This window comes from Cellulosimicrobium sp. BMG9.22 (assembly GCF_059159975.1).
Map to the genome: position 1 here is coordinate 1 of NZ_JBZGBY010000005.1, position 54,913 is coordinate 54,913.

The following is a 54,913-nucleotide window of genomic DNA, read 5'->3' on the forward strand; positions in this document are numbered from 1 at the left end:
GGCCGTCGCGGTGTCCGTCGCGTGTCCGGCAGGTCCCCCTCAGAAGCCCGTGTAGTTCGGGGCCTCGACGGTCATCTGCACGTCGTGCGGGTGGCTCTCCTTGAGCGACGCGGACGTGATGCGGATGAAGCGGCCCTTCTCCTGCAGCTCGGGGACGGTCCGCGCGCCGACGTAGAACATCGTCTGGTGCAGACCGCCGACGAGCTGGTGCGCCACGGTGCCGAGCGAGCCCTTGTAGGGCACCTGGCCCTCGATGCCCTCGGGGACGATCATGTCGTCGCTCGTGACCTCGGCCTGGAAGTAGCGGTCCTTGGAGTAGGACTTCTTGCCGCGCGAGGACATGGCACCCATCGAGCCCATGCCGCGGTAGGCCTTGTACTGCTTGCCCTTGACGAGGATCGTATCGCCGGGCGACTCCTCGGTGCCGGCGAGCATCGAGCCGAGCATGACGGACTCGGCGCCGGCGACGATGGCCTTGCCGATCTCGCCCGAGTGCCTCATGCCGCCGTCGGCGATGACCGGCACACCGGCCGGGCGCGCCGCGAGCGACGCCTCGTAGACCGCGGTGACCTGCGGGACGCCGACGCCGGTGACGATGCGGGTCGTGCAGATCGAGCCCGGGCCGACGCCGACCTTGACGGCGTCCGCGCCCGCGTCGACGAACGCCTGGGCGCCCTCGCGCGTGGCGACGTTCCCGCCGATGACCTGGACGTCGCGCGTCGCCGGGTCGGACTTCAGGCGCGCGACCATCTCGATGAGCATGCGCACGTTGCCGTGCGCGGTGTCCGCGACGAGCACGTCGACGCCGGCGTCGATGAGCGTCGTCGCGCGCTGCCACGCGTCGCCGAAGTAGCCGATCGCGGCGCCGACGAGGAGCCGGCCCTGCCCGTCCTTCGAGGCCTGCGGGAACTGCTCGGACTTCACGAAGTCCTTGACGGTGATGAGCCCGCTGAGCCGGCCGTCCGCGTCGACGAGCGGGAGGCGCTCGAGCTTGTGCTTGCGCAGGAGGGCCGTCGCCTCCTCGCGCGAGATCCCCGCGGGCCCGGTGATGAGCGGCTGCGGGGTCATGACCTCGTCGACCTTGGTCGTCGCCCACTCCGCGACGGGCGTGAAGCGCAGGTCGCGGTTGGTGACCATGCCGATGAGGCGGCGCTCGGCGTCGAGGACGGGGAACCCGGAGATGCGGTACTCGCCGGCCGTCTTGTCGAGCTCCTCGAGCGTCGCGTCGGGGCCGATCGTCACGGGGTTGTCGATGATCCCCGTCTGGGTGCGCTTGACGAGGTCGACCTGCAGCGCCTGGTCCTCGATGGACAGGTTGCGGTGCAGCACGCCGATGCCGCCCTGACGGGCCATGGCGATCGCCATGCGCGACTCGGTCACCGTGTCCATGGCCGCCGAGACGAGCGGGACGCGGATCGAGATCTCGCGCGTGAGGCGCGTCGTCGTGTCGATGTCCGACGGCGCCAGGTCCGAGTAGCCGGGCTGCAGCAGGACGTCGTCGTAGGTGAGGCCGAGGAACCCGAACGGGTCACGGTCAGGCACCGGAGCAGCGACGGAGACGGGGGCGGGCACGGAACCGGGGACGGGCGAGACGGTCACACCTGGATTCTACGCCGGGAGCCCTCCGCGCATTCCCGCCCGGCAGGCGCCGCCGGGGCCGCTCGCACCTCAGCGGACGACGGCGAGCAGCTCGTGCAGGAGACCCGGGAAGCTGCGCACGCGGTGGACGGTCGCGGCGAGCGGCAGGTCGCCGGCGGCCTCGTCGCTGGGCAGGCCGACGAACACGGGCAGGCTCGGGTTCGCCTCGTGCGTCGCGTGGACGATCCCGAGGTCGGGCCGCGCCTGCGTGGTGACCATCGCGACGGCGGACGGACGGACCATCGTCACGAGCTCGAGCGTGCGGTGGACGTTGGCGGGGCCGGTGACGATGCGCGCCATCGCGCCGTGCGACGCGAGCGACGCGGCGAGGGCGTGCGCGGCGAGCGGCAGGGGCTCGTCGGGAGCCGCGAAGACGAGCACGATGCGGCGCATGCGGCTCGGGTGGTTCCGCGGCGGCCCGCCGGCGGCGACGAGGGCGTCCTCGCTCACCTGCGTGTACTCACGCAGGGCGCCGAGCGTCGCGTTCGCGAGCACGACCTCGGGGACCTCGCCCGGGCCGGCCAGCACGGTCCGCTCGGCGAGCCGCCCGAGCGCGGGCTCCACGAGGTCCGACCACCACGCGGCCGGGTCTGCCCCCGCGGGGATCCGCAGCAGGCGGTCGCACGTGCGCTGGTCGTAGGCGATCGCGGCGTCGACGACGTCGGACACGCGGGTGGGGCGCGGCACGTCCCGCGCCCCGACGGCGCGCGGCGCACCCGACCGGAGCGGCTCGCCACCCGGCACGGCACGGAGGAAGGGGCGCGACGGTGTGTCGGGGACCGTCGCGGGGACCCTCTCCGCCGGTGCTTCGTCGTCGACGCCCGTGGCCCTCGCTTCGGCATCCAGCTCGTCGGGGGAGACGCCGCCGCGGTGCGCGTCGAGCTCCTCGGCCCCGGCAGCGAGCGCGGCCCGGGCGGCGTCGGCGGGTGCCACGCCCTCGAGGGTCAGGCGCCGCATGACGACCAGGCGCGCGACGTCGTCGTCCGTGTACCGCCGGTGCGACCCCGCGCGGTGCTGCGACGGACCGAGCCCGTAGCGGCGGTCCCAGGTGCGCAGCGTCGCGGGCGCGACGCCGAGCCGGCGCGCGACGGCGGCGACGGCGAGGCCAGGGCTGGTGGACATGCTCGGTCGGGATCCCTCAGGGTCAGGGGCGGACCGGACGGGGGTCATGCATCGATTCTGCCGAGCGCGCTCGCGTCCCGCCACCTCGCCGAGGTCACAGTCGTGCACCCTTCGCGCCAGCAGTGGGCTGAATATGTTCACGTCGCACTCAAACGCGCCAGTCGAGTCTCGATCGCGCCATCGCTCCACCCGGGCATGCACCGTTTGCTGAAGCGGTCCGTCGGGCGATCGCGACGACCTGCCCGTTCACGGTTTCGACACAGGGGCTTGAACAACTTCTGCAACGCTTGTAGGTTGTTCGCCATGGCAGAGATCTCGAGGCTCCCCGGACCGGTCATGGAACTCTGGGAGTGGCAGTACCAGGGTTCGTGTCGCGACGAGGACGACACGCTGTTCTTCCACCCCGAGGGCGAGCGAGGGTCGACCCGCCGGCGTCGCGCAGAATCGGCGAAGGCGATCTGCCACTCGTGCCCCGTGATGATGCAGTGCCGCGAGCAGTCGCTGCGCGTGCGCGAGCCGTACGGCGTGTGGGGTGGGCTGAGCGAGGACGAGCGCGCCGCGATCCTCGCCGGCGGCGCGCGACGCACGGGCTGACGACCGCCTTACGGAACCCGAGACCCCCAGCACGGCCCCGGTCCGACGACGCACCGGGCGCACGTGCGCACGACCGTGGGCGGTGGGGCGACCGTCCGCGGACGCAGCAGGGCCCCGCGACCCGAAGGTCGCGGGGCCCTGCCGTGCAGAGCGGTCGGCGTCAGCCGACCACCACGGCGAGGATGTCGCGCGCGGACAGGACGAGGTAGTCCTCGCCGCCGTACTTGACCTCGGTGCCGCCGTACTTGCTGTAGATGACCTTGTCGCCGACGCTCACGTCGAGCGGGACGCGGTTGCCGTTGTCGTCGACACGGCCCGGACCGACCGCCAGGACCTCGCCCTCCTGGGGCTTCTCCTTGGCGGTGTCCGGGATGACCAGGCCGGATGCGGTCGTGGTCTCGGCCTCGAGGGCCTTCACGACGATCCGGTCCTCGAGCGGCTTGATGGGGACCGACACGTCGGACCTCCCCTTTCGCTATGAGAACTGCAACGGATGGGTCGAGCGCTCCCTGCCGGCCGTCGTCGCGGGTGCCGGACGGCATGATCGCTCGTGGTGCCGCCCTCGCGAACGGGAGCGGCACGCCTCAAATCTAGGTCGCCGTTAGCACTCGGTCAAGGCGAGTGCCAACCTGTCCGCGCTGCGCGTACCCGGGTTGTGGATACCCGCCTCGTCGGCCCGGCGCCTGCCAGGGTGGCGGAGTGACCTCGCCACCCACGATCGCCGACCTCCCGGAGGACCAGCGGCCCCGCGAGCGCCTGGCCCGGTACGGCGCCACCGGACTCACCGACGCCGAGCTGCTGGGGATCCTGCTCGGCTCCGGACGGCGCGGGGCGAACGTCGTCGACCTCGCAACTCGGCTCCTGGTGTCGCACGGCGGCGTCGGCGGCCTGCGCCAGGTCGACGTCACCGCGCTGTCCACCGAACCCGGGGTCGGTCCCGCCAAGGCCGCCCGCGTCGTCGCCGCCCTCGCCCTCGCTGCGCGGGCGGAGGCGTCCGTCGACGACCGCGCGGTCGTCGCGCGGTCCTCCGACGTCGCCCGCCTCGCGGCGACCCACCTCGCCGGGGCGCGGCGTGAACGCGTCGTCCTCGTGGTGTGCGGGGCGGGGAACCGCGCGCTCGCCACGGTCGTGGTGTCCGACGGCGGAGCGCACCATGCGTCGTTCCCCGTCCGCGAGGTGCTGGCGGAGGTCCTGCGACGCGACGGCGTCGCGTTCGCGCTCGCCCACAACCACCCCGGCGGCGACCCCACCCCGAGCATCGCCGACCGCGAGGTCACGCGGGCACTGCGAGACGCCGCCACCGGAATCGGGCTGCGCTTCCTCGACCACATTGTGGTCGCGGGCAGCGCGTGGGCGTCGGCCACGGAACCGAGGTGACCTGGCACCCTCGGGTCACGTCGCGAGCAGTCGGGCGAATTCCTCATTGCGAGCAGCGGGGAGCAGTCCGTCGGCAAGCGCCCTTCGACGAGTTTCCAACCGGGCAACGCGTCGGAGCACGGCAAGCCGTCGACCAACCTCACGCTGAACTTCGACCGACGGGAGCGGCGTCGTCAGTCCCTCGAAGGTTTCCGGGTTGAGTCGTCGCCGCCGGAGATTCGTCCCCTTGGAGACGCCGCCGACCCTCTCCGCAAAGGACTCCCACGTGACGAGGGCCTCGAGAAAGTCCCGATCGGCCCTGTCTGAATCGATCTCGTACGTGATGAACTCTGGCGAGGTGTGGCGACCATCGAGCTCCTCGGGGACAACACCGAACGCACCCTCCCAGGCGCCGAGCTTGAGGTAGATCAGGTCACCCGCACGGACGCGAGAGAGCCGTGGGTACTTCGTCTCTGTCCCTCCGAGCGTTCCGGCGTCGAAAGCACCACGCCCACGGTTGCGCATCCCCAGCATCGCGTAGCGCGCCTCGTCGACGACCTCGACCGACTCGGTGCGCCGACTGACAAAGCTGCCGATCCTGGTCAGTGGCGCACCATCGAGCGCTGCAGCGAGGACCTGGGCGCTCACCGATACCGAACTGTCCCCGCGTGCCGCGATCTGCCGAGAGACTCGGTCAACGTGGTCGAGGCGGGCGGCGATGGCGCGCTGGGTGGGGAGGTCCGGGAGCGGAACCGTCGCCGCCTCGAAGCGCTCCGGTGCGACTCGTTGACGGCGTTGCCCCAGTCCGTTCGTCGACCTGGCCAGTTGATCGACAAAGCCGTCCCATCGAACCGTGTGACTCAGGTATCTAGAGTCGATCTGGCTCTCGTCGACCTCGTACGTAGGGAATTCGCTCGACACCCACCCGTCTCGCTCGGCGATCGTCACCGAGCCCTCCCAAGCGAACAACTTGCTGAATACGAGGTCGCCGGCCCGCAGCGGGCTCAGACGGGGGTACTTCGTCTGCGAGCCACGAATGACCTCGCGGACGAACGACCCCCGACCACGATTCAGCAGTCCGATCATGGTGTATTCCGCGTCCGGATCAACTGGTTGCGCATCTGCTCGACGGCTAAGAACCCGGCCGATCGAGACGTTTCGAACGCTCATTCAGCACGCTCCGCACGAACGTCCGCGCGCAGGCCGCGCAGGAGGTCGAGGATCTGCTCCTCGACCTCGACGAGCTCGTCGAGGATCTCGGCGACCGGACGGTTCTCCAGCGTGTCGCCCACGTGGGGGTTGCGGAGGTCAAGGTCGTATCCGCGCTCCACGATGTCCGCGACCGGGACGTTCCACGCGTGCGCGTCCTCGACGCGCGCCTTCCGTCGCTCGGGGCCGGCACCCGGCTCACCCCACCACGCGGCCAGGTCGGCGAACTCCTCGTAGCGCAGCGGCTTCGTCTTGGTGTACTTCTTGCGCCCCTCGGGCAGGGGCAGCTCGTAGAACCAGACGTCCGTCGTCGGGCGCCCTGCCTCGAAGAACAGGAGGTTGGACGGGATGGCGGTGTACGGCTCGAACACGCCGTTGGGCAGCCGGACCACGGTGTGCAGGTCGAACTCCTCCAGCAGCTTCTTCTTGATCCGCCCACCCACGCCCTTGTCGAACAGCGTGCTGTTCGGCACCACCACGGCCGCCCGGCCGCGCTTGCGCGCGATGCGCGCCATGACGGCCTGGAGGAACAGCCACGACGTCTCCGCCGTCTGCATCCCCGCCGGGAAGCCCTTCGCGACCTCGGCCTCCTCCTCGCCGCCGAAGGGCGGGTTGGTGAGGACGACGTCGACGCCGTCGTCCCGCTGCTCGCGCAGCGGCGACAGCAGGGAGTTCCCCCGCACCACGTCCGGGTCGAGCGCACCGTGCAGCAGCAGGTTCATCTGGCACAGCAGGAACGGCTGCGGCTTCTTCTCGAACCCGCGCAGCGAACCACGCGTGCGCTCGCGGTCCGCGACCGTCGTCGTCTTCCGCGCGACGTGCTCGTGCGCCTCGACGAGGAACCCGCCGGTCCCCGTCGCGGGATCCATCACGGTCTCGCCCACCTGCGGGTCGACCATGTCCACCATGAAGCGCACCACCGGCCGGGGCGTGTAGAACTCCCCCGCGTCGCCGGCCGAGTCCCGCATCTCCTTGAGCATCGACTCGTAGACGAGCGCCATGGTGTGCAGATCGTCGGAGGAGTTGAAGTTGACGCGGTCGATCTCCTCGGCCAGCTCCGCGAGGAGGTAGCCGGAGAGCATCCGGTTGTGCACGTCGGCGAAGACCTGCCCGATGACGTCGCGCTCGCCGCCGCGCGCCCCGGTGCCCGCGACTCCGGCCAGGTGCGGGATGAGGTTGCCGTTGACGAACGTGATGAGCGCCTCGCCGGTCCTGGGCGTGCCCGCGGCCGATCCCGCCCAGTCGCGCCACCGGTTCGGAGCGTCGAGCAGCGGGACGTAGTCGTCCTCGATCAGCTCGCGCCGCAGCTCGTGGTCGTCGAGCGACTTGAGGAACAGCATCCAGGAGAGCTGCGGGATGCGGTCGGCATCGCCGTTCAGCCCCGGATCCTTGCGCATGATGTTCCGCGCACGTTTGATCACCGTCGTCAGCTCGGCGCGGGACGACGTGGGACGGGCGGCGTTCACGGGGACTCCTGTCGGGAGGCATGGTCACGGAGAGCAACGGAATACAGGTCACGCGCGAGAGCGAGGGCATCGGTCAAGGTCCTCGCCGAGACGTCGTACGGAGCGGCGAGATCTGCGTAGTCGGTGACCCAGGCCGCGGGCGGGTCCGGCAGCAGGACCGGTGGGTCCGCTCCGTCCCGCACCTGGAAGACGACCCGGAGCCGATCGCCGAGCCGGGCATCGTCGAGGGCCCCGGACTCCACGAGGAGCACGACGTCGAGGAGGTCCTTGACCCGCGTCGACGGGCGAGGGTGCGCGTCGACGGCGCTCAGGGCGTGGAGCTTCTCCGCGGCGTGCTGCGCCGTGTCGACGGCCGTCACCGTGATCGGTCGCCAGCCCGGTTCGGCGACGAGCTCGGGCAGCGTGATCTGCTCGGTCCCTCCGGCGACCTCGTCGGGCCGCGCAACCACGTCCACCCGGAGGTTGACGAAGTCGCGACCCGCCAGGAGCGCGGTCACCGACAGGCGTGCGCCGGCGCCACCGAGCTGCTCGGCGTCGCCCAGGTGCGCACGCGCTCCGGCCACGCGGAAGACGAAGCCGTCGCCGTCGATGTCGCGCTCCAGCGACTCCGCGAGCAGCTCTGCAAGATCGTCCCGGCCGCCCGCGGGGGACGTGACGAGATCAAGGTCCTTGGTCGCCCGTGCGCGGGAGCCGAGGCGCGCCTCCAGCAGGTAGCCGCCCTTGAGCACCCACCCGTCGTCGAGACGTCGCAGCAGCCGCTGGAACGCGAGGTGGCGCCGCAGCCGGTTGACGTCCTGGGCACGCTCACGGGCCAGGAGCTGGAGCCGGGCGTCCAGGCTCGCTCGCAGCGCCGCCGGCTCCCGAGGCGTCATCGCCCGGCCGCCGCGAGCGCGCGCTCGATCCGCAGCGCGGCCCGGTCGCCCCCCTCGTCGGCACGCCCTCGCAGGGCGCGGGCCGTGACGAGTCCGCGGTCGAGCGCCTCGGCGACCGCCTCGTCGACGGCCTCCTGCCCGGCGGTCGACGCGACGTCGAGCAGCGTGCGGAGCGGTGTCGTCACCCGGAAGGCACCGCGATCCTCGACGTCGGCGTCCGGCACGGTTCCCGACACCGTGCGCACCGCGGGATGACGCGCACGAAAGCCCTGCGGCACGGTCATCGTCACCTCCGCCGGGTCCAGCGAGCCCAGGTCGTGGACCGCGAGCGCCGTCGCGTGCGAGAGGATTCCCCGGCCGCGGCTCCACAGCGACCACAGCACGTAGACGTCCTCGATCTCGCTCGGCCAGTCCCGCAGCCGGAAGATCCCGCGCTCCACGCGCAGCCAGTTCCCCGCGTCCACGTGGTACTTCTGCCCCTGGTGGCTGAACCCGAGCGACACCGCCTGCGCCGCGGTGAAGTACCCGGCCTGGCGGTACGCGAGCGCGTGCAGCGCCTGCTGGGCATCACGGCGCTGCGTCACGGGATGAGCCTATCAGGCGTAGATACTCAAACTTTCCTTGAGTTTTGCGTCTCAACACGACACGTAGATCAAGCAACCTTGTCGTCCTCGTACAGCCACTTCTGCAAGTCGTCGACCCATGAGCGGATCGACGCTCCCCCGCCGAAAGCTTCCACGAGCTCGAGCACGGTCCCGCGCTCGCTCAGCGGGCGCACCTGAAGAGCGGCGAGCGTCACCTCGCCGATCCCCTCCTGCGCGTAGCGGTTGAGCAGAACGTCGATCACCTCGCGGGCGACGGAGCCGAGCCGCTCGATCTCCTCACCGTGGGCGACGCGCACACGCGCCGCCCGCTCCCGGCGCGTTCGCGGCTCGAGGTCCCAGGCGACCGACGACAGCACGTCGAACGCGTCGACGTCGGCCAGTCGGACGTGCTCCGCGAGCAGGTCGACGTCGATGCCGCGGCGATCCAGCTCCTGGTGGAGCGCGCGCCTCGCCTCCGGCTGCCCCCAGGCCATCCGCAGGTCGTCGGCCGACGGGAAGAGGGAGCGGACCCGATCGCGGACGAAGGCCCGGTACTCGAGCGTGGTGAGGCGCCCGGTGCCGGGATCGATCAGCTGCAGTCGTTCACCGAGCAACCGCACGGGCTCCCCCTCGACGGTGAGGATCCGCACGGGTACCGCCGCGGGACCTTCGCCGTCGCCGTGGAGATCACCGCCCGCCTCGTGCTGGAACTCCGGGTCGGGCTCCTCCACGCGGAGCACCCCGTCCTCCTCGACGACGCCCAGCGGGTCCTCGCCCTCGTCCACGACGAGGGTCTCGCCGTCGTGCACCACCTCCGTGCGCGGGGCCGGCAGCGGCCCGTCGAACTCGGGGTCACGGAACTTCGCCGAGGCGCCGACGTAGTCGACCACCTCGAAGTACTGCTTGCCCTTCGGCGGGTACAGGCGCGTGCCGCGCCCGACGATCTGCTTGAACTCGACCATCGAGCCCACCGGCCGGCACAGCACGACGAAGCGCAGGTCCTCGATGTCGACCCCCGTGCTGAGCAGGCGCGCGGTGGTCGCGGCCTGCGGAGAAACCGTCTCCGGATCCGTGAACGCCTGGAGAAAGCGCGCCCGGTCCGGCTCCGACCCGACGATCCGCACCGCCCACTCGGGGTCGCGCCGGGTCTTGTCCGGGTCCGCGGCGAGCAGGGCGGCCTTCATCTCGTACGCGTGCTGCGCGCTCACGCAGAAGACGACCGTACGTTCCCCCGGGTGCTCGCGGAGCAGACCGACGAGGTGCTCGGCCATCGCGGCCGTCCGGTCCGGGAGGGACAGGCGCCGTTCGAAGTCCGGTGTCGTGTAGACGCCCTCGGGGATCTCACGGCCGTCGACGTCGCGCCGCCCAGGCTCGGCCTCCCACCCGAACGCGTCCACGTCGAGGATCACGCGGCGCACGCGGTACGGCGCGAGGTACCCGTCCTCGATGCCCTGAGCGAGCGAGTACTCGTAGACCGGGTCGCCGAAGTACTCGTACGTGTCGACGTTCGTGTCCCGCTTGGGTGTCGCGGTGAGGCCTACCTGGACCGCTGCGTCGAAGTGGTCGAGGATCCCCCGCCAGCGGGACGTTGCCGCCGCGCTGCCACGATGGCACTCGTCCACGACGACCAGGGAGAAGAAGTCGCGCGGCAGCGACTCGAAGACGCTGGGCGGCGTCTCTCCCTCGCCGAGCTCCGCGGACTCGCCGTCGAGTCCCTGATACGTCGCGAAGTACAGGTCCCTGCTCTGGGAGGTCGAGTGCTTGGACAGGCGCGCCACCGGCTCGCGACCGAACGCCGCGACGAAGTCCGTCATGGGCTTCGACACGAGCAGGTCACGGTCCGCGAGATACAGCACGCGGTACGTGCGTCCACCGTCCAGACGGCGGCTCGCCTCACGCAGCTTGTGCACGAGCTGGAGCGCCGTGAACGTCTTGCCCGTCCCGGTCGCCATGAGCAGCAGCACACGGCTGCTGCCGGCGTCGATCGCCCCGATCACCCGCTGGACGGCCGCGCGCTGGTAGTACCGCGGCACCTTCACGTCGCGTCCCCCGTGCGAGCGCAGCACCCGGTTGTACGGGACGCGCGACGCGACAACGCCGCGGGCGCCCAGCGCGCGCCCTGCGGCGTACGCGTCCCAGAGCTCGCCCGGGCTCGGGAACCCTGCGACCCGTGTCTCGGTCCCGGCGTTCCGGTCGTGGAGCAGCACGTCGGCGCCGTTCGACGCGAACGCGAACGGCACGTCCAGCCGGACCGCGTAGTCGATCGCCTGGCCCACCCCGTCCGCAGCCGACCGGTACGCACGCTTCGCCTCGACCACCGCGACAGGGACCCCGTCCACCTCGAGCACGTAGTCAGCGACCCGCGGACGGCCCTTCGCCTGGCGCATCGCGTGCTCCGAGTCCCGGTTCTGGAGCGGGTACTGCTCGACGATCTGGCCCTCGCCCCACCCGGCCGTCCGGAGGGCAGGCAGGATCACGTCCCTGCACGTCGTCGACTCGAGAGGCCCCTGCACCATGCTGCAGATCGTACGAGCCGCCGCCCACACGGGCGCCCGCGGGACGTACCGCGCGCCGCGTCCCGCACCTCGGACTTCCCGTGCCCTCCGGCGCGGGTAGCCGGTCTCCCGTGGAAGGATCGACGCCATGGACGCCGCCACGCTGTCGAAGCTGCTCAGCCCCGAGGGCTGGGCGCTGCTCAGCGCGCTCCCGCCCTACGACGAGCAGCAGGCGCTCGTGCTGTCCGCGGGGCTGCGCGCCAAGGGTGTCGACCCCGAGCTCGCGGCCGCCGCGCTGACCCAGTCGCGACTGCGTGCGGCGGCGCGCAGCAAGCTCGGCGCGTTCGCCGACGGCATGCTCTTCACCCAGGCCGGCCTCGAGCAGGCGACGCGGCTCGTCGTCGCCGGCCTGCACGCCCAGCGGTACCGGGACGCGGGCGTGCACCGGGTCGCGGACCTCACGAGCGGGATCGGCGTCGACGCGCTCGCGTTCGCGGCGTCCGAGCTCGAGGTGCTCGCGACCGACGTGGACGAGCTCACCGCGGCGGTCGCGACCGTGAACCTGCGCCACTTCCCCGAGGCCGAGGTGCGCCACGGCGACGGCCTGGCCCTCGACCTCGAGGGCGAGCGGATCGACGGCGTCTACGCCGACCCGGCGCGCCGCACCCGCTCGGGCTCGCGCGTCTTCGACCCGAAGGCCTACGCGCCGCCCCTCGACGCAGTCTGGGCGCTGCGCGAGCGCGTGCCCGCGGTCGGCATCAAGGTGGGGCCCGGGATCTCGCACGACGGTCTTCCCGCCGACGCCGAGACGGAGTGGGTGTCGGTCGACGGCGACGTCGTCGAGGCGGGCCTGTGGTTCGGCCCGCTCGCCCCCGAGGGCCCGGGGCGCTCCGCGCTCGTCCTCACCACGCGCGCGGCGCCGGACGGCACGGGAGACACGCGCACCGCGACGCGCCGCCTGGCCCACCGCCCGGGTGACGACGACGTCGTGCCCGACGTGGGCGGCGTCGGGCAGTACCTCTACGAGCCCGACGGCGCGGTGATCCGCGCGGGCCTGGTCGCGCACGCCGCGCGCGACCTCGGCGGGCGCCTGCTCGACCGCACCATCGCCTACGTCACGACCGACTCCCCCGCCCGCCTCGACGAGTCGGGGCTGGCCGAGGGCCTGGCCCGGGGCTACCGGGTGCTCGACACGATGCCGTTCGGCCTCAAGCGGCTGAAGGCCTACCTGCGCGAGCGCGGCGTCGGACGCCTGACGATCAAGAAGCGCGGCACCGCGGTGACGCCCGAACAGCTGCGTCGCCAGCTCTCGCTCGCCGGGGACGCGACGGCGACGATCGTCCTCACGCGCGTGGGCGGGTCCCAGCAGGTGCTCGTCGTCGAGCCGCTGGAACATGCCGGCACGAGCGGCCGCGCGGAGGGGCCCCGGTGAGCACCGGGCCGCGCCGCACGGCCATCCCGTTCGCCCGGTCGGAGCGCTCGACCGTGGGACTCGAGTGGGAGCTCGCCCTCGTCGACAGCGACTCGGGCGACCTCCGCCAGGTCGCGCAGACCGTCCTCGACGCGGTGCGGCCCCCGGGCGCCGACTCGCACCCGTCGATCAAGCAGGAGCTGCTGCTCAACACCGTGGAGGTCGTCAGCGGGGTGTGCCGCACGGTCGGGGAGGCGGGGCGCGACCTCGAGCGCTCGATCGAGGAGATCCGCGCCGTGACCGACCCGCTGCGCGTCGAGCTCATGAGCGCGGGCACGCACCCGTTCGCCCGATGGGCGCAGCAGAAGGTCACCGACAAGCAGCGCTACAACACCCTCATCGACCGCACCCAGTGGTGGGGCCGGCAGATGCTCATCTACGGCGTGCACGTGCACGTCGGCATCGAGGACCGCGACAAGGTGCTGCCGATCCAGCGCGCGATGCTCACGACGTTCGCGCACCTCCAGTCGCTCTCGGCGAGCTCGCCGTTCTGGGGCGGCAAGGACACGGGGTACGCGTCGAACCGCGCGCTGATGTTCCAGCAGCTGCCCACCGCGGGGCTGCCGTTCCAGTTCGCGACGTGGGACGAGCTCGAGGGGTACGTCGCCGACATGCTGCACACGGGCGTCATCGACGCGTTCGACGAGATCCGCTGGGACCTGCGGCCCGCCCCGCGGTTCGGGACGCTCGAGACGCGCATCTGCGACGGCGTCACGAACGTCTCCGAGCTGCTCGCGCTCGCGGCGCTCACGCACTGCCTCGTGGAGCACTTCTCCACGCTGCTCGACGAGGGACGCGAGCTTCCCACGATCCCGCCGTGGTACGCGCAGGAGAACAAGTGGCGCTCGGCGCGCTACGGCATGGACGCCATCGTCATCCTCGACCGCGAGGGCAACGAGGAGCTCGTGACCGACGCCGTCGCACGCCTGCTCGTCGAGCTCGAGCCGGTCGCGGCCCGGCTCGGGTGCCTCGACGAGCTCGACGGCGTCCGGACGATCCTGCGGCGCGGCGCGTCCTACCAGCGCCAGCGGGCCGTGGCGCGGCGCAACGGGGGCGAGCTCGACGCCGTCGTGCGCTCGCTCGTCGCGGAGATGCGCGCGGGCCGCCCGCTGTAGCCGCACCACCGGCGGGCAATTCCCTTGCGGCCGTGCGGGATCCTGGGCGCATGGAACCTGCCGACTTCTACACCGGTCTCGTCGCCGAGCTGTACGCCCCGCTCAAGGGGCGGAACGAGGCGTCGGACCGCTACGTACGCTTCGTGCGCGAGGCCGGGGAGCCGTCGCTCGAGCTGGGGTGCGGCGACGGCGAGCCGCTGCTCGACCTTCGCGCGCTCGGCCTCGACGTCGAGGGCGTCGACTCGTCGGCGGACATGCTCGCGCGCTGCCGCGAGCTGGCCGCGCTGCGAGGGGTCGACGTCGTGCTCCACCACCAGCGCATGGAGTCGCTCGACCTGGGCCGCCGCTTCCGGTCGATCTTCCTCGCCGGGCCGACGTTCACCCTCCTGCCCGACGACACCACCGCGCTCGCCGCCCTGCGCGCGATCCGTGCGCACCTCACCGCGGACGGCACGGCGCTCGTCCCGCTGTTCGCCCCGGAACCGACACCCCCCGGCGACATCGGCACGTTCCGCGAGACGACCCGCGAGGACGGCGCGACGCTGCGCGTCGGGGTCGTCGCGGAGGAGTGGGACGAGGCGGCGCGCACCCGCCGGACGACGCTGCGCTACGAGCGCGTGGTCGACGGCGCGAGCACGGTCGACGACCGCGTGTGGACGATCCACTGGTACCCGCGCGCGGGATTCGACGAGATGGTCGCGGCCGCGGGCCTGATGACGGTCGACGTGCTGGACGACGACGGACACCCCGCCGGTCCGGACGACACGAGCGTCCGGTACGTGCTCCGCGCCGCCCGGTAGCCGCGTCGGCGGCGCTCACGACCGTCGCAGTCCGCGTCGCCTCAGTAGTCGCGGACGACGACGCCGAGCTCGGCCGCGCGGTCGGCGAGCCAGGTCTCGGACCAGTCGTCGGTGTCGCACGGCGACGACGTGCGGTCCGCCGCCTCGGCCGAGTACCCGCCCCACGACAGGACGCGGCACGTCGCGTCCGTCTCGAGCGCGTGCGTCCACTCCTCGTCCTCCGCCAGGCCCGAGTCGACGGCCGACTGCATGAGGTCGAACTCGTGCCACCACTGGAGCATGTGCGAGAGCTCGTGGGCGAGCAGGACCTGCTTCGCGGCGTCGTCGGCGCCGTCCGCCCACCACACGAACAGGACCTGCGGGTAGGAGGGGTGGAAGCAGCCCGCGTACCCGTCCTCGTACGAGCCGTGCTCCTCGACGTGCGTCATGCCGCAGTTGAGCGTCGCGTCGTCCGTGAACACGACGCGCACGCCCTCGTTCGCGGGGTTGAGGGCGAGCACCCAGTCGGTGGGGTCGGGGTGCTCCGGCAGGAACGGCGTCGTCTGCGTCGCCCCGGGCACCGGGTCCGGGAGCGGCTCGGCGTACTCACCGGCACGCCAGCGCTCCTCCATCCCGCTCGTCGAGGTTCCCGGGTCAGGGCTCGGGTCCTCCCACACCGTGGGCGGCGGGACAGCGCCCGCCTCCTCGGTCGGCAACCCGGGCACGTCGTCCGGGAGCCGGTCGCGCACCTCGTTCAGGAAGGGGACGGCGACCGACACCGCGAGCACGACCAGGAACATCACCGCTCGGCCCCACCCCCGGCGTCGGCGGCGCGACGCGCCCCACGACACCGTGGGTGCCCCGTACGCCGGCGCGGAACCCGGCGACCCGTAGGCCGGAGCGGGCTGCGACGGAGAACCGTACAGAGGGGCCGGTGACCCGTACGGCGGGGTCGGCGAAGCGTATGGCTGGGCCGGCGAACCGTACGGCTGGGCGGGCGCCCCGAACTGCTGGACCGGCTGCGCCGGCACCGTCTGCCGGGCGACGAGGTCGCGGTGCTGCGCGGCCCAGTACGCCGCAGCGCGCTCGGCCTCGGCCCGGTACGGCCCGGTGGACGACGCCGCGGCCTGCGCCCAGGCGCGGGAGCGGCGCAGCGCCTCGTCCGGGGTGAGCCCGGGCTCTGCCGTGGTGCTCACACGTGGGTCACGGTGAGCGGCATGGACGAGTCGACGCCGATGTCGAGTCTCGACGGCGCCACCCCCGCCCGCACGACGGCGGACCCGAGGGCCGCGATCATCGCGCCGTTGTCCGTGCAGTAGCGGATGGGCGGGATGCGCAGCTCGATGCCCGCCTCGGCGCAGCGCTTGGCTGCCATGTCGCGCAGCTGCGAGTTCGCGCTGAACCCGCCGCCGACGACGAGCGTCGACACGCCGTGCCGCCGGCACGCGGCGATGGTCTTGGCGGTGAGCACGTCGGCGACGGACTCCGCGAAGGAGGCCGCGACGTCGTGCACGGGGATCTCCTCCCCCGCGTCCTGGCGTGCCTCGACCCAGCGCGCGACAGCCGTCTTGAGGCCGGAGAACGAGAAGTCGTACGCGTGCTTCTCCTGGTCTTTGCGCGCCGTCAGCCCACGGGGGAAGCGGATCGCGTTCGGGTCGCCCTCGCGCGCGAGGCGGTCGATGTGCGGTCCGCCCGGGTAGGGCAGGCCGAGCAGGCGGCCGACCTTGTCGAACGCCTCGCCCGCGGCGTCGTCGAGGGTCGAGCCGAGCTCGGTGACCGACGTCGCGACGTCGTCGACCAGGAGCAGCGAGCTGTGCCCGCCCGAGACGACGAGCGCCATGACGCGCTCGGGGAACGCGCCGTGGACGAGCTCGTCCACGGCGGCGTGGCCGATGACGTGGTTGACGCCGTAGAGCGGCTTGCCGAGGGCCAGCGCGAGGGCCTTCGCGGCGGAGGCGCCGATCGTCAGCGGGCCGACGAGCCCGGGACCGGCGGTCACCGCGATCGCGTCCACCTCGGACAGGTCGACGTCGGCCGTGCCGAGGGAGCGCTCGATCGTGGGGATCATCGCCTCGAGGTGGGCGCGCGACGCGACCTCGGGGATGATGCCGCCGTACCGGGCGTGCTCGTCCATCGAGCTCGCGACGGTGTCGACGAGGAGCTCGCGACCGCGGACCAGCGCGACGCCGGTCTCGTCGCAGGACGTCTCGATGCCGAGCACCAGGGGCTCGCCGGGACTCACTGACAGCTCACTGGCACAGAGGGAACCATGGCGTCCAGGGTAGTCGGGTGCGCGGACGGCGCGTGCGCTGTCATGCACGTCACACCGTCTGCCCGGAAGACGATTGCGGTTTCAACCGTTCCCCTGGCATGAGCACCGACACCCTCGCGCCCGCGAGCCTCCAGATCGACGACACCACGGCCGACCGCCTCTTCCGCGAGGCGCGCACCACCGCGCAGTTCACCGACGCCGAGGTGACCGACGAGCAGCTCGCCGCGGTCTACGACCTCGTCAAGTGGGGCCCGACGGCCATGAACACCGTCCCGCTGCGCCTCCTCGCCGTGCGCACGCCCGAGGCCCGCGAGCGCCTCGTCGCGCACATGAACGACGGCAACAAGGAGCGCGTCGCGACCGCGCCGCTGTCGCTCGTCGTCGCGTACGACCCGGAGTTCCACGAGCACCTCGACACGCTGTTCCCGCACATCCCCGGCATGCGCGACACCCTGCACGGCGCCCCCGACATGCGCGACGGCATGGCCCGCGACAACGCCTACATCCAGGCGGGCTACCTCGTCGTCGGCCTCCGCGCCGCGGGCCTCGCCGCCGGCCCGATGAACGGGATGGACCGGGCCGGGATCGACGCCGAGTTCTTCGCCGACAACGGCTGGAAGTCCATGCTCGTCATCAACGTCGGCATCGCCGAGGGCGAGGGCACGACCTACCCGCGCGCGCCGCGGCTCACGCCCGAGCAGGCCATCACGACCGTCTGAGCACGCTCGTCCCGTCGGGTCCGGCCCGTCGACAGACCGCCCGACCGACCCGCACGTCCCGCCGAGGCGGCGCCCAATCGGGCGCCGCCTCGCGCGTCACCGGGAGGAGGCGCCCGTCGCCGCGGGCCGCCCCGGGTCGTTCGACCACTGCGACCACGAGCCCGGGTAGAGCGCCGCGTCGACGCCGAGGGTCGCGAGCGCCGCGACCTCGTGCGCCGCCGTCACGCCCGAGCCGCAGTACACGCCGACCCCCGGTCGCGCGTCCGGCTCCGTGCCGCCGGGCACGGCAGGCGCGGCACCGTCGGTGCCTCGTGCCGTCGCGACGCCCAGCCCGGCGAACCGCGCGCGCAGAGCGGCGGCGTCGAGGAACGTCCCGTCCGGGGCGAGGTTGCCGGTCGTCGGGGCGCTCAGCGCGCCGGGGACGTGTCCCGCCCGCGGGTCGACCGGTTCGACCTCGCCGCGGTAGCGCTCGGCCGCCCGCGCGTCGAGGAGCGTGCCCGACGCCGCGAGGTGCGCCGCGCCGTCGGCGTCCACGACCGGCATCCCGCCCGGCGTGACGACGACGTCGCCCGGCTCGGGCCGCACCTCGCCCTCCTCGACCGCGTACCCCGCGGCCTGCCAGGAACTCAGCCCGCCGTCGAGGATCCGGACGTCGTCGTGGCCCGCCCAGCGCAGCAGCCACCAGGCGCGTGCCGCGGACGTTCCCCCGACGGCGTCGTAGACGACGACGCCCCGGTCGCCCCGCACGCCCCAGCGGCGGGCGGCGGCCTCGAGGTCGGTCACGTCCGGCAAGGGGTGGCGACCCGTCGCGGGCGAGGGCGGCGCCGCGAGCTCGGTCTCGAGGTCCACGTACACCGCGCCGGTGACGTGCCCGGCGAGGTGCTGCTCGCGACCGTCGGTGACGCCGAGCGCCCACCGCACGTCGAGCACGACGGGCGGTCGCTCGCCGGCGAGCGCGTCCGCGAGCCCGCGCACGCCGACGAGCACCTGGTCACGGCGAGCGTCGTCGGTCACGCGACGACTCCGGGCTCCGGCGCCGTGCCGTAGCCGGGCGTGTCCTGCGTCGTGCCGTCGTCGTCCGCGGGCACGGCGTCCTCAACGGGGCCGAGCTCGAGCCGCATCGTGTAGGCGTCGACGTCCTCGGGCTGGTAGTAGCGCTTGCGGATGCCGAGCTGCTCGAACCCGTGCTTCGCGTAGAGGGAGAGCGCGGGGTCGTTGTCGACGCGCACCTCGAGCAGCACCGCGCTCGCGCCGAGCTCGCGCGAGCGCGCGACGAGCGCGTCGAGCAGCGTGGACCCGACGCCCTGGTGCTGGAACGCCGGGTCGACGCCGATGGTCATGATCTGCGTGACGTCGCCGTCGAACCACAGACCCGCGTAGCCCACGAGCGGTTGCGGCCCGGCGGCGTAGAGCCGCACGGGCTCGGCGGCGACGTACCAGCGTCCGAAGCCCGCGAGCTCGTCGGCGAGCATCCCGTACGTCCACGCGCTGCGCCCGAACAGCTCGCGCTCGAGCTCGACGACGCGGTCGAGATCCGCGGCCTTGAGCGGGCGCAGGCGGATCTCGTAGCGGCGCTCGCTCATCGCGCGCGCTCCGGCTCGGGGTCGGAGGCTTGGGCCGGCGACGTGTCGCTCACGCGCTTGCGCGCGGCGGCCTCGTGGACGTCGGGGCGGCGCAGGTACAACGGCTCGGTCGGCTGCTCGACCCCCGCGGCCTGCCGCGCGATCGCGAGCCGCGCGAGGACGGCGGCGTCCGGGACGAGGGGGGCGTCGTCGGCGGCGTCGAGGACGTCCGGGTACAGCTCGGCGCCCTCCCCCACGACGACCGCTCCCGCGGCCAGGTCGCCGAGGGACGCCGCCGGGCCGACGTCGGGACCTGCGACGGTCTCGAGGACGGGAACCGCGTGCGGGCCCTCGTGCGCGACGACGCGGTAGCGCGCCCAGTACACCTCGCGGCGGCGGGCGTCGGACGCGACGAGCAGCTCGGCGTCGGGCTCGAGACCCAGGTCGCTCACGGCCTGGGCCGCGATCGCGTCGAGGCTCGGGACGCCGAGCACGGGGATCCCGAGCGCGAAGCCGATCGCCCGTGCCGTGACGAGACCGACGCGCAGGCCGGTGAACGGCGCGGGGCCGGTCCCGACCGCGACGGCCGTGAGGTCACGGCGGTCGACGCCGGCCTCGGCGAGCGCCTCCTCGACGAGCGGGGCGAGCGCCTCGGCGTGCCGGCGCCGCTCGGGCGCGTCGCGGCGGGCGAGACGAGCGCCGTCGTCGGAGACGACGGCGACGGTGACGGAGGCGGAGGTGTCGAGCGCGAGAACAGCCACGGCACCAGCGTACGGCGGCGCGGGCGACGTCTCAGCGCGCGAGCGCGGCGACGTCGAGGTCCGCCCAGCGGGCGCCGACCCCCCGCACCGTGACGCGCCGCTCGCCCGCTTCGGGGGCGTCGTCGTCCGCCGACCCGGCACCGCGCGGCCGCTCGAGCACGATCTCGAGCCGGTCGCCCGCGAGCGCCTCGACGAGCCCGCTGCCCCACTCGACGACCGTCACGGAGTCCTCGAGGCTCGAGTCGAGGTCGAGCGCGTCGACCTCGTCGAGCGAGCCGAGCCGGTAGGCGTCCACGTGCACGAGCGCCGGGCCGCCGACGAGCGACGGGTGCTCGCGCGCGACGATGAACGTCGGCGACGCGACCTGCCCGCGCACCCCGAGCCCGGCCCCGACGCCCTGGGTGAGCGTCGTCTTCCCGGCACCGAGGTCACCCGTGAGGATGACGAGGTCGCCCGCGCGCAGCACGCCCGCGAGCGCGCGGCCGAACGCGCGCGTCGCGTCGGCGTCGGGCAGCACGACGACGCCGGTCGCGCCGGCGTTCGCGCCGTCGGTGGCGCCGGTGCCGACGCCGTCCGACGGGGTCGTCGCGGGGGTCGGGTTGTTCGGGTCGCCGCTCATCCGCGGACCGTCCTCTCCGTGCTCGGGTGGTGGTAGGGCTCGTCGGCCAGGAGGGCCCGCGCGCCGTCGTCGAGCACGTGCGTCCTCACGTGCTCGCGCGGCACGCGCGCGCCGAGGCGCGTCGTGATCTCGTAGCTGATGGTCCCCGCGGCCCGCGCCCAGTCCTCGGCGGTGGGGACGCCGTCGTGCTCGACGCCCTCGCCCGCCCCGAAGAGCGTGACGACGTCGCCCGCGCGCTCGGTCGCGTCCGGGCCGAGGTCGAGCACGACCTGATCCATGCACACCCGACCGACGACGCGCAGCACCCGACCGCCGGGCTCGCCCGGCCGCGCCCCGACGAGCACCGGGCCGCCCGGCGCCCCCGCCGGGCCGCCGCCCGACGCGTGCCGCGGGATCCCGTCGCCGTACCCGAGCGGCACGACGCCCAGCGTGGTGTCGTGCGCCGTCGTGTAGTGGTGGGAGTAGGACACGCCGTGGCCGCCGGGGACGCGCTTGACCGTGGCGAGCCGCGCCTCGAGCGTCATCGCGGGGCGCAGGCCGAACCGCGACGGCGGCCCCAGCTGCGGCACGGGCGTCATGCCGTAGACCGCGAGCCCCGGACGCACGAGGTCGTAGTGGGTGCGCGGGGCGGTGAGCGTCGCCGGGGAGTTGGCGAGGTGCCGCACCTCCGGCGCGAGCCCGGCGCGCTCGGCGAGGCGGACGGCGTCGTCGAGGGCGTCGGCCTGCGCGACGACGCTCGGGTGCCCGGGCTCGTCCGCGAACGCGAGGTGGGACCACACGCCGACGACGCGCAGCACGCCGTCGGACTGCGCGCGGGCCGCCGCGCGCAGGACGTCGGGCAGGTCCTCGGGCACGATCCCGTTGCGCCCGAGCCCCGTGTCGACCTTGACGTGGACGCGCGCGACGCGACCGGCCGCGCGGGCCGCCGCGACGACCTCGTCGAGCGCCCAGGGCGCGGCGACCGAGACGTCGACGTCGGCCTCGACGAGCTCGCGCAGCGGGGCACCCGGCGGGTAGAGCCAGGTGAGGATCCGCGCCCGGTCCGGCCCCACGCCCGCCGCGCGCAGGGCGAGCGCCTCGCTCGGCTGCGCGGTGCCGAGCCACGTCGCGCCGCCCGCGAGCGCCGCGAGGGCGCTGGGCAGGAGGCCGTGCCCGTAGGCGTCGGCCTTGACCACCGCCATGACCTGGGACGACGGCGCGTGCTCGCCGAGCGCGCGGACGTTGTCCCGGATCGCGGCCAGGTCGACGACGGCGCGCGCCGGGTAGGCGCCGAAGGGGGTCGTGCGCTGGGTGTCGCTCACGGTCGTCGATTCTCTCACTCGTCGGCCGGTCGCCCGCGGGTGGTCGCGCGGCCCGCGGCCGGCACCCCGCCGAACTCGACCCGGTACCGCGACGGGCTCGTGCCCAGCCGCGTGCGGAAGTGGTGACGCAGCGACTCCGCGGACCCGAGACCGGCGGCCTCCGCGACCCGGTCGACCGTCAGGTCCGTCGTCTCGAGCAGCTCGCGCGCCCGGTCGACGCGCTGGTCCAGCAGCCACTGCACGGGGCTCAGCCCCGTCCGCGCCGCGAAGCGGCGGGTGAACGTGCGCCGCGACGTCCCGGCCGAGCGCGCCCACCCGTCGAGGGAGATCGGGTCGTCGAGGTGCGCCCGAGCCCAGACCATCGCGACCTCGACCGGGTCCGCCGTGTCGTCCGGCGGCATCGGAGCACGGACGAACTGCGCTTGCCCGCCCGTGCGGTGCGGCGCGAGCACGAGCTCCCGCGCGACGCGCGCGGCGAGCCGTGCGCCGTGGTCCCGGCGCACGAGGTTCAGGCAGCAGTCGAGCGCGGCCGCGGTCCCGGCGGACGTGACGACGTCGCCGTGGTCCACCCACAGCACGTCGCTGCGGACCGCGACGTCCGGGTACGTGCGTGCGAGCCGCTCCGCGTCGTGCCAGTGCGTGACCACCTCGCGGCCGTCGGCGACGCCGCTCGCCGCCACGAGGAAGGCCCCCAGGCACAGCCCGACCACGCGGGCGCCGCGCGCGTGCGCGGCGCGGACGGCGTCGAGGAGCACGGGCGGGGGGTCGGCGTCGGGACGCCAGCTCGGCAGCACGACGGTCGCCGCCCGCTCGAGGGCCTCGAGCCCGTGGTCGACGTGCACCGCGAAGCCTGCCGAGGTGGCGAACCGCCCCGGCGACGGCGCGCACACCACGACGTCGTACCGCGGTCCGGTCCCGACGGGTCCGCCGCGGAGCGCCTCGCTGCCCAGCACGAGGCTCGGGACGGCGAGGTGGAACGGGCTGATGCCGTCGAACGCGACGACGGCGACACGCTCGGCACGACCCTCGCCCTGTGGCCCGGGCACGGTGTCCCGGGCCTGAGCGCTCCGCTCGGCCGTCGAGGTCGTGGACAAGGACGTCATGGCCCGATCCTACCGATCATCGACCTTCGGGCCACTTTCCGGAGGGGCGCACGCCCGTGAGGATCGATCCATGACCACCACACCGCACGCCGCACCCCGGCCCGACGACCGCCCCGACGAGACCCCGGCACCCACGACCCCGCAGGCAGGGCTCGTGCTCCTCCACGTCGGCGGCCCCTCGCTGCTGCTCCGGCTGGGCGGGCTCACGCTCGTCTCCGACCCGGGGTTCGACGCCCCGCGCGACTACCCGCGGCCCGGCGGCGGGGTCACCACCCGGTTGCTCGGCCCGGCCGCCGCGCCCGACGCGCTCGGGCCGCTCGACGTCGCGCTCGTCTCGCACGACGAGCACGTCGACAACCTCGACCTCAGCGGGCGTGCGCTCCTGCCCGGCGTGCCCTACGTGCTCACGACGCCCTCGGGCGCCGGACGCCTCGCGCCCGAGGTCCCCGGCGTCGTCGGGCTCGCTCCGTGGGAGTCGTTCGAGGTGCCCCGCCCGGACGGTGGCGTGCTGCGCGTGACCGGCGTCCCGGCCCGGCACGGGCCCGAGGGCGCGGAGCGCGTGCTCGGGGACGTCACGGGCTTCGTGCTGGACGGCGAGGGCCTGCCCCGCGTCTACCTGTCGGGGGACAACGCCGCGCCCGAGCTGGTCGCCGACGTCCCCGACCGCCTCGGGCCGGTGGACGTCGCGATCGTGCATGCCGGGGCCGCGCGCGTGGCAGCGATCCTCGACGGCGCCGCCCTCACGCTCGGCGCGGACGGTGTGCTGGAGGTCGCTCGGCTCCTCCGGGCGCGCCTCGTCGTGCCGGTGCACGCCGAGGGGTGGGCGCACTTCAGCGAGTCGGTCGGCGACGTGGAGCGTGCCTTCGCGGTCGCGGGGACGGACGACGTCCTGCGCGTCCCGGTGCCTGGCGTCGTGCTCGGTCTGTGACGGCCCGGCTCACCAGGCGTCGAGCACCCGGTCGGTCTCGAACCGGCGCTCGCGGCCCGTGAGCGGGTCGTCGAAGACGAGCGACCGGGAGACGAGCTGGAGCGGGCGCGAGTAGTCGTCGGGGGCGACGTCGTAGGGGTCGGGGTAGAAGTTGTCGTGCACGATCGGTACGCCGAGGCGCGCCATGTGCAGCCGGAGCTGGTGCGTCTTGCCGCTGTGCGGCTCGAGCCGGTACCGCGCGAGGCCGCGCGCGGCATCGGTCTCGATCACGTCGACGCGGCTCTCGGCGTTGGGCTCGCCGTCGACCTCCTCCGCGCGCATGATCCCGCGCCGCTTGAGGATCCGGCTGCGGACGGTCGCGGGCAGGTCGAGCGACGGGTCGTACGGCGCGACGGCCTCGTACGTCTTGCGGACCTCGCGGCGCGCGAACAGCTCCTGGTACGCGCCGCGCACCTGCGGGCGCACGGTGAGCAGCAGGACGCCGGCGGTCACCCGGTCGAGGCGGTGCGCGGGGCTGAGCTCCGGGAGGTCGAGGTCGCGGCGCAGCCGGACGAGCACCGACCGCGCGACGTAGGCCCCGCGCGGGATCGTCGCGAGGAAGTGCGGCTTGTCCACGACGAGCAGGTCGCGGTCGCGGTGCAGCACGCGGATCTCGAACGGGACCTCCGGCTCGACCGGCGGGTCCCGGTAGAGGAACACGAACCCGCGCGGCTCGTACGGGGTGCGCGCGTCCACCGGTCGCCCGCGCCCGTCGACCACCTCGCCCGCCGCGACCTTCTCGGCCAGGCGACCGGCGTCGCCGGGGAAGCGGTCGCGAACGTAGTCGAGCGTGCGTGTGAACCGCGCGATGCTCTCGGCGTCGTGCGGCAGCACGAGGCGCGTCGGGTTGAGGCCGTCGCGCACGGGAAGGGGGACCACGCCTCCACGGTACCGGCGCGCGCCAGCCCGCCGACCCGCCACCGGCCCGGGGGCGCGCCCCTACGCGCCGTCGTCCAGCGCCTACGCGCGGGCCCGGCGCGCAGGGACGTCCCTCCGCGCCGGGCACAGAGGTCCGCGGGCACATCGGTCTCCCGGGCGCGCCGGGGGTTTTGGGCCGTCAGGTCCCGTCGCGGCGCGCGGCGAGCAGCTCGGCGACGACGGCGGGCACCGCGCCCGCGACGTCGAGCGCCGCGACCGGTCCCCCGGGGTTCGCGCGCTCCGCCGCGAGGCCGTGCACGACGGCGGCCGTCGCCGCGAGCTCGCCGGCGAGCCCCGGCTCGTGGACGACCCGCTCGGCGTGCGCGGCGAGCACCGTCCCGAGGATCCCCGCGAGCACGTCGCCGGCGCCTGCCGTCGCGAGCCACGGGGGAGCGTCGGCCTGCGACCATGCCCCCTCCGGCCCGACGACGACCGTCGCAGACCCCTTGAGCAGCACCGTCGCCCCGGTGAGCGCGTGGGCGCGGCGCGCCCAGCGCAACGGCTCGGCCTCGACGTCGGCGCGCGTCACGTCGTCACCGCGCGCCCGCAGGAGCGTCGCGAGCTCGCCCGCGTGCGGCGTGAGGACGACCGACGGCGGGCACCGGTCCTGCAGGAGCGACAGCGCCCCGGCGTCGACCACCGCGGGCACCCGCCGACCCGCGACCTCGGCGGACAGCTCACCCGTCGCGGCCGCGAGCGCGTACCGGACGCGCTCGTGCTGCCCGCCGTCGTCCACCGGGTCGTCGTCCGGGCCGGGCACAGGCGGGACGCCGGGCCCGAGTACCCACGCCTGCACGCGGCCTGCGGCGGGCACGACCTCGGGCCGCGCCGCGAGGACGGCGCGCGTGACGTCGTCGGACCCGCGGTAGCGCACCATCCCCGCGCCGGTCCGGACGGCCGCGCTCGCGACGAGGACCGCGGCACCCGGGAACGTGGGAGTCCCCGCGACGACCCCGACGACCCCCCGCGTGTACTTGTGGTCGGTCGGCCCGGGCACCGACCACCGCGCCGCCACGTCGGCCGGCTCGAGCCGCCGCACGACGGGCGAGCCGTCGCCGTCGCGACCTCCCTCGCTCCCCGCGCCGCCCACGCCCGACCCGGCGCCCGGGCGCCTGCCGAGACGCAGGCCGATGTCGACGACGGCACCGCGGCCCGCGAGGTGCGTCGCGGGCGGCAGCAGGAGGCCGGGCTTGGCTGCGCCGAACGTCACGGTGCGGTCGGCGCGCAGGACCGGCCCGGGGACGGCGCCGTCGTCGACGCCGATCCCGCTCGGCGCGTCCACCGCGACGACCCACAGGCGCCCGTCGCCCTCGCGTCCCTCGTCGAGCGCGCGGTCGAGGCGCCGCACCAGGTCCGCCGCCACGCCCCGCAGCGCACCCCGGGCACCGATCCCGAGGAGCCCGTCGAGCACGACGTCGGCCCGCACCGCCTGGGCGGCGACCCGGTCCGCGACGTGCGGGTCGAGGTGGTCGTGCGGCCGGTCGGGCCGCGACGCGTCGTCGGGGCTGCCGACGAGCACCTCCACGAGTCCGCCCGCGGCCCGCAGCGCGGCGAGCCCGCCCGCGTGCGCGTGCTCTCCCGCGAGCACCGCCAGCACGTCGACGCCCCGGCGCGCGAGGTAGGCACCGGCGTGCAGCGTGTCGCCCCCGTTGTTGCCCGACCCGACGAGCAGGACAGCCCGGGCCCCCGCGACCCGCCCGTCGCGACGACCGCCGTCGGGCAGGGTCACCGACCGCAACCGCGCGAGGTCGCGCGCCACGATCGTCGCGAGCGCGAACGACGCCCGATCCATGAGCGGCTCCCCCGCCGCGAGCAGAGGCTCCTCGGCGGCACGCACGTCGGCCACGGACCAGGCTTCGATCATGCCCCCATCCTGCCGACCCCCGGCCATGCCCGCCCGCTCGCTCGGCGAGAAGGGCGCGACGCGAACGCCCGACCTCGGTCCACCTGCCGGCCCGGTCGAGAAGGTGAGCCGACGACGGTGGGTGGGGCGGGTGCGCCGGATCGTGGTGGGTCTGGCGGGAGCCGCGAGGGACGAGCGGCGGATGGTAGATCCGGCGCACCCGCCCCACCCACCACCCAGGGCGACCAGAAGACGCACAAGCAAGCCCCCCACGTAGGGTGACGCCCATGCAATTCGGACTCTTCATCCCGCAAGGCTGGCGCTACGACCTCGTCGACGTCGCACCCGAGGACCACTGGCCGACGATGCTCTCCCTCGTGCAGCACGCCGACGCCGCGACGGCGGGCGACGCGCCGCAGGGCGGCGGGTTCGCGTGGGACGGCGTGTGGGTCTACGACCACTTCCACACCACCCCGACCCCCAGCACCGAGGCGACGCACGAGGCGTGGACGCTCATGGCGGCGTTCGCCGCGGCGTCGCAGCGGGTGCGGCTCGGCCAGATGTGCACGTGCATGGCGTACCGCGAGCCGACGTACCTGGCGAAGGTCGCGGCGACGATCGACCACGTCTCGGGCGGACGGCTCGAGATGGGCATCGGCGCCGGCTGGTACGAGCACGAGTGGCGCGCCTACGGGTACGGCTTCCCGAGCGCGGGCGAGCGGCTGCGCGCGCTCGACGAGGGGGTCCAGATCATGGCGCGCATGTGGCGCACGGGGTCGTCGGGCTCGTTCGAGGGCGAGCGGTATCAGGTGGACGGCGCGCTGTGCTACCCGCAGCCGCTCCAGCGCGTCGCTGTCGACGGCGAGGGCGACGTGCCGAGCATCCCGCTGTGGATCGCGGGCGGTGGGGAGAAGAAGACGCTCCGCATCGCCGCGCAGCACGCGCAGTACACGAACTTCGACGGCTCGCCGGAGGGCTTCGCGCACAAGTCGGCGGTGCTCGAGCAGCACTGCCGCGACCTCGGGCGCGACTTTGGCGAGATCACGCGGTCGGCCAACTACAACGTCGTCATCGGCGCGACGGAGCGCGACGTCGCGGACCGGCTCGCGCGGATCGAGGAGCACGCTCGCCGCTACTTCCCGGAGAAGGCGGACGACAGCATCGCGTCGTGGCGCAGCGGCCCGCTGGTCGGGACCCCGGAGCAGATCGTCGAGACGCTGACCGGGCTGCGCGGCCAGGGCCTCGGCTACGCGATCGGGTACTTCCCGTTCGCCGCGACCGACCGCGACCAGCTCGACCTCTTCCAGCGCCAGGTGATCCCCGCCCTCCAGGGCTGACCTCTGTTCGTGGGCATGAAGGGCCTGGTTCTCCGTCGAGAACCAGGCCGCCTTCGTGCCCACAGCTCCCGCCGGTCGGTCAGCCCTCGGCGACGACCATGGCCGAGGCGATGCCGGCGTCGTGCGAGATGCTCAGGTGCCACCGGGTGATGCCGAGCTCGTCTGCGCGGGCCGCGACGGTCCCGGTGATCTCGACCTCCGGCGGTCCGCCGACGATCCGGTGCACCGTGGCGTCGTGCCACCGCATCCCCGCGGGGGCCCCGAGCGCCTTGGCGATGGCCTCCTTGGCGGCGAAGCGGGCGGCGAGCGAGGCGGGCGGGAGGTCGCGCTCGGCCTCCGTGAAGAGCTTCTCCCGCAGCCGGGGCGTGCGCTCGATCGTCTCCATGAACCGCGCGACGTCCACGACGTCGATCCCCACCCCGATGATCATGCGCTCACCCTATGGCCGGCCCCTCCGAGCATGCGCCTGCCTCCTGCCGAACATGCGTGTGGCCCGTCCGGTCGTCCGGACGGGCCACACGCACATTCTCGGCGAGGTCGGGTTACTCGACCGTGACGGACTTGGCGAGGTTGCGCGGCTGGTCGACGTCCAGGCCCTTCGCGGTCGCGAGCGCCATCGCGAAGATCTGCAGCGGCACGACGGCCAGCAGCGGTGACAGCAGCGTGGGCGACTCGGGGATCCAGAAGATCTCGTCCGCGTAGGGTCGCACCGCGTCGTCCCCGTCCTCGGCGATGACGAGGGTGCGAGCCCCACGGGCCCGGATCTCCTGGATGTTCGAGATGATCTTCGAGTGCAGGCCCTCGCGGCCGTGAGGCGACGGCACGATGACGAACACCGGCTGGCCCTCGTCGATGAGCGCGATCGGCCCGTGCTTGAGCTCGCCGGCCGCGAAGCCCTCGGCGTGGATGTAGGCGAGCTCCTTGAGCTTCAGCGCGCCCTCGAGCGCGACGGGGAACCCGACATGCCGGCCCAGGAACAGCACGGACGACGCGTCCTTCATGGACCGCGCGGTCGCCCGCACGTACTCGCCCCGCTCGATGACCGTCTGGATCTTGCGCGGCATGTCGCGCAGGTCGTCGAGGATCGCGGAGATCTCGTCGGGGAACTTGTTGCCGCGCAGCTGCGCGAGGTAGAGCCCGAGCAGGTACGCCGCCGTGATCTGCGACAGGAACGCCTTGGTGGAGGCGACCGCGATCTCCGGCCCGGCGTGCGTGTAGAGCACCGCGTCGGACTCGCGCGGGATGGTCGACCCGTGCGTGTTGACGATGGAGATGACCTTCGCGCCCTGCTCGCGCGCGTGGCGCACGGCCATGAGCGTGTCCATCGTCTCGCCCGACTGCGTGACGGCGACGACGAGCGTCTTCTCGTCGACGATCGGGTCGCGGTAGCGGAACTCGTGCGCGAGCTCGACCTCGACGGGGATGCGGCACCAGTGCTCGATCGCGTACTTCGCGACGTGCCCGGAGTACGCGGCCGTCCCGCACGCGACGACGATGATCTTGTCGACCGCGCGCAGCACGGCCTCGTCGATCCGCAGGTCGTCGAGCACGAGCCTGCCGGTCGTGTCCGTGCGGCCCAGCAGGGTGTCGCCGACGGCGTGCGGCTGGTCGTGGATCTCCTTGTCCATGAAGGACGCGAAGCCGCCCTTCTCGGCCGCTGCGGCGTCCCAGTCGACCGTGTAGCGCTTGGCCTCTGCCGGGTTGCCGTCGAAGTCCGTCACCTCGACCGCCGTCGGGGTGATCGTGACGATCTGGTCCTGGCCGAGCTCGAGCGCCTCCTTGGTGTGGGAGATGAACGCCGCGACGTCGGAGCCGAGGAAGTTCTCCCCCTCGCCGAGCCCGACGACGAGCGGCGAGTCGTGCCGCGCGCCCACCACGGTGTCGGGCGAGTCGGCGTGCACGGCGAGGAGCGTGAACGTCCCCTCGAGCCGGCGCGCGACCTGGCCCATCGCGAGCGTGAGGTCCTTGGTCTCGCGGTAGGCGCGCGCGAGGAGCTGCGCGGCGACCTCGGTGTCGGTCTCGGACAGGAACCGCACGCCGTCGGCGACGAGCTCGGCCTTGAGGGTCGCGAAGTTCTCGACGATCCCGTTGTGGATCACCGCGAGCCGGTCGTCGTCCGCGAGGTGCGGGTGGGCGTTGGTGTCGGTGGGGCCGCCGTGGGTCGCCCAGCGCGTGTGCCCGATCGACGCGGTCGCCGCGGGCAGCGGGTGCAGGCCGATCTCCTCGACGAGGTTCGCGAGCTTGCCCGACTTCTTCGCGAACGCGACGGCGTCGACCCCGGGTCCGACGAGCGCGACCCCGGCCGAGTCGTAGCCGCGGTACTCGAGCCGGCCGAGTCCTTCGAGAGCGACGTCGAGGGGTCGCCCCGAGGCCTCTCCCACCATGGTTCCAGGGCCCACGTAACCCACGATTCCGCACATGGTCGTCGAGTCTATCCGCGGGCGACGACCGCTCCGGAGCGGCGAGATCCCGCGGTTTTTCGTGAGGTCCGCTGACTAACTCCGCCTCCACGTGGCGAGCGTCCGTGCACGGTCGGTCGCGCGCATCCGGCAGAATCGGTCGGGTGTCCTCCCCCGTACACGACCCGTCCGACCTCGTGCCCGCCCGGCTGGCGGCGCCGTCGGCGTCGCCCTACGTCGACCTCGACCGGGCAGCCTGGAGCCGGTTGTCGGAGTCGACGCCCCTGCCCCTGACCGGAGACGACGTCACCCGCCTGCGCGGCCTCGGCGACCCGATCGACCTGGCCGAGGTCGACGCGGTGTACCGCCCGCTCTCGCGCCTGCTCAACCTCTACGTCACCGCGACGTCGGGCCTGCACGAGGCCACCTCGACGTTCCTGCGCGAGGACACGGGCAACACGCCGTACGTCATCGGCGTCGCCGGTTCGGTCGCCGTCGGCAAGTCGACGACGGCACGGGTCCTGCGCGAGATGCTCGCACGCTGGCCGGAGACGCCGCGCGTCGAGCTCATCACCACCGACGGGTTCCTCCACCCGAACGCCGAGCTCGCGCGCCGGGGCCTCATGGAGCGCAAGGGGTTCCCGGAGTCGTACGACCGGCGGGCGCTGATCCGGTTCCTGTCCAAGGTGAAGGCCGGCCACGCCGAGGTGCGGGCTCCCGTGTACGACCACCTCACCTACGACATCGTCCCCGGTGCCGAGGCGGTGGTGCGCAAGCCCGACGTGCTCGTCGTGGAGGGGCTCAACGTGCTGCAGCCGGCACGGCCCAGTGCCCACGACGAGTCGACCGTCGCGGTCTCCGACTTCTTCGACTTCTCGATCTTCGTCGACGCGCGCACGCGCAACATCCGGCAGTGGTACGTCGACCGGTTCCTCGCGCTGCGGCGCACGGCGTTCGCCCGGCCCGAGTCGTACTTCCGCCGCTACGCCGACCTCACGGACGAGCAGGCGGTGGAGCGCGCGAGGTCGATCTGGGACTCGATCAACGCCCCGAACCTCGAGCAGAACATCCTGCCCACGCGTGGTCGGGCGACGCTCGTGCTCACCAAGGGCTCGGACCACTCGGTCCAGCGGGTGCGCCTGCGCAAGCTCTGACAGGACCCGCTCCACCGCGTCTCAGAGGGCGGGAGTGCCCGTGCTCCCCGCACCCGGAGGCGTCGTGGCGCGGTCCGACGGCGGTGCCGCCTCGTCGGGCACCCTCACCTCGCGTGACTCGTCGCCGTCGGCGGGGGTCAGCGCGTCGGCGGTCGGGGCGGCATCGGCGGGCAGCTCGCCGCGGCGGCGGGCCCGGACCATGAGGATCCGGTCGATGACGAAGCCCGCGGCGATGCCCAGGACGACACCGAAGACCATGGCGAGCAGCGGCTCGTGCCCCAGCCACTGCGCGGCGACGAGACCGATGAGCACGGAGTACAGCGCCCAGGTCACGGCGGCGATACCGGAGAACGCCATGAACCGGCGCCGCGGGTACCCGACGGCACCTGCCGTCATGTTGACCGCCACGCGACCGATGGGGATGTACCGCGCGGCGAGGATGAACGACGCGCCCCGGTGCGCGAGCGCGCGCTCGGCCCACGCGACGGCCTTGCGACCGCGCGGCGTGCGCAGGATCCGTACGCGGTCCGTGCCGATCGTGCGACCGATCGCGAACGCGATCTGGTCCCCGGTCCACGCGCCCGCCGCAGCGAGGAGCAGCACGAGGAAGAGATTCGGTTCCCCGGTGGCGTGCGCGGACACCGCGAGCGTGATGACCACGGACTCGCTCGGGATCGGCGGGAAGAAGCCGTCGATCGTCGCGAACGCGTAGAGCGCCGGGTAGATCCAGCCGGACGCGGCGAGGGCGAGAATCCAGGTCTCCAGATTCTCCAGGAAGGTCGAGACGGCCTCGGTCAAAGGTTCCTCGTTCGTCGGCTGGCGGGGGGCCAGGCTGGCTGCGGCGGGTCGGGCGTCCCGCGCCACGACAAGCCTACGGAGCGCGGGGCCGAGAACCATCAGGGAATCCCCCGGTTTCACCCTGAAGGTTCCCGTCCGACCGGACGGCGCCCGGGCACGAGTCTGGTCCGCGCGCACGCACCGCGTCGTCATCCCGACGAGGGACATCGCCACGCCGCGCAGTACATCGGGAGGACCAGGCGCCTCACCACCCGTGCCCACCCGCGCCCTGGTGGCCCGGTCAGCCGTCGCGACGGCGCGGGCGCGGCGTCCCGCGCAGCGGTTCGGCGGTCCCCGGGTCCTGCGGCCACGCGTGCTTGGGGTAGCGGCCGCGCAGCTCGGCACGGATCTGCGGGTAGCCCTGCACCCAGAACGAGGCGAGGTCCGCCGTGACGGCGGCCGGGCGACCCGCCGGGGAGAGCAGGTGCAGCAGCACGGGCACGCGTCCGCCCGCGAGGCGCGGCGTGCTCGCCCACCCGAACGTCTCCTGGAGGCGCACCGCGAGCACCGGCTGGTCGTCCGCGTAGCCCACCGCCACGCGGGACCCGCTGGGGACCTCGAGCCGCTCGGGCGCGAGCTCGTCGAGGCGAGCGGCCGCGGACCACGGCAGGAGCCGGCGCAAGGCCCCGGCGAGGTCCACCGCGCGGCCCCGCGCGACGCCTGCCAGGTCGGGCCCCAGCCACGCGTCGAGATCGTCCAGGAGCGCGTCGTCGCCGACATCGGGCCACGGGTCCCCCAGCGCGCGATGCAGGAACCGCAGGCGGTCCCGCAGGCGGACGGCGCCGTCGGACCACGCGAGGCTCCCGAGACCGTCGCGGCGGAGCCCGTCGCGCGCGGCGCCCACGACCACGCCGGCGGGCGGGTCCCGCCACGGATCGCGGACGAGCTCGATGGCGCCCAGGGTCGTCACCCGAGCAGCACGCACACGTCCGCCGACCCACTCGGCGACTCCGGTCGTCCGCAGCTCGGCCGCCGCGGCAGCCCGCGCCGTCGCCTCGTCGACCGGCGCGGCGGACCGCACGACGGCGTCCGCCCGGCCCGCCGCGCGGTCCACGTCCGCGACCGCGATCCACGGCATGCCCTGCAGCGGGGAACCCGGCGGCAGCCGCGCGCCTGCCCCCGAGACCAGGAGGTACGTCTCGCCGCCGGGCCGCAGGCGAGCCAGCCGGTCCGGGTGCGCGAGCGCGACGACGTGCCCGACGGCGGCGTCGTCGCTCGGGCGGTCCGGTGCGGTCGCGCGCGCGGCCCTCCCCTCGACGTCCGACCCGTCGGCCCCGTCCGTGCCCGCGGCACGCGCGACGCGCTCGAGCCGGTCCCGCTGCGCCGCCCAGGCACCCGCGCCCGGTCCACCGTGGCGCAGCGCGCGCAGCGCCGCGGGCAGGTCGGCGCCCGGCACGCGCACGTCCTCCGAGAGCAGCGCGACGACCTCCGCCGCACGCCGCGCGCCGACCGCGGGGACGGCGTCGAGCAGCGCCCGTGCACGACGCGGGTCGGCCGGTACGGCGGCGATGCGGCGGCCGAGCGGCGTCACCCCGTGCGGCCCGACAGCGCCCAGGCCGTGCAGCACCGCGCGCGCCGCCGCGTGGGCCGCCCGGGGCGGCGGGTCCAGGAGCGCGAGCCCGGCGCCGTCGGGACTGCCCCAGCAGGCGAGCTCGAGGGCGAACCCCGTGAGGTCCGCGGTGCGGATCTCGGGCTCCGCGTGCCGTGCGAGGCGCGCGTGGTCACCCTCCGACCAGCACCGGTACACCGCCCCCGGCCCCTCGCGCCCGGCGCGCCCGGCGCGCTGCTCGGCACCCGCCCGGCTGACCGCCACCGTCACGAGGCCGGGCAGCCCCCGACGCACGTCCGTGCGCGGCTCGCGCGCCAGCCCCGCGTCGACGACCACGCGCACGCCCGGCACCGTGAGCGAGGACTCCGCGACCGCCGTCGAGACCACGACCCGGCGCCGCGGACCGGCCTCGAGCGCACGGTCCTGCTCGCGCGGGGGCAGGCGGCCGTGGAGCGGGCGCACGTCGACGTCCGCGAGTCCCGCCAACCCCCTCGACACGGCGTCCACCTCGCGCGCCCCCGGGACGAACACGAGGACGTCGCCCTCGCGCTCGGCCAGCGCCCGGCGCACCGTCGCGACGACGTGGTCGAGCAGCGCGGGCGACGTCCCCCGGGCGTCGGTGCGCGGACCGCGCCCTGGGCACCACACGACGTCGACCGGGTGCAGCCCGCCCTCGACGTGCACCACCGGGACCGGCCTCCCGCCGATCCCCGGGCGGCCACCGCCGAGCGCCGCCGCGGTCCGCTCCGCCTCGACCGTCGCGGACATCGCGACGAGCGCGAGGTCGTCGCGCAGGTTCTCCCGCACGTCGACGAGCAGCGCGAGCGCGAGGTCGTCCTCCAGGTGGCGCTCGTGCACCTCGTCGAGGACGACGCCGGCCACGCCCGGCAGCTCGGGGTCGCGCTGGAGCCGGCGCACGAGCGTGCCGGTCGTGACGACCTCCACGCGCGTGCGACGCGACGTCCGCGACTCGCCGCGCACCGTGTACCCGACGGTGCCCCCGAGGTCTTCGCCGAGCAGGGACGCGAGCCGCCGTGCCGCCGCTCGCGCCGCGAGCCGGCGCGGCTGGGTCACGACGACGCGGCCGCCCAGGGCCGCCGCGAGAGCCGGCGGGACGAGAGTCGTCTTGCCGGTGCCGGGCGGCGCCTGCACGACGACGGCGCCGACCGCGCGCACGGCGGCGACCACCTCGGTCAGGTGGCGCCCCACCGGCAGGTCGGGCGGCGCGGCGAGGAGCCGGGCGAGCGGGTCCACCCCGTTCTAGCGTTCCCCGCCCGGCAGCCGGACGGACCCGAGGGTGGACTCGAGGGTGCGCAGGTCGGCGGCGTCGACGTAGAGCTCGCCGCGCAGGTGGTCCGTCTCGTGCTGGACGATGCGCGCGGGCCATCCCGTGAGCACGTGGTCGAACGACGCCCCCTGCTCGTCCTCGCCCGTGAGGCGCACGGCGCGGTGCCGCGTGCGCTCCGCCTGCCAGCCGTGCACGGACAGGCAGCCCTCCACGAACGTGCGCGTCTCGTCGCCGACCGGCTCGTACCGGGGGTTGACGAGCACGCGGTAGGCGAGTGCCGGGCGCTCGCGCTCGTCGTCCGGGTCGGGCGAGCCCGGGTCCTCCACGACGGCGAGCGCGAGACCGATGCCGACCTGCGGCGCCGCGAGGCCCACGCCGGGCGCCGCGTGCATCGTCGCCCGCATGGCGCCGAGGAAGCGTGGGAGCAGGTCGCCGAGCTGACCGGCGTAGGGCACGGCGGGGGTGCGCAGGACGGCGTGCCCCGCCTGCACGATGGGCAGGACGCCGTCCTCGAACGTCTCGAGCAGGACGAGCACGTGCTCGTACAGCGTCTCGTCGACGCCGCGGCGCACGTTCACGCTCACAGCGCGAGCCGGTCGCGCACGACGCCCGCGAGCCGCCCCGCGACCGCGTCCGCCTGCTGCTGGGTCGCGGCCTCGACCATGACGCGCACGAGCGGCTCGGTGCCCGACGGGCGCAGGAGCACGCGGCCGGTCTCGCCCAGCCCCCGCTCCGCGTCCGCGACGGCGGCGAGCAGCGCCTCGTCGCTCGACGCCTTGGCCTTGTCGACGCCGGGGACGTTGACGAGCGTCTGCGGGAGCCGCTGGACGACGCCCGCGAGGTCGGCGAGCTTCTGCCCGGTCGCGCGCACGCGTGCCGCGAGCTGCAGCGCCGTGAGGACCCCGTCGCCCGTCGTCGCGTAGCGGGACAGGATGATGTGGCCCGACTGCTCGCCGCCGAGGCCGTAGCCGTGCGCGCGCATCTCCTCGAGCACGTACCGGTCGCCGACCGCCGTCTGCACGGTGGCGATGCCCGCGTCGCGCATGGCGAGCAGCAGGCCCAGGTTGCTCATGACCGTCACGACGAGCGTGTCGCGCGGGAGCGCGCCCTCGTCCTGGAGCGCGAGCGCGAGGACGCCCATGATCTGGTCGCCGTCCACGACGGTCCCGCCGTGGTCGACCGCGATGCAGCGGTCCGCGTCGCCGTCGAACGCGACGCCGAAGTCCGCCTCGGACGCCACCACGACGGCCTGCAGCTGCTCCGGGTGGTTGGAGCCGCACGCCGCGTTGATGTTGCGCCCGTCGGGGCTCGCGTTGATGACCACGACGTCGGCACCCGCCGCCCGCAGGGCCGCAGGCCCGACGTCGCTCGCGGCGCCGTTCGCACAGTCGACCGCGATCCGCAGGCCCGCGAGCGGCTTGTGGTCCTCGTCGGCGCCGATGCTCGACATGAGGTGCTCGACGTACGCGCCGCCCGCGCGGCCCGTGTCGGGCGAGATCCGCCCGACCCCGCCGTGCGTCGGGCGCTCCCACCCCTGCCCGAGCCGGCTCTCGATCGCATCCTCGACCGCGTCGTCGAGCTTGACCCCGCCGCGTGCGAGGAACTTGATGCCGTTGTCCTGCATGGGGTTGTGCGACGCCGAGATCATGACGCCGAAGTCGACGTCCATGGTGCTCGTCAGGTACGCGACCGCGGGCGTCGGCAGCACGCCGACGTCCTTGACGTCGACTCCCGCGCTCGCGAGCCCCGCGATGATCGCGGCGCCCAGGAACTCTCCCGACACGCGCGTGTCGCGGCCGACGACCGCTCGTGGCCGGTGGCCCTCCTCCTGCCCGCTCGCGAGCACGCGCGCCGCGGCGACGCCCAGGTCGAGCGCGAGCTCGGCCGTCACGTTCCCGTTCGCCAGACCCCGCACCCCGTCGGTGCCGAACAGCCGTCCCATGGAAGTCCCTTCCTTCACACACCGGCCGTACGACGACCGTACGACCGCCCGCACGCACCCGCAGAGGGGCGCTTGGTCACCGGTCCTCACAAACGCCGTCGGCCCCGGCGGACGATGTCCACCGGGGCCGACGAGCGCACAGCGCAGATCAGCGCTTGGAGTACTGCGGTGCCTTGCGGGCCTTCTTGAGCCCGGCCTTCTTGCGCTCCACGACGCGCGCGTCGCGGGTCAGGAAGCCGGCCTTCTTCAGCGCGGGGCGGTTGTGCTCGGCGTCGATCGCGTTGAGCGCGCGAGCGATGCCGAGGCGCAGCGCACCGGCCTGGCCGGAGGTGCCGCCACCGGAGATGCGGGCGACGACGTCGAAGCGGCCCTCGACGTCGACCAGCTTCAGCGGGGAGTTCACCAGCTGCTGGTGGACCTTGTTCGGGAAGTAGCCCTCGAGCGTGCGCCCGTTGATCTTCCACTGCCCGGTGCCCGGCACGAGGCGCACGCGGGCGATGGCCTCCTTGCGGCGGCCCAGCGCGTTGGCGGGAGCGGTGATGCTCTGGCCGCGGCCCGTGGGGGCGGCGGACTCGGAGGTGTAGCTGGTGGGCGACTCGTCGCCCTGCGTGTCGGTCTCGACGGTGGTCTCGGCCACGGGTGGTGTCCTCGCGTCTCTCTGTCGGCTACGCCTGGTCGGCGATTACTGCGCGACCTGGGTGATCTCGAACGGCTTCGGCTGCTGCGCGGCGTGCGGGTGCTCGGCACCCGCGTAGACCTTGAGCTTGCCGAACTGGCCGCGGCCGAGGGTGGTCTTGGGGATCATGCCGCGGACGGCACGCTCGACGGCACGCTCGGGGTGCTTCTCGAGCAGGTCGCCGTAGGCGGTGGCACGCAGCCCACCCGGGTAACCGGAGTGGTTGTAGGCCATCTTCTGCTCGCGCTTGTTGCCGGTGAGGGCGACCTTGCCGGCGTTGATGACGATGACGAAGTCACCGCCGTCGACGTGCGGAGCGAAGGTCGGCTTGTGCTTGCCGCGCAGCAGGGTGGCCACGTGGGTGGCCAGGCGGCCCAGGACGACGTCGGTCGCGTCGATGACGTACCAGTCGCGCTGGACGTCGCCGGGCTTCGGGGTGTACGTACGCACGGTCGTAGCCTTCGTTTCTGTCTCAGAATGTCTTCTTCGACCGCTGAAGCGTGCGGCCGAGAGGGCAGGTCGTTGCGCGGCGGGCTCGGTCGACACCCGCTCCTACGCCGGCAGCGAGTGGGCGCGCTAGCGACACGGGTGTCGTGAGAAGAGCACAACGACTCATCAGACTACCCGTGACGCGGGCCCGCGGTCAAAGCGGTGCGGCTGGCCGCTGTCGGACCGGCTGGGCGGTCGCGCACGCACTCCTCGCACCGCGTCGAGCGCGCGACGTGGACGCAGGCCGCGCAGTAGAGCCGCAGGGTCCTGCAGCTCGGGTCCGCGCAGTTCTCGTACTTGGCCGTGGGCGCCTCGCAGCGCGTGCACGCGCCGAGCGGCGTCGACCCCGGTCCGAGCTCGACGTGCATGCGCTCGTCGAACACGTAGAGCGACCCCTCCCACAGCCCGCCGGAGCCGAACGCCTCGCCGTAGCGCACGATGCCGCCGTCGAGCTGGTAGACCTCCTCGAACCCGCGCGCCCGCAGGATCGCCGAGAGGACCTCGCACCGCACGCCCCCGGTGCAGTAGGTGACGACGGGGCGCTGCTTGAGGTCGTCGTAGCGGCCGGAGTCGATCTCGGCGACGAAGTCCCGCGTGGTCTCGACGTCCGGGACGACGGCGCCCCGGAACCGGCCGATCTCCGCCTCGAACGCGTTGCGGCCGTCGAACATGACCACCTCGTCGCCGCGCGCGTCCACGAGCTCGTGCAGCTCGTGCGGCGACAGGTGCGCGCCGCCCCCGACGACGCCCCGCTCGTCGACCACGAGCTCGTCGGGCGCGCCGAACGTCACCAGCTCGGGACGGACCTTCACCGACAGCCGCGGGAAGTCCCGGCCCGTCCCGTCGGACCACTTGACGTCGATGCGCTCGAAACCCGGGTACTGCCGCGTCGTCTTCACGTACTGCTTGAGGTCCTCGACCGTGCCGCCCAGCGTCGCGTTGATCCCGTGCTCGGACACGAGGACGCGTCCCGTGAGGTGCCACCGCTCCCCCAGCGCGCGCTGCCACAGCTGCACCGCAATCGGGTCGGGCAGCGGGGTGAACGCGTAGAAGAGCACGATCTTGTGGACGGCCATGCCCACCAGGATAAGGACGGCTACCGGGCGCGCCGCACCCGCTCGACGTCCCACACCGGCTCGGGCGCCTCGACGACCTCGCCGTCGGAGCCGAACACGAGGAAGCGGTCGAACCCGCGGGCGAACCACCGGTCGTGCGTCACCGCGAGCACGGTCCCCTCGAACGCCGTCAGCCCGGCCTCGAGCGCCTCGGCCGAGTGCAGGTCGAGGTTGTCCGTCGGCTCGTCGAGGAGCAGGAGGGTCGCGCCGTCGAGCTCGAGCAGGAGGATCTGGAGCCGCGCCTGCTGCCCGCCGGACAGCGTCTCGAAGCGCTGCTCCGCCTGCCCGACGAGCTCGTAGCGATCGAGCGCGCGGCTCGCGTCCTCGCGCCCCATGCCCGCCCGGTGGCCCTCGCCGCGGTGGAGGATCTCGAGCAGCGTCCGGCCGCGCAGCTCCGGGTGGTCGTGGTTCTGGGCGAACCACCCCGGCCGCACGCGCGAGCCGAGCACCGCGCGCCCCGTGTGCGCGACCGGAGCCGGCGGGACGCCGTCGGGCGCCGCGCCGGGCGCGGGGTCGCTCCCTCCGGCCGCCAGCAGCCGCAGGAAGTGCGACTTGCCCGAACCGTTGGAGCCGAGCACCGCGACCCGCTCGCCGAAGAACACCTCGAGGTCGAACGGCCTCATGAGCCCTGTGAGCTCGAGCCCCTCGCACGTCACCGCGCGCTTGGCGGTCCGGCCGCCCGCGAGGCGCACGCTCACCCGCTGCTCCCGCGCGAGCACCTCGGGACGCCCCGCCTCCTCGAACTTGCGCAGGCGCGTCCTCGCCGCCTGGTACCGGCTCGCGAGACCGTCGTTGAACGCCGCCTTGGTCTTGAGCGTGAGCACGAGCTCGCGGAGCTTGGCGTGCTCCTCGTCCCACCGGCGCGCGAGCTCGGCGAGCCGGTCGCGGCGGTCCGCACGGGCCTCGGCGTACGTCGCGAAACCACCGCCGTGCACCCACACCGTGCCGCCGCCCGGCGTGGGCTCGAGCGTCGCGACCTGCGTCGCCGTGCGCGCGAGCAGCTCGCGGTCGTGCGAGACGAACAGCACGGTCTTGGGCGACGCGACGAGGCGCTCCTCGAGCCAGCGCTTGGTCGGGACGTCGAGGTGGTTGTCCGGCTCGTCGAGCAGCAGGACCTCCTCCGGGCCGCGCAGGAGCGCGGTGAGCGCGAGCCGCTTCTGCTCGCCGCCCGAGAGCGTGCGGACCTCACGCCACTGCGCCTTCTCGAACGGGATCGACAGCACCTCGTCGGTCACCTCGTCCCAGCCGGCCTCGGCGTCGTACCCGCCGACGTCGGCCCAGTCCGCGAGCGCCTGCGCGTAGCGCATCTGGGCGGGCTCGTCGTCGACGGTCATGATGTCGAGCTCGGCCGCGGCGACCTCGAGCGCCGCGTCCCGCAGCGCGGGGGGCGCAAGCTCGACCAGGAGGTCGCGCACCGTGCGTGCGTCGTCGATGCGTCCCACATCCTGTCGCATCACGCCGAGGCCGCCGCTGCGTACGACGGACCCGCCGTGCGGCGCGACGTCGCCCGTGACGATGCGCAGGAGGGTCGTCTTGCCCACGCCGTTCGGGCCGACGAGCGCGACCCGGGCGCCGTCCGCGACGCGCAGGTCCACGCCGTCGAGGAGGGTGCGCCCGTCGGGCAGGTGATACGTGACGTCGCTGAGGTCGAGGTGTCCCACCCCGCCATCCTCGCCCGAGCGCACGGCGCGGTCACGTCCTTTGCCGCGCCGACCGCCCGGAGGTGCTGCGTGCGCGCCCTCGAGGTGCCACTGTGGGACGCATGAGCGAAGACACCACCGGCACGCGCCCCGACCCGGAGACCGGCGCCGAGGGCGACAACGACCAGCTCCAGGCGGAGGACACGCTGCTGGACCGCGGCGTGGCCGACGTGCTCGACGAGGGCTACTCCCCGCCCGACCGCGAACGGAAGAACCACTTCGGCGAGACGGCGTGGGAGGAGGTCCACGGCGAGTCCCTCGACCAGCGCCTGTCCGAGGAGGAGCCCGAGGAGTGGGAGCGCGACCCGCTCGACCGTCCCGACCAGACCCGCTCGGGACGGCTCGTCGCGAACCCGGACGCGCTCGACGGACGGCAGAACGACACCTACGCCGACGACGAGGGCATCTCCGGCGGTGCGGCGGGCGCCGAGGAGGCCGCGGTGCACATCGTCGAGGAGCCCTGAGGCTCCTCCCGCGAGGGACTCAGGGCGTCTCCCAGACGTCCTCCTCGTTCCGCACCGCCCGGACGCGCTCGGCGCGCGCCGCGAGCTCGTGGTCGGGCGGGTAGGTGACCTCCTCGAGCACGAGCCCGTGCGCGGGCACGACGCCGGCGCCCGCGTCGCGCCGTCGGGCCGCCAGGAGCTCGGCGGGCCAGCCGACCGTGCGGCGGCCCTCCCCGACCGCGAGCGACGCCCCGACGAGCGCGCGGACCATGTTGTGGCAGAACGCGTCGGCCCGGACCTGCGCGACGACGAGTCCCGCGTCCGGGCCGTCCGTCGGCCGCGACCACGACAGGTGCTGGAGCTCGCGGATCGTCGTCGCGCCGGGGCGCGGCTTGCAGAACGCCGCGAAGTCCCGCACCCCGAGCAGCGGCCGCACGGCCGCGTCCATCGCGTCCACGTCGAGCGGACGCCGGTTCCACAGGACCCACTCGCGGCGCAGCGGGTCCCGCTGGGCCGGGTCATCGGCGACGCGATAGGTGTAGGCGCGGTGCAGCGCCGAGAAGCGGGCGTCGAACCCGTCGGGGGCGGGCGTCGCCCGGTGCACGACGACGTCGGGCGGCAGCACACCGCCGAGCCGCGCCACGAGCGCGTCCCCGGGCGACCGGCCCGACCGGCCGGGCAGGGCGTCCCACTGCGTGCGCGTCAGGTCGACGTGCGCGACCTGGCCGCGCGCGTGCACGCCCGCGTCGGTACGTCCCGCGACGGTGAGCCGCGGGCCGTGCGGAGGCCCGCCGCGCAGGAGGGTCGCGAAGCCCTCCTCGAGCGCCCCCTGCACGGTGCGCAGGCCCGGCTGGCGCGCCCAGCCGGCGAAGTGCGTCCCCTGGTAGGCGAGGTCCAGCCGGACGCGCACGAGGTCGTCGGGCACGTCGTCGAGCACGGCGACGGCGGGCGCCGCGGAGGGATCGTCCGGGAGGGCTGCGTCGGTCACGGGAGTTCACGGTAGCCGCCGCCGACGCGCGCGACACCTCGCGCGTGCCTACGCTGCCCCCCATGACCGGGGACACCGCGGACGTCCGGACCCTCGCCGTCGACTGCGGGGGCGGCGGGATCAAGGCGAGCGTGCTGGACACGTCCGGCACCGCGCACGCCGCGCCCGTGCGGGTCCCGACCCCGTACCCGCTCCCGCCCGAGCTCCTCGTCGAGACCGTCGCGGGGATCGCGGCCTCGCTCCCCGCCGCGGACCGCGTGACCGTCGGCATGCCGGGGATGATCCGCCACGGCGTCGTCGTGCACACGCCGCACTACGTCACGCGCAGCGGGCCGCGGTCGCGCGTCGACCCGGCGCTCGTCGAGGCGTGGACCAGCTTCGACGTGCGGGCTGCGGTCTCGCGGCGACTCGGCGTGCCGGCCCTGGTGCTCAACGACGCGGAGGTCCACGGCGCCGGCGTGATCGCCGCGTCGGGCCTCGAGCTCGTCCTCACGCTGGGGACCGGGCTCGGGTCGGCGCTCTTCCACGGGGGGCGTCTGGCACCCCACCTGGAGTGGTCCCGTGCGCCGGTCCGGCGCGGCACGACGTACGACGAGTACGTCGGCGAGCCCGAGCGGCGCCGGCTCGGCAACGGGCTCTGGTCGCGGCGCGTGCTCGCGGTCGTCGACGGGCTGCGGCCCGTGTTCTGGTGGGACCGGTTGTACCTCGGGGGCGGCAACTCGCGGCAGATCGCGCCAGGTGTCCTCGACCGGCTCGGGGACGACGTCGTGGTGGTGCCCAACTCGGCGGCGCTCGTCGGCGGCGCGCGCGCGTGGGACCTGCCGCCGGCCTGAGGCGGGCGGGTGTGGTCCGACCGCTCAGCGGCCGACCAGGTGGTCCTGGTCCGACCGGGCGCTCGCCGGTGACGCGTTCGCCTGCTCGCTCGTCGACACCGCCTGGTGGGCGTCGAGCAGCACGCGGTTGAACGCGACCGGCGCGTCGAGGTTCACGAGGTGCCGGGCGCCGGGGACCACGACGAGCCGGGCGGGTGCTCCCCCGCTCCTGGCCGCCTCGACGTACGCCCGCTCGCCGAACCGGAAGTGGTCCCACCGGCCGTTGACGACCCACACCGGCGAGTCCGTCGCGGCGAGGGCGTGCAGCGGGTCGCACGAGCCCGTCTCGCGCAGGATCGCGCTCATCACGTCGAGCGCGAACCCGCCCGCAGCGATGTCGGCGGCGCCCTGCGGGGTCAGCGTGCGGTCGACGAGCGCCTGGTTGAGCCCGGCGCCCGCGTCCGGGAGACGCTCGATCCCGCGGGCCACGAGCAGCCACCCGTCCCGCAGCCGCGTCGCGGGCGGGGTGGAGCACGCCGCCGCGACGAGGCCCGCGACCTGCTCGGGGAACCGCGCCCGCGCCTCGATCGCGACGTACCCCCCGAGGGACAGACCGACGACGAGGGCTCGCCCACCGACGTCGTCGATCCCCCGCCCGACCGCCTCCACCGCCCCGTCGAGCGTGAACGGCTCGCCACGGCGGGCACCGTGCCCGGGGAGGTCCACCGCGAGCGCGCGGACACCCACGCGGCCCAGGGCGTCGAGCTGAGCGCGCCACATCGTCCTCGAGGTGCGCGAGCCGTGCACGAGCACGACGGGAGGTCCGGTCCGGCCGTCGGTGTGAAGGCTCACAGGGCTCACGGTTCGACCCTAGGACGGGCGCCGCTGCGCCGCACGGGCTGCGGCACGCCCTGCGCCCGGACGACGGAGGGCCCGGGACCGCGCACGGTCCCGGGCCCTCACGAGGGAGAACGAGAGGCTCAGGCCTCCTTGGTCTCCGTCGCCTTCTCGTCGGCGGGCGCCTCGGCGGCGTCCTCGACCGGTGCGTCCTCGACGGACGCCGAGGTCTCGACGGGCGCGTCCTCGACCTTGTCGGCCTTCTTCGCAGGCTTTTCGGCCTTCTTCTTGCTCGCCTTCTCGGCAGCCTTCTCCGCCTCGCGGACGACGGCCTGCTTCGGGCTGACGGGCTCGGTCACGAGCTCGATGACCGCGAGGGGCGCGTTGTCGCCCTTGCGCGTGCCGACCTTCGTGATGCGCGTGTAGCCACCCTCACGCTCCGCCATCTGCGGGGCGATCTCGGTGAAGAGCGTGTGCACGACGGACTTGTCGCGCACGACGCGCAGCACGCGACGACGCGCGTGCAGGTCGCCGCGCTTGGCGAACGTGATGAGGCGCTCGGCCACCGGGCGCAGGCGCTTCGCCTTGGTCTCGGTGGTCGTGATGCGGCCGTGCTCGAACAGCTGGGTGGACAGGTTCGCGAGCATCAGACGCTCGTGAGCCGGTCCGCTGCCGAGCCGGGGGCCCTTGGCGGGGGTAGGCATGGGATGTGCTCCTTGGGAAGTGTTCGCGCCGCAGGTGCGGACCCGGACGCGCTGAGGTGTCTAGAGCCGCAGGCTCAGTACTGCTGCTCGGTGTCCGAGAACGTCGCCTCGTCGTCGTCGCCGTCGTAGTACGCGGCGGCGGACGGGTCGAAGTCGAGCGGCGAGTCCTTGAGGGACAGGCCGAGCTCGGCGAGCTTCTCCTTCACCTCGTTGATGGACTTCGCACCGAAGTTGCGGATGTCCAGCAGGTCCGCCTCGCTGCGGGCCACGAGCTCGCCCACCTGGTGGATGCCCTCGCGCTTGAGGCAGTTGTACGAGCGGATCGTGAGGTTGAGCTCCTCGATCGGCAGCGCCAGGTCGGCGGCCAGGGCCGCGTCCGTCGGCGACGGGCCGATCTCGATGCCCTCGGCCTCGACGTTGAGCTCACGGGCCAGGCCGAAGAGCTCCACCAGCGTCTTGCCCGCTGACGCGAGCGCGTCGCGCGGCGTGATCGCCGGCTTCGACTCGACGTCCACGACCAGCTTGTCGAAGTCCGTGCGCTGCTCGACACGCGTCGCCTCGACCTTGTAGGTCACCTTGAGGACCGGCGAGTAGATCGAGTCGACCGGGATCCGGCCGATCTCCGCGTCGAACGACTTGTTCTGCGACGCGGAGACGTAGCCACGGCCGCGCTCGACGGTGAGCTCGATCTCGAGCTTCCCCTTGTCGTTGAGCGTGGCGATGTGCAGCTCGGGGTTGTGGACCTCCACACCCGCGGGCGGGACGATGTCCGCCGCGGTGACCGCACCAGCGCCCTGCTTGCGCAGGTACATCACGACGGGCTCGTCGTTCTCCGAGGAGACGACGAGGTTCTTGATGTTGAGGATGACCTCGGTGACGTCCTCCTTCACACCCGGCACGGTGGTGAACTCGTGGAGCACACCGTCGATGCGGATGGAGGTGACCGCCGCGCCCGGGATGGACGACAGCAGCGTGCGACGCAGCGAGTTGCCGAGCGTGTAGCCGAAGCCCGGCTCCAGCGGCTCGATGGAGAAGCGCGAACGGTTCTCCGAGATGACCTCTTCGGTCAAGGTGGGGCGCTGTGCGATCAGCACTGGTGGTTTCCTTTCGGTGAGCGTCCGCCATATGACGCTTCACGGTTCAAGGCGAGGTGCGCGCCTGCGGCACGCGGCCCCGGCCGGGACTCTGTCCACCCGGCCGGGCGGGAGCCGTCGGCCCCGTCAGGAGGCGGCTGCCCCGTGACGGGTGCCGTCGACGGGCCCGCCCGGTGCACGACCGGGACGGGGCCGTCGACGGCGCACCGACGACGAGGGGTCAGACGCGACGACGCTTGGGCGGGCGGCACCCGTTGTGCGCCTGCGGCGTGACGTCCTGGATCGAGCCGACCTCGAGGCCGGCCGACTGGAGCGATCGGATCGCGGTCTCGCGGCCCGAGCCCGGGCCCTTGACGAAGACGTCGACCTTCTTCATGCCGTGCTCCTGCGCCTTGCGCGCAGCGGCCTCGGCCGCGAGGCCGGCGGCGAAGGGCGTCGACTTGCGCGAGCCCTTGAAGCCGACGTCGCCGCCGGAGGCCCACGCGATCACGGCGCCCGAAGGGTCCGTGATCGACACGATGGTGTTGTTGAACGTGCTCTTGATGTGCGCCTGGCCGGCCGGGACGTTCTTCTTGTCCTTGCGGCGAGGCTTGCGCCCTGCAGCGGCGCGAGTCTTGGGAGGCATCTCTTGTTCTTCTCCTGGTCTGAGGTGGTCTGACCGCGGGGATCTCCGACCGGCGGGACGAGGACCGGGGTTCGGTCTGCGTCAGCGCGCGAGCGGGGCCCGCCCTGCGGACTGGCTCAGCGGGCCTTCTTCTTGCCGGCCACGGTGCGCTTGGGTCCCTTGCGAGTACGCGCGTTGGTCTTCGTGCGCTGACCGCGCACAGGCAGGCCGCGGCGGTGACGCAGGCCCTGGTAGGTGCCGATCTCGACCTTGCGGCGGATGTCGGCGGCCACCTCACGACGGAGGTCACCCTCGAGCTTGAAGCTGCCCTCGAGGTAGTCGCGCAGCGCGACGAGCTCGGCGTCGCCGAGGTCCTTCACGCGCGCGTCCGGGCTGATGCCGGTCGCGGCCAGCGTCTGCTGGGCGCGGGTACGGCCGACGCCGTAGATGTAGGTGAGCGCAACCTCGAGCCGCTTGTCGCGGGGGAGGTCGACGCCGATAAGACGTGCCATGTGCCTTTCGGCTCCTCGTTCATCGTCGGAGGTCTCTCGCACCGCCCTCCCGCGGGGAGCTCCGCGGGCCCCGGCCTCCGAGCCGGGGGTTCCCCTGCCTGTGGCGTCTCCTCCCGGACGTGGTCCGGGGTGCCGAGCAGGTTCGTGGTGGTGCGCTGGTGGTCGTCACCGCCTCGTGGCGGGCGACCCGATGACCTGTGGTCCCGAGGGACCGTCACCCGTGGCGCGCAGGCGCTGGGCTCAGCCCTGGCGCTGCTTGTGCCGCAGGTTGTCGCAGATCACCATGACGCGACCGTGCCGGCGGATCACCTTGCACTTGTCGCAGATCTTCTTGACGCTGGGCTTGACCTTCATCTGTGTTCCCTCAGTGGGGCCACGCTGCCGGGCGCGACCGACGGGCGGTCCCGGTGGCCGGTGGGCGAGGCTGGTGAGTGGTGGACGCGTGGCGACTACTTGTAGCGGTAGACGATCCGGCCGCGGGACAGGTCGTACGGGCTCAGCTCGACCACGACCCGGTCCTCGGGGAGGATCCGGATGTAGTGCTGGCGCATCTTGCCCGAGATGTGCGCGAGAACCTTGTGACCGTTGGCCAGCTCCACGCGGAACATCGCGTTCGGCAGGGCCTCGACCACGCTGCCCTCGATCTCGATGACACCGTCCTTCTTTGCCATGTCCTCCGCTAACTCTCGTCTGAACTGCTGGGTTTCCCGCGCGCGCCCGACCCGGGGGCCGTGCATCCGTGGGAGTCGCGTGGAGCCACGTGCCGATGCCGATCGCCCGGGCCCCGAGGGACGGGGGCCAGGCAAAAGGACAGCACGGACTACACCCGACGGACCATCCTACGGCATCCGGCAAGGGTCGCGAAACCACGCACGGGTTGACGACCGCTCGGGGCGCATCACGCCCACCCCGGAGGTCAGGCCGCGGGGAGCGGCGCGACCTGCACGCCTCGTGCCGCGAGCTCCTCGGCGCCGCCGTCCGCCGCGGTGAGGACCCAGATCCCCTCGTCGAGGATCGCGACGCTGTGCTCCCAGTGCGCCGCACGGGCACCGTCGTCGGTCACGACGGTCCAGTCGTCCTCGCACACCTGCGTGAACCGCTCGCCGAGCGTGACCATCGGCTCGATCGCGAGGCACATCCCGGGGCGCAGCCGCGTCCCCTTCTCGCGCGTGCGGTAGTTGGGCACGTCCGGCGGCTGGTGCATCGCCGATCCGATGCCGTGCCCGACGTACTCCTCGACGATCCCGTACGTCACGCCGTCGGACTCGCCCGAGACCCGGACCGAGTCCTCGATCGCCGACCCGACGTCGCACAACCGCTCCCCCGTGGCGAGCGCCGCGATGCCCGCCCACATGGCCTGGCGCGTCGCCTCGACGAGCGCCTCGTCCCGCGGGTCGCCCTCACCGAGCACGAACGAGACCGCGGAGTCGCCGTGCCAGCCGTCGACGATCGCACCGCAGTCGACCGAGACGACGTCGCCCGGGCGCAGCTCGCGCGCCCCCGGGATGCCGTGGACCACCTCGTCGTTGACCGAGACGCACAGGGACGCGGGATAGCCCTCGTAGCCGAGGAACGACGGCGTCGCGCCCGCGTCCGCGATGACCGCCGCGGCCAGGGCGTCCAGGTCCGCCGTCGTCATGCCCGGGCGCACGCTCTCGCGCACCGTCCCGAGGGCGTGCGAGACCACCAGGCCGGCGCGCCGCATGGCACGCACCTGGTCGTGCGTCTTGTACTCGATGCGTTCGCGACCGAACACCCTGCTGCTCCCTCGGACGTGCCGTACGACGAGCGACCTGGAGTCGCTCAGCCCACCTGGGACTCGAGGCCGGCGACGATGCGCTCCGTGACCTCGTCGATGTCCCCGATGCCGTCCACGCGCACGAGGAGCCCGCGTTCCTCGTAGGCGGAGGTGAGCGGTGCCGTCTGCTCCGCGTAGATGTCGAGGCGCCGGGCGATCGCCTCCTCGGTGTCGTCCTCGCGGCCCTCGAGCTCGGCGCGCCGTGCGAGGCGTGCGAGCAGCTCGTCACGGTCGGCAGCGAGCTCCACGACGCCGTCGAGCGACCAGCCGAGGTCGGCGAGGATCGCGTCGAGCTCGGCGACCTGCGCCGCGTTGCGGGGGTAGCCGTCGAGGATGAAGCCACCGGCCGCGTCGTCCTGCGCGAGGCGGTCACGGACCATGTCGTTCGTCACCGAGTCCGGGACGAGCTCGCCCTTGGCCGTGTACTCCTGCACGAGCCGACCGAGATCCGTGCCGCCCTTGATGTTGGCGCGGAAGATGTCGCCCGTCGAGATCGCGGGGATCTCCAGGCGCTCGGCCAGGCGCGCGGCCTGCGTGCCCTTCCCGGCGCCCTGCGGGCCCATGATGACGAGCCGCGCGGCGCGCGAGGCGGTGGAGGTGCCGTCGGGGGTGGTGCTCAACGGAGGAACCCTTCGTAGTGGCGCTGCTGCAGCTGGGAGTTGATCTGCTTGACCGTCTCCAGGCCGACGCCCACGACGATGATGATCGAGGAGCCACCGAACGGGATGTTCGTGCTCACGCCGAGACCGATGAGGACGAGCGTCGGCAGCAGTGCGACGAGCGCGAGGTAGATGGCACCCGCGGAGGTGATGCGGGTGATGACGTAGTCGAGGTACTCGGCGGTCGGGCGCCCGGCACGGATGCCCGGGATGAAGCCGCCGTACTTCTTCATGTTGTCCGCGACCTCGTCCGGGTTGAACGTGATCGACGTGTAGAAGAAGCAGAAGAAGAGGATCATCAGCACGTACAGCAGGATGTGCAGCGGCGCGGCCGGGTCGGCGAGGTTGGTGCTCACCCAGATGACCCAGTCGGCGCTCTGGTCGCCGAACTGCGCGATGAGGCCCGGGACCGCGAGCAGCGAGGCCGCGAAGATCACCGGGATGACGCCCGCCATGTTGATCTTGATCGGGATGTACGTGCTCGAGCCGCCGTACATGCGCCGGCCGACCATGCGCTTCGCGTACTGCACCGGGATCCGGCGCTGCGACTGCTCGACGAAGACGACGAGCCCGATCACGACCACGATGACCGCGATCATGATGATGAAGTTCGTCGCACCGTTCGCGCCGCCCGCGATCGACCACAGGGCCGTCGGGAAGCTCGCCGCGATCGACGTGAAGATGAGGAGCGACATGCCGTTGCCGACGCCGCGCTCGGTGATGAGCTCGCCGAGCCACATGATGAGGCCCGTGCCCGCCGTCATGGTGATGACCATGATCGCCATCGTCGTGAAGCTGCCGTCGGGGATGACCTCCACCGAGCAGCCCTGGAAGAGCAGGCCGTTGCGTGCCGTCGTGATGACGGTCGTCGACTGGAGGATCGCGAGCGCGATCGTCAGGTAGCGCGTGTACTGCGTGAGCTTCGACTGGCCCGACTGGCCCTCCTTGTGCAGGGCCTCGAAGCGAGGGATGACGACACGCAGCAGCTGGACGATGATGCTCGCAGTGATGTACGGCATGATGCCGAGCGCGAAGATCGACAGCTGCAGCAGCGCCCCGCCGCTGAAGAGGTTGACGAGGCCGAGCAGGTCGTTGCCGTCGGCGGTCTCCGCGATGCACTGCTGCACGTTGGGGTAGTCCACGCCGGGAGTGGGGATGAACGACCCCACCCGGAAGATCGCCATGATCGCGATCGTGAACAGCAGCTTGCGCCGCAGGTCGGGCGTCCGGAAAGCCCGGGCGAATGCGCTGAGCACCTATCCTCCTGGCCCGCCGAGGCGGGATGTCGTGTCGCCGGGAGGCCCGGCGAGGTGTGACGCACGGCACGAGCGCCAAGTGGCACCCTAGCCGTTGCGCCGCGTCGAACGGCAAGTCGGTGTCGCCGACCGGACGGACCGGACCGAGAACCGAGCGTGACGGCGGTCACCCGCGCGAGGCGGACGACGACCGACGGGAAGTCTAACCGTGGTGCGCTGCCGGACGGACCACGGGTCGTGCGGCGGTCGTCCGGCGGGGCTGTCCCACGGGGACGGACCCCGTAGACGCGGACAGGGCCGACAGCGCACGTGCGCCATCGGCCCTGTCCGTGGGGATCAGTCCTCGGAGACCGAGCCGCCGGCGGCGAGGATCTTCTCGCGCGCGGCACCCGAGAGCGCGTCGACCGCGACCTCGAGCTTGACGGTGATCTCGCCCGTGCCGAGCACCTTCACGAGCTGGCCCTTGCGGACCGCGCCCTTGGCGACGAGGTCCTCGACGGTGACCTGGCCACCCTCGGGGTACAGCGCCGCGAGCTTGTCCAGGTTCACGACCTGGTACTCGGTGCGGAACGGGTTCTTGAAGCCGCGCAGCTTCGGGAGGCGCATGTGCAGAGGCATCTGCCCGCCCTCGAAGCGCTCGGGAACCTGGTAACGAGCCTTCGTACCCTTGGTACCGCGGCCCGCCGTCTTGCCCTTCGACGCCTCACCACGACCCACACGGGTCTTGGCCTTCTTGGCGCCGGGAGCCGGACGCAGGTGGTGGATCTTGAGCGTGCCGCCGGCACCCTCGGTCTGCTTGCCGGCCTGCTTGGTGGCCGGCGCGGCCTCCGCCTTGGCCGGAGCCTTGGCAGCGGTCTTCTTCTTCGGAGCCTCGGCGGTCTCCTTGGTGGCCTTCTCAGCCATGGTCACTCGACCTCCTCAACGGTGACGAGGTGCGCCACCGTCGCGACCATGCCGCGGATCTCCGGGCGGTCCTCCTTCACGGCGGTGTCGCCGATCCGCTTGAGGCCCAGAGTGCGCAGCGTGTCGCGCTGGTTCTGCTTGCCGCCGATGGCGGACTTCGTCTGGGTCACCTTGAGCCTGGCCATCAGGCGGTCACCCCCGCAGCACGGGCACGCAGGAGCGCGGCCGGAGCCACGTCCTCGAGCGGGAGACCACGGCGCGCGGCGACAGCCTCAGGCTGCTCCAGGTTGCGCAGGGCCTCGACGGTCGCGTGCACGATGTTGATCGCGTTCGACGAGCCGAGCGACTTGCTCAGCACGTCGTGGATGCCGGCGCACTCCAGCACGGCGCGCACCGGACCACCGGCGATGACACCGGTACCCGGCGCGGCCGGACGGAGGAACACGACGCCCGCAGCGGCCTCACCCTGGATGGGGTGCGGGATGGTGCCCTGGATGCGCGGGACCTTGAAGAAGTTCTTCTTGGCCTCCTCGACACCCTTGGCGATCGCCGCGGGCACCTCCTTCGCCTTGCCGTAGCCGACGCCGACGGTGCCGTCGCCGTCGCCCACCACGACGAGAGCGGTGAAGCTGAAGCGGCGGCCGCCCTTGACGACCTTGGAGACGCGGTTGATGGTGACGACACGCTCGACGAAGGCGTTCTTCTCGGCTGCGTCGCCACGGCGACCGTCGCGACGGTCACCGCGACGGTCGTCGCGGCGCCCCCCGCGCGCGTTGGGGTCGCTCGACTCGTTGGCGGCACCCGTGGGGGCGCCGGTGTTGCTGCGCTGCCCTGCAGCCATCAGAGAATCCTTTGCTTCCGTGTGGGGATGGTCGGCGTCGTCACAGGGCCAGACCGCCCTCGCGGGCGCCGTCGGCGACCGCAGCGACCCGACCGTGGTACTTGTTGCCGCCACGGTCGAAGACGACCGAGTCGACGCCCTTGGCCTTCGCGCGCTCGGCGACGAGCTCGCCGACCTTGCGGGCCTTGGCGCTCTTGTCGCCGTCGAGCGCACGCAGGTCCGCCTCGAGCGACGAGGCCGACGCGAGCGTCTGACCGATCGTGTCGTCCACGACCTGAGCCGTGATGTGACGCGTGGAACGCGTCACCACGAGGCGCGGACGAGCGCCGGTCCCCTTGATCTTCTTGCGCAGGCGCAGGTGGCGGCGCTGTCGCGCGACGGCCTTGCCCTTGCCGAGAACCTTCAGAGCCATCGTTACTTACCAGCCTTTCCGACCTTGCGGCGGACGACCTCGCCGGCGTAACGCACACCCTTGCCCTTGTACGGCTCGGGCTTGCGGATCTTGCGGATGTTCGCTGCGACCTCGCCGACCTGCTGCTTGTCGATGCCGGAGACCGAGAACTTCGTCGGGCTCTCGACCGCGAACGTGATGCCCGCGGGCGGCGTGATGACGACCGGGTGGCTGAAGCCGAGGGCGAACTCGAGGTCCGAGCCCTTGGCGGTCACGCGGTAGCCGGTGCCGACGATCTCGAGCTTCTTCTCGTAGCCCTGCGTCACGCCCTGGACGAGGTTCGCCAGCAGGGTGCGGGTGAGGCCGTGCAGCGCACGGGACTCGCGCTCGTCGTCCGGGCGCGTCACCACGAGGGTGCCGTCCTCCTGGGCGACCTGGATGGGGGTGGGCACGTTGTGCTCGAGAGAACCCTTGGGGCCCTTCACGGTCACGAGCGCGCCGCTGATGGTGACATCCACTCCGGCCGGGACCGGAACGGGGATCTTGCCGATTCGAGACATGGCGTATCTCCTTTCCGGATTACCAGACGTAGGCGAGGACTTCGCCGCCCACGCCCTTCTTGGCGGCCTGCTTGTCGGTGAGGAGGCCGGAGGACGTGGACAGGATCGCCACGCCCAGGCCCCCGAGCACCTTGGGCAGCTCGGTGGACTTGGCGTACTTGCGCAGGCCAGGCTTGGACACGCGGCGCACCCCGGCAAGGCTGCGCTCACGGTTCGGGCCGAACTTCAGCTGGATGGTGAGGTTCTTGCCCACCTTCGCGTCCTCGACGCTCCAGCTGGTGATGTAGCCCTCGGCCTGCAGGATCTCAGCAATGTGCGACTTCAGCTTCGAGTACGGCATGGTCACCGTCTCGTGGTAAGCCGAGTTCGCGTTACGCAGACGCGTCAGCATGTCTGCGATCGGGTCGGTCATCGTCATCGGGCTTAGCCCTTCCTCGACGTGGTATCCGGGCGGAGGCGCGCCGTGCGGCGCGCTCCGCCAGGACCTACGACGTAGTTGTTACCAGCTGCTCTTGGTGACGCCGGGAAGCTCACCACGGTGGGCCATCTCGCGCACGCAGATACGGCACAGGCCGAACTTGCGGTACACGGAGTGCGGGCGACCGCACTTCTGGCACCGGGTGTAGGCGCGGACCGCGAACTTGGGCTTGGCGGCCGCCTTGTTGATCAGGGCCTTCTTCGCCATGTCAGTTCTCCTTGAAGGGGAAGCCGAGACGGCGCAGCAGGGAGCGGCCCTCGTCATCGGTCGTCGCCGTGGTCACGACCGTGATGTCCATACCGCGGACACGGTCGATCTTGTCCTGGTCGATCTCGTGGAACATGGACTGCTCCGTGAGGCCGAAGGTGTAGTTGCCGTGCCCGTCGAACTGCTTGGGCGACAGCCCGCGGAAGTCGCGGATGCGCGGCAGCGCGATCGCGAGCAGACGGTCCAGGAACTCCCACATGCGGTCGCCGCGCAGCGTGACGTGCGCACCGATCGGCATGCCCTCGCGCAGCTTGAACTGCGCGATGGACTTGCGGGCCTTGGTCACCTGCGGCTTCTGGCCGGTGATCGCGGACAGGTCGCGGATCGCGCCCTCGATGAGCTTCGAGTCCTTGGCAGCGTCACCGACGCCCATGTTCACGACGATCTTCGTGACGCGGGCGACCTGGTTGACGTTCTCGTGCCCGAACTCCTCGCGCAGGCCGGCGACGATCTCCTCGCGGTAGCGCTGCTTGAGGCGGGGGATCTCGGGGGCTGCGATCTCAGTGGTCTCGGT

58 protein-coding genes (1 of these 58 cut by a window edge) are annotated in these 54,913 nt (G+C 73.3%); 11 read left to right on the plus strand and 47 right to left on the minus strand.

Features of this window, described 5'->3' with window-relative positions:
* Positions 1–39 precede the first annotated feature (39 nt).
* Positions 40–1,542, minus strand: coding sequence for an IMP dehydrogenase (gene guaB / locus AC4H2H_RS05285; RefSeq protein ID WP_494369928.1), 1,503 nt, complete (start codon positions 1,540–1,542; stop codon positions 40–42).
* Between the two features lie 126 nt (positions 1,543–1,668).
* Positions 1,669–2,760, minus strand: a complete 1,092-nt coding sequence (locus tag AC4H2H_RS05290; RefSeq protein ID WP_494369770.1) for a MerR family transcriptional regulator — start codon at positions 2,758–2,760, stop codon at positions 1,669–1,671.
* Between the two features lie 303 nt (positions 2,761–3,063).
* Here AC4H2H_RS05290 and AC4H2H_RS05295 point away from each other — a divergent pair, with 303 nt between their 5' ends.
* Positions 3,064–3,354 carry a WhiB family transcriptional regulator gene (locus tag AC4H2H_RS05295; RefSeq protein ID WP_494369771.1) on the plus strand — a complete coding sequence of 97 codons (291 nt, stop codon included), beginning with the start codon at positions 3,064–3,066 and terminating at the stop codon, positions 3,352–3,354.
* Positions 3,355–3,514: 160 nt separating this feature from the next.
* Here the strand turns inward: AC4H2H_RS05295 and groES are convergent, their stop codons facing one another.
* Complete coding sequence (gene groES / locus AC4H2H_RS05300) at positions 3,515–3,811, minus strand: co-chaperone GroES (RefSeq protein WP_108048801.1); 297 nt, start codon at positions 3,809–3,811, stop codon at positions 3,515–3,517.
* Between the two features lie 242 nt (positions 3,812–4,053).
* Between groES and AC4H2H_RS05305 the strand changes: the two genes are divergently transcribed.
* Positions 4,054–4,731, plus strand: a complete 678-nt coding sequence (locus tag AC4H2H_RS05305; protein ID WP_494369772.1) for a JAB domain-containing protein — start codon at positions 4,054–4,056, stop codon at positions 4,729–4,731.
* A 15-nt stretch (positions 4,732–4,746) separates the two neighbouring features.
* On the opposite strand, the gene AC4H2H_RS05310 is transcribed toward AC4H2H_RS05305, so the two are convergent.
* From AC4H2H_RS05310 to hsdR, 5 genes are all read right to left on the minus strand, one after another.
* The gene (locus tag AC4H2H_RS05310) at positions 4,747–5,796 is read right to left on the minus strand and encodes a restriction endonuclease subunit S domain-containing protein (RefSeq protein WP_494369773.1); all 1,050 of its coding nucleotides are present in this window, start codon (positions 5,794–5,796) and stop codon (positions 4,747–4,749) included.
* A gap of 80 nt (positions 5,797–5,876) precedes the next feature.
* Positions 5,877–7,385: a class I SAM-dependent DNA methyltransferase gene (locus tag AC4H2H_RS05315; protein ID WP_494369774.1), complete on the minus strand. Its 1,509-nt coding sequence runs from the start codon at positions 7,383–7,385 to the stop codon at positions 5,877–5,879.
* Positions 7,382–8,257, minus strand: coding sequence for a nucleotidyl transferase AbiEii/AbiGii toxin family protein (locus tag AC4H2H_RS05320; protein WP_494369775.1), 876 nt, complete (start codon positions 8,255–8,257; stop codon positions 7,382–7,384). The genes AC4H2H_RS05315 and AC4H2H_RS05320 overlap by 4 nt, the downstream gene beginning before the upstream one ends.
* The gene (locus tag AC4H2H_RS05325) at positions 8,254–8,841 is read right to left on the minus strand and encodes a type IV toxin-antitoxin system AbiEi family antitoxin domain-containing protein (protein ID WP_494369776.1); all 588 of its coding nucleotides are present in this window, start codon (positions 8,839–8,841) and stop codon (positions 8,254–8,256) included. Before AC4H2H_RS05325 ends, AC4H2H_RS05320 begins: the two co-directional genes overlap by 4 nt.
* Before the next feature lie 68 nt (positions 8,842–8,909).
* A complete protein-coding gene (hsdR, locus tag AC4H2H_RS05330; RefSeq protein ID WP_494369777.1) occupies positions 8,910–11,357 on the minus strand; it encodes an EcoAI/FtnUII family type I restriction enzme subunit R in 2,448 nt (815 codons plus the stop codon).
* A gap of 127 nt (positions 11,358–11,484) precedes the next feature.
* On the opposite strand from hsdR, the gene AC4H2H_RS05335 reads away from it, so the two are divergent.
* From AC4H2H_RS05335 to AC4H2H_RS05345, 3 genes are read left to right on the plus strand one after another with little or no spacing between them, the layout of a single operon-like run.
* Positions 11,485–12,768, plus strand: a complete 1,284-nt coding sequence (locus tag AC4H2H_RS05335) for a THUMP-like domain-containing protein (protein WP_494369778.1) — start codon at positions 11,485–11,487, stop codon at positions 12,766–12,768.
* Entirely contained in the window at positions 12,765–13,922 is a 1,158-nt protein-coding gene (locus AC4H2H_RS05340) for a glutamate--cysteine ligase (protein WP_494369779.1), read from the plus strand. Before AC4H2H_RS05335 ends, AC4H2H_RS05340 begins: the two co-directional genes overlap by 4 nt.
* Before the next feature lie 50 nt (positions 13,923–13,972).
* Positions 13,973–14,722 (plus strand): class I SAM-dependent methyltransferase, encoded by a 750-nt coding sequence (locus AC4H2H_RS05345; RefSeq protein ID WP_494369780.1) that lies wholly within the window; start codon positions 13,973–13,975, stop codon positions 14,720–14,722.
* Between the two features lie 41 nt (positions 14,723–14,763).
* Here the strand turns inward: AC4H2H_RS05345 and AC4H2H_RS05350 are convergent, their stop codons facing one another.
* Both AC4H2H_RS05350 and tsaD read right to left on the minus strand, forming a co-directional pair.
* On the minus strand, positions 14,764–15,897 hold the full coding sequence (locus AC4H2H_RS05350) for a hypothetical protein (RefSeq protein ID WP_494369781.1): 1,134 nt from the start codon (positions 15,895–15,897) through the stop codon (positions 14,764–14,766).
* Positions 15,894–16,943, minus strand: a complete 1,050-nt coding sequence (tsaD, locus tag AC4H2H_RS05355) for a tRNA (adenosine(37)-N6)-threonylcarbamoyltransferase complex transferase subunit TsaD (RefSeq protein WP_494369782.1) — start codon at positions 16,941–16,943, stop codon at positions 15,894–15,896. The genes AC4H2H_RS05350 and tsaD overlap by 4 nt, the downstream gene beginning before the upstream one ends.
* A 128-nt stretch (positions 16,944–17,071) precedes the next feature.
* Here tsaD and AC4H2H_RS05360 point away from each other — a divergent pair, with 128 nt between their 5' ends.
* Positions 17,072–17,692, plus strand: a complete 621-nt coding sequence (locus AC4H2H_RS05360; RefSeq protein ID WP_494369783.1) for a malonic semialdehyde reductase — start codon at positions 17,072–17,074, stop codon at positions 17,690–17,692.
* Between the two features lie 96 nt (positions 17,693–17,788).
* Here AC4H2H_RS05360 and AC4H2H_RS05365 read toward each other — a convergent pair whose 3' ends face one another.
* From AC4H2H_RS05365 to AC4H2H_RS05390, 6 genes are read right to left on the minus strand one after another with little or no spacing between them, the layout of a single operon-like run.
* A complete protein-coding gene (locus AC4H2H_RS05365; RefSeq protein WP_494369784.1) occupies positions 17,789–18,706 on the minus strand; it encodes a sulfurtransferase in 918 nt (305 codons plus the stop codon).
* Positions 18,703–19,275, minus strand: coding sequence for a ribosomal protein S18-alanine N-acetyltransferase (gene rimI / locus AC4H2H_RS05370; RefSeq protein WP_494369785.1), 573 nt, complete (start codon positions 19,273–19,275; stop codon positions 18,703–18,705). Before rimI ends, AC4H2H_RS05365 begins: the two co-directional genes overlap by 4 nt.
* Entirely contained in the window at positions 19,272–20,015 is a 744-nt protein-coding gene (gene tsaB / locus AC4H2H_RS05375; protein WP_494369786.1) for a tRNA (adenosine(37)-N6)-threonylcarbamoyltransferase complex dimerization subunit type 1 TsaB, read from the minus strand. The genes rimI and tsaB overlap by 4 nt, the downstream gene beginning before the upstream one ends.
* Positions 20,016–20,046: 31 nt before the next feature.
* On the minus strand, positions 20,047–20,634 hold the full coding sequence (gene tsaE, locus AC4H2H_RS05380; protein WP_494369787.1) for a tRNA (adenosine(37)-N6)-threonylcarbamoyltransferase complex ATPase subunit type 1 TsaE: 588 nt from the start codon (positions 20,632–20,634) through the stop codon (positions 20,047–20,049).
* Complete coding sequence (gene alr, locus AC4H2H_RS05385) at positions 20,631–21,935, minus strand: alanine racemase (RefSeq protein WP_494369788.1); 1,305 nt, start codon at positions 21,933–21,935, stop codon at positions 20,631–20,633. Before alr ends, tsaE begins: the two co-directional genes overlap by 4 nt.
* Positions 21,936–21,949: 14 nt before the next feature.
* Entirely contained in the window at positions 21,950–23,038 is a 1,089-nt protein-coding gene (locus AC4H2H_RS05390; protein WP_494369789.1) for a GlxA family transcriptional regulator, read from the minus strand.
* A 70-nt stretch (positions 23,039–23,108) separates the two neighbouring features.
* Between AC4H2H_RS05390 and AC4H2H_RS05395 the strand changes: the two genes are divergently transcribed.
* Positions 23,109–23,966, plus strand: a complete 858-nt coding sequence (locus AC4H2H_RS05395) for an MBL fold metallo-hydrolase (protein WP_494369790.1) — start codon at positions 23,109–23,111, stop codon at positions 23,964–23,966.
* A 9-nt stretch (positions 23,967–23,975) separates the two neighbouring features.
* Here the strand turns inward: AC4H2H_RS05395 and AC4H2H_RS05400 are convergent, their stop codons facing one another.
* Positions 23,976–24,884, minus strand: a complete 909-nt coding sequence (locus tag AC4H2H_RS05400) for a pseudouridine synthase (RefSeq protein WP_494369791.1) — start codon at positions 24,882–24,884, stop codon at positions 23,976–23,978.
* Positions 24,885–25,062: 178 nt separating this feature from the next.
* Positions 25,063–26,787, minus strand: a complete 1,725-nt coding sequence (locus tag AC4H2H_RS05405) for a bifunctional ADP-dependent NAD(P)H-hydrate dehydratase/NAD(P)H-hydrate epimerase (protein ID WP_494369792.1) — start codon at positions 26,785–26,787, stop codon at positions 25,063–25,065.
* Positions 26,788–27,053: 266 nt separating this feature from the next.
* Between AC4H2H_RS05405 and AC4H2H_RS05410 the strand changes: the two genes are divergently transcribed.
* A complete protein-coding gene (locus AC4H2H_RS05410; RefSeq protein ID WP_494369793.1) occupies positions 27,054–28,103 on the plus strand; it encodes an LLM class F420-dependent oxidoreductase in 1,050 nt (349 codons plus the stop codon).
* A gap of 79 nt (positions 28,104–28,182) precedes the next feature.
* Here AC4H2H_RS05410 and AC4H2H_RS05415 read toward each other — a convergent pair whose 3' ends face one another.
* Positions 28,183–28,533, minus strand: a complete 351-nt coding sequence (locus AC4H2H_RS05415) for a holo-ACP synthase (RefSeq protein ID WP_494369794.1) — start codon at positions 28,531–28,533, stop codon at positions 28,183–28,185.
* A gap of 112 nt (positions 28,534–28,645) precedes the next feature.
* Positions 28,646–30,523, minus strand: a complete 1,878-nt coding sequence (glmS, locus tag AC4H2H_RS05420) for a glutamine--fructose-6-phosphate transaminase (isomerizing) (protein ID WP_494369795.1) — start codon at positions 30,521–30,523, stop codon at positions 28,646–28,648.
* A 143-nt stretch (positions 30,524–30,666) separates the two neighbouring features.
* Here glmS and coaA point away from each other — a divergent pair, with 143 nt between their 5' ends.
* On the plus strand, positions 30,667–31,656 hold the full coding sequence (coaA, locus tag AC4H2H_RS05425) for a type I pantothenate kinase (RefSeq protein ID WP_494369796.1): 990 nt from the start codon (positions 30,667–30,669) through the stop codon (positions 31,654–31,656).
* A 21-nt stretch (positions 31,657–31,677) separates the two neighbouring features.
* Here coaA and AC4H2H_RS05430 read toward each other — a convergent pair whose 3' ends face one another.
* The 8 genes from AC4H2H_RS05430 to AC4H2H_RS05465 all read right to left on the minus strand — a co-directional run bounded on the left by AC4H2H_RS05430 (position 31,678) and on the right by AC4H2H_RS05465 (position 41,213).
* On the minus strand, positions 31,678–32,454 hold the full coding sequence (locus tag AC4H2H_RS05430) for a DedA family protein (protein ID WP_494369797.1): 777 nt from the start codon (positions 32,452–32,454) through the stop codon (positions 31,678–31,680).
* 280 nt (positions 32,455–32,734) lie between these two features.
* Positions 32,735–35,296 (minus strand): ATP-dependent helicase HrpB, encoded by a 2,562-nt coding sequence (gene hrpB / locus AC4H2H_RS05435; protein WP_494369798.1) that lies wholly within the window; start codon positions 35,294–35,296, stop codon positions 32,735–32,737.
* A 6-nt stretch (positions 35,297–35,302) separates the two neighbouring features.
* Positions 35,303–35,914 (minus strand): peptide deformylase, encoded by a 612-nt coding sequence (locus AC4H2H_RS05440; protein ID WP_494369799.1) that lies wholly within the window; start codon positions 35,912–35,914, stop codon positions 35,303–35,305.
* Positions 35,911–37,272, minus strand: a complete 1,362-nt coding sequence (gene glmM / locus AC4H2H_RS05445) for a phosphoglucosamine mutase (protein WP_494369800.1) — start codon at positions 37,270–37,272, stop codon at positions 35,911–35,913. Before glmM ends, AC4H2H_RS05440 begins: the two co-directional genes overlap by 4 nt.
* Before the next feature lie 148 nt (positions 37,273–37,420).
* Positions 37,421–37,909 (minus strand): 30S ribosomal protein S9, encoded by a 489-nt coding sequence (gene rpsI / locus AC4H2H_RS05450; protein WP_494369801.1) that lies wholly within the window; start codon positions 37,907–37,909, stop codon positions 37,421–37,423.
* Between the two features lie 45 nt (positions 37,910–37,954).
* On the minus strand, positions 37,955–38,398 hold the full coding sequence (gene rplM, locus AC4H2H_RS05455) for a 50S ribosomal protein L13 (protein ID WP_494369802.1): 444 nt from the start codon (positions 38,396–38,398) through the stop codon (positions 37,955–37,957).
* Positions 38,399–38,568: 170 nt separating this feature from the next.
* Complete coding sequence (gene trhO, locus AC4H2H_RS05460) at positions 38,569–39,513, minus strand: oxygen-dependent tRNA uridine(34) hydroxylase TrhO (RefSeq protein ID WP_494369803.1); 945 nt, start codon at positions 39,511–39,513, stop codon at positions 38,569–38,571.
* A 20-nt stretch (positions 39,514–39,533) separates the two neighbouring features.
* A complete protein-coding gene (locus AC4H2H_RS05465; RefSeq protein WP_494369804.1) occupies positions 39,534–41,213 on the minus strand; it encodes an ABC-F family ATP-binding cassette domain-containing protein in 1,680 nt (559 codons plus the stop codon).
* A 101-nt stretch (positions 41,214–41,314) separates the two neighbouring features.
* On the opposite strand from AC4H2H_RS05465, the gene AC4H2H_RS05470 reads away from it, so the two are divergent.
* Positions 41,315–41,716: a DUF5709 domain-containing protein gene (locus AC4H2H_RS05470; RefSeq protein WP_494369805.1), complete on the plus strand. Its 402-nt coding sequence runs from the start codon at positions 41,315–41,317 to the stop codon at positions 41,714–41,716.
* A gap of 19 nt (positions 41,717–41,735) precedes the next feature.
* On the opposite strand, the gene truA is transcribed toward AC4H2H_RS05470, so the two are convergent.
* Positions 41,736–42,632, minus strand: a complete 897-nt coding sequence (gene truA / locus AC4H2H_RS05475; protein ID WP_494369929.1) for a tRNA pseudouridine(38-40) synthase TruA — start codon at positions 42,630–42,632, stop codon at positions 41,736–41,738.
* Positions 42,633–42,745: 113 nt separating this feature from the next.
* Here truA and AC4H2H_RS05480 point away from each other — a divergent pair, with 113 nt between their 5' ends.
* Positions 42,746–43,516, plus strand: a complete 771-nt coding sequence (locus tag AC4H2H_RS05480) for an ROK family protein (RefSeq protein ID WP_494369806.1) — start codon at positions 42,746–42,748, stop codon at positions 43,514–43,516.
* Between the two features lie 24 nt (positions 43,517–43,540).
* Here AC4H2H_RS05480 and AC4H2H_RS05485 read toward each other — a convergent pair whose 3' ends face one another.
* The 18 genes from AC4H2H_RS05485 to rplE form a co-directional block, all read right to left on the minus strand.
* Positions 43,541–44,347 (minus strand): alpha/beta fold hydrolase, encoded by an 807-nt coding sequence (locus tag AC4H2H_RS05485; RefSeq protein WP_494369807.1) that lies wholly within the window; start codon positions 44,345–44,347, stop codon positions 43,541–43,543.
* Positions 44,348–44,475: 128 nt separating this feature from the next.
* Positions 44,476–45,036 (minus strand): 50S ribosomal protein L17, encoded by a 561-nt coding sequence (gene rplQ / locus AC4H2H_RS05490; RefSeq protein ID WP_494369808.1) that lies wholly within the window; start codon positions 45,034–45,036, stop codon positions 44,476–44,478.
* Between the two features lie 74 nt (positions 45,037–45,110).
* Entirely contained in the window at positions 45,111–46,130 is a 1,020-nt protein-coding gene (locus tag AC4H2H_RS05495; RefSeq protein WP_494369809.1) for a DNA-directed RNA polymerase subunit alpha, read from the minus strand.
* A 220-nt stretch (positions 46,131–46,350) separates the two neighbouring features.
* Complete coding sequence (gene rpsK, locus AC4H2H_RS05500; RefSeq protein WP_021479759.1) at positions 46,351–46,755, minus strand: 30S ribosomal protein S11; 405 nt, start codon at positions 46,753–46,755, stop codon at positions 46,351–46,353.
* A gap of 116 nt (positions 46,756–46,871) precedes the next feature.
* Entirely contained in the window at positions 46,872–47,246 is a 375-nt protein-coding gene (gene rpsM / locus AC4H2H_RS05505) for a 30S ribosomal protein S13 (protein WP_483775929.1), read from the minus strand.
* A 240-nt stretch (positions 47,247–47,486) separates the two neighbouring features.
* Entirely contained in the window at positions 47,487–47,600 is a 114-nt protein-coding gene (rpmJ, locus tag AC4H2H_RS05510; RefSeq protein WP_003956441.1) for a 50S ribosomal protein L36, read from the minus strand.
* 95 nt (positions 47,601–47,695) lie between these two features.
* On the minus strand, positions 47,696–47,917 hold the full coding sequence (infA, locus tag AC4H2H_RS05515) for a translation initiation factor IF-1 (RefSeq protein ID WP_012867920.1): 222 nt from the start codon (positions 47,915–47,917) through the stop codon (positions 47,696–47,698).
* Positions 47,918–48,162: 245 nt separating this feature from the next.
* The gene (gene map / locus AC4H2H_RS05520) at positions 48,163–49,002 is read right to left on the minus strand and encodes a type I methionyl aminopeptidase (protein WP_494369810.1); all 840 of its coding nucleotides are present in this window, start codon (positions 49,000–49,002) and stop codon (positions 48,163–48,165) included.
* A 47-nt stretch (positions 49,003–49,049) separates the two neighbouring features.
* Complete coding sequence (locus tag AC4H2H_RS05525) at positions 49,050–49,664, minus strand: adenylate kinase (protein WP_494369811.1); 615 nt, start codon at positions 49,662–49,664, stop codon at positions 49,050–49,052.
* A complete protein-coding gene (gene secY, locus AC4H2H_RS05530) occupies positions 49,661–50,959 on the minus strand; it encodes a preprotein translocase subunit SecY (RefSeq protein ID WP_494369812.1) in 1,299 nt (432 codons plus the stop codon). The genes AC4H2H_RS05525 and secY overlap by 4 nt, the downstream gene beginning before the upstream one ends.
* A gap of 336 nt (positions 50,960–51,295) precedes the next feature.
* Positions 51,296–51,862 (minus strand): 50S ribosomal protein L15, encoded by a 567-nt coding sequence (gene rplO / locus AC4H2H_RS05535; RefSeq protein ID WP_494369813.1) that lies wholly within the window; start codon positions 51,860–51,862, stop codon positions 51,296–51,298.
* 2 nt (positions 51,863–51,864) lie between these two features.
* Positions 51,865–52,047 carry a 50S ribosomal protein L30 gene (rpmD, locus tag AC4H2H_RS05540; protein WP_021480439.1) on the minus strand — a complete coding sequence of 61 codons (183 nt, stop codon included), beginning with the start codon at positions 52,045–52,047 and terminating at the stop codon, positions 51,865–51,867.
* A complete protein-coding gene (gene rpsE / locus AC4H2H_RS05545; RefSeq protein ID WP_494369814.1) occupies positions 52,047–52,703 on the minus strand; it encodes a 30S ribosomal protein S5 in 657 nt (218 codons plus the stop codon). The genes rpmD and rpsE overlap by 1 nt, the downstream gene beginning before the upstream one ends.
* A gap of 40 nt (positions 52,704–52,743) precedes the next feature.
* A complete protein-coding gene (rplR, locus tag AC4H2H_RS05550; RefSeq protein ID WP_494369815.1) occupies positions 52,744–53,115 on the minus strand; it encodes a 50S ribosomal protein L18 in 372 nt (123 codons plus the stop codon).
* A gap of 2 nt (positions 53,116–53,117) precedes the next feature.
* Positions 53,118–53,654 carry a 50S ribosomal protein L6 gene (gene rplF, locus AC4H2H_RS05555; RefSeq protein ID WP_494369816.1) on the minus strand — a complete coding sequence of 179 codons (537 nt, stop codon included), beginning with the start codon at positions 53,652–53,654 and terminating at the stop codon, positions 53,118–53,120.
* A 19-nt stretch (positions 53,655–53,673) separates the two neighbouring features.
* Positions 53,674–54,072: a 30S ribosomal protein S8 gene (gene rpsH / locus AC4H2H_RS05560; protein WP_494369817.1), complete on the minus strand. Its 399-nt coding sequence runs from the start codon at positions 54,070–54,072 to the stop codon at positions 53,674–53,676.
* A gap of 81 nt (positions 54,073–54,153) precedes the next feature.
* Positions 54,154–54,339 carry a type Z 30S ribosomal protein S14 gene (locus tag AC4H2H_RS05565; protein ID WP_021480434.1) on the minus strand — a complete coding sequence of 62 codons (186 nt, stop codon included), beginning with the start codon at positions 54,337–54,339 and terminating at the stop codon, positions 54,154–54,156.
* A 1-nt stretch (position 54,340) separates the two neighbouring features.
* A protein-coding gene (gene rplE, locus AC4H2H_RS05570) for a 50S ribosomal protein L5 (protein ID WP_494369818.1) crosses the window boundary here: on the minus strand, positions 54,341–54,913 show its 3' portion. 6 nt of this gene lie beyond the right edge of the window; 573 of the gene's 579 nt are visible here — the last part of the coding sequence; its start codon lies off the right edge, out of view; its stop codon occupies positions 54,341–54,343.

Excerpts from the sequence above, each read along its gene's own strand:
- rpsM (WP_483775929.1), bottom strand. The coding sequence starts at position 47,246 with ATGGCACGTCTTATCGGCGTCGACCTCCCCCGCGACAAGCGGCTCGAG.
- rplQ (WP_494369808.1), bottom strand. The coding sequence starts at position 45,036 with ATGCCTACCCCCGCCAAGGGCCCCCGGCTCGGCAGCGGACCGGCTCAC.
- glmS (WP_494369795.1), bottom strand. The coding sequence starts at position 30,523 with ATGTGCGGAATCGTGGGTTACGTGGGCCCTGGAACCATGGTGGGAGAG.
- AC4H2H_RS05565 (WP_021480434.1), bottom strand. The coding sequence starts at position 54,339 with ATGGCGAAGAAGGCCCTGATCAACAAGGCGGCCGCCAAGCCCAAGTTC.
- AC4H2H_RS05395 (WP_494369790.1), top strand. The coding sequence starts at position 23,109 with ATGACCACCACACCGCACGCCGCACCCCGGCCCGACGACCGCCCCGAC.
- AC4H2H_RS05295 (WP_494369771.1), top strand. The coding sequence starts at position 3,064 with ATGGCAGAGATCTCGAGGCTCCCCGGACCGGTCATGGAACTCTGGGAG.
- rpmJ (WP_003956441.1), bottom strand. The coding sequence starts at position 47,600 with ATGAAGGTCAAGCCCAGCGTCAAGAAGATCTGCGACAAGTGCAAGGTG.
- rpmD (WP_021480439.1), bottom strand. The coding sequence starts at position 52,047 with ATGGCCAGGCTCAAGGTGACCCAGACGAAGTCCGCCATCGGCGGCAAG.
- rimI (WP_494369785.1), bottom strand. The coding sequence starts at position 19,275 with ATGAGCGAGCGCCGCTACGAGATCCGCCTGCGCCCGCTCAAGGCCGCG.
- AC4H2H_RS05410 (WP_494369793.1), top strand. The coding sequence starts at position 27,054 with ATGCAATTCGGACTCTTCATCCCGCAAGGCTGGCGCTACGACCTCGTC.
- AC4H2H_RS05360 (WP_494369783.1), top strand. The coding sequence starts at position 17,072 with ATGAGCACCGACACCCTCGCGCCCGCGAGCCTCCAGATCGACGACACC.
- AC4H2H_RS05320 (WP_494369775.1), bottom strand. The coding sequence starts at position 8,257 with ATGACGCCTCGGGAGCCGGCGGCGCTGCGAGCGAGCCTGGACGCCCGG.
- glmM (WP_494369800.1), bottom strand. The coding sequence starts at position 37,272 with ATGGGACGGCTGTTCGGCACCGACGGGGTGCGGGGTCTGGCGAACGGG.
- rpsH (WP_494369817.1), bottom strand. The coding sequence starts at position 54,072 with ATGACGATGACCGACCCGATCGCAGACATGCTGACGCGTCTGCGTAAC.
- rpsK (WP_021479759.1), bottom strand. The coding sequence starts at position 46,755 with ATGCCTCCCAAGACTCGCGCCGCTGCAGGGCGCAAGCCTCGCCGCAAG.
- AC4H2H_RS05415 (WP_494369794.1), bottom strand. The coding sequence starts at position 28,533 with ATGATCATCGGGGTGGGGATCGACGTCGTGGACGTCGCGCGGTTCATG.
- AC4H2H_RS05335 (WP_494369778.1), top strand. The coding sequence starts at position 11,485 with ATGGACGCCGCCACGCTGTCGAAGCTGCTCAGCCCCGAGGGCTGGGCG.
- trhO (WP_494369803.1), bottom strand. The coding sequence starts at position 39,513 with ATGGCCGTCCACAAGATCGTGCTCTTCTACGCGTTCACCCCGCTGCCC.
- rplO (WP_494369813.1), bottom strand. The coding sequence starts at position 51,862 with ATGGCTGAGAAGGCCACCAAGGAGACCGCCGAGGCTCCGAAGAAGAAG.
- AC4H2H_RS05405 (WP_494369792.1), bottom strand. The coding sequence starts at position 26,787 with ATGATCGAAGCCTGGTCCGTGGCCGACGTGCGTGCCGCCGAGGAGCCT.
- hsdR (WP_494369777.1), bottom strand. The coding sequence starts at position 11,357 with ATGGTGCAGGGGCCTCTCGAGTCGACGACGTGCAGGGACGTGATCCTG.
- AC4H2H_RS05470 (WP_494369805.1), top strand. The coding sequence starts at position 41,315 with ATGAGCGAAGACACCACCGGCACGCGCCCCGACCCGGAGACCGGCGCC.
- AC4H2H_RS05290 (WP_494369770.1), bottom strand. The coding sequence starts at position 2,760 with ATGTCCACCAGCCCTGGCCTCGCCGTCGCCGCCGTCGCGCGCCGGCTC.
- rplF (WP_494369816.1), bottom strand. The coding sequence starts at position 53,654 with ATGTCTCGAATCGGCAAGATCCCCGTTCCGGTCCCGGCCGGAGTGGAT.
- infA (WP_012867920.1), bottom strand. The coding sequence starts at position 47,917 with ATGGCAAAGAAGGACGGTGTCATCGAGATCGAGGGCAGCGTGGTCGAG.
- AC4H2H_RS05310 (WP_494369773.1), bottom strand. The coding sequence starts at position 5,796 with ATGATCGGACTGCTGAATCGTGGTCGGGGGTCGTTCGTCCGCGAGGTC.
- rplR (WP_494369815.1), bottom strand. The coding sequence starts at position 53,115 with ATGGCTCTGAAGGTTCTCGGCAAGGGCAAGGCCGTCGCGCGACAGCGC.
- tsaE (WP_494369787.1), bottom strand. The coding sequence starts at position 20,634 with ATGAGCGGCGACCCGAACAACCCGACCCCCGCGACGACCCCGTCGGAC.
- rpsE (WP_494369814.1), bottom strand. The coding sequence starts at position 52,703 with ATGGCTGCAGGGCAGCGCAGCAACACCGGCGCCCCCACGGGTGCCGCC.
- AC4H2H_RS05480 (WP_494369806.1), top strand. The coding sequence starts at position 42,746 with ATGACCGGGGACACCGCGGACGTCCGGACCCTCGCCGTCGACTGCGGG.
- AC4H2H_RS05390 (WP_494369789.1), bottom strand. The coding sequence starts at position 23,038 with ATGACGTCCTTGTCCACGACCTCGACGGCCGAGCGGAGCGCTCAGGCC.
- AC4H2H_RS05345 (WP_494369780.1), top strand. The coding sequence starts at position 13,973 with ATGGAACCTGCCGACTTCTACACCGGTCTCGTCGCCGAGCTGTACGCC.